The 54092-nt window shown below is 70.9% G+C and carries 49 protein-coding genes; 24 read left to right on the top strand and 25 right to left on the bottom strand.

Features of this window, described 5'->3' with window-relative positions:
- Window positions 1–1189: cell division ATPase MinD (gene minD / locus EXE42_RS12485; protein WP_394348001.1), on the bottom strand; the 1189-nt coding region annotated here is incomplete at its 3' end.
- A gap of 177 nt (window positions 1190–1366) precedes the next feature.
- Here minD and ahaH point away from each other — a divergent pair.
- The 10 genes from ahaH to EXE42_RS12535 all read left to right on the top strand — a co-directional run bounded on the left by ahaH (window position 1367) and on the right by EXE42_RS12535 (window position 10933).
- Window positions 1367–1723 carry an ATP synthase archaeal subunit H gene (ahaH, locus tag EXE42_RS12490; protein ID WP_092920692.1) on the top strand — a complete coding sequence of 119 codons (357 nt, stop codon included), beginning with the start codon at window positions 1367–1369 and terminating at the stop codon, window positions 1721–1723.
- 4 nt (window positions 1724–1727) lie between these two features.
- Window positions 1728–3941, top strand: a complete 2214-nt coding sequence (locus EXE42_RS12495; RefSeq protein ID WP_137706653.1) for a V-type ATP synthase subunit I — start codon at window positions 1728–1730, stop codon at window positions 3939–3941.
- Between the two features lie 204 nt (window positions 3942–4145).
- Complete coding sequence (locus EXE42_RS12500) at window positions 4146–4400, top strand: hypothetical protein (protein WP_092920694.1); 255 nt, start codon at window positions 4146–4148, stop codon at window positions 4398–4400.
- Between the two features lie 21 nt (window positions 4401–4421).
- Window positions 4422–5000, top strand: coding sequence for a V-type ATP synthase subunit E (locus tag EXE42_RS12505; protein ID WP_092920695.1), 579 nt, complete (start codon window positions 4422–4424; stop codon window positions 4998–5000).
- Window positions 4997–6043, top strand: a complete 1047-nt coding sequence (locus tag EXE42_RS12510; RefSeq protein ID WP_092920696.1) for a V-type ATP synthase subunit C — start codon at window positions 4997–4999, stop codon at window positions 6041–6043. The genes EXE42_RS12505 and EXE42_RS12510 overlap by 4 nt, the downstream gene beginning before the upstream one ends.
- Window positions 6040–6369: a V-type ATP synthase subunit F gene (locus EXE42_RS12515; RefSeq protein WP_137694009.1), complete on the top strand. Its 330-nt coding sequence runs from the start codon at window positions 6040–6042 to the stop codon at window positions 6367–6369. Before EXE42_RS12510 ends, EXE42_RS12515 begins: the two co-directional genes overlap by 4 nt.
- A gap of 1 nt (window position 6370) precedes the next feature.
- Complete coding sequence (locus tag EXE42_RS12520; RefSeq protein WP_137694010.1) at window positions 6371–8134, top strand: ATP synthase subunit A; 1764 nt, start codon at window positions 6371–6373, stop codon at window positions 8132–8134.
- Window positions 8135–8136: 2 nt separating this feature from the next.
- Window positions 8137–9558 (top strand): V-type ATP synthase subunit B, encoded by a 1422-nt coding sequence (locus EXE42_RS12525; RefSeq protein WP_092920698.1) that lies wholly within the window; start codon window positions 8137–8139, stop codon window positions 9556–9558.
- A 138-nt stretch (window positions 9559–9696) separates the two neighbouring features.
- Window positions 9697–10395: a V-type ATP synthase subunit D gene (locus tag EXE42_RS12530; RefSeq protein ID WP_092920699.1), complete on the top strand. Its 699-nt coding sequence runs from the start codon at window positions 9697–9699 to the stop codon at window positions 10393–10395.
- A 121-nt stretch (window positions 10396–10516) separates the two neighbouring features.
- Window positions 10517–10933 (top strand): DUF6276 family protein, encoded by a 417-nt coding sequence (locus tag EXE42_RS12535; protein ID WP_092920700.1) that lies wholly within the window; start codon window positions 10517–10519, stop codon window positions 10931–10933.
- A 479-nt stretch (window positions 10934–11412) separates the two neighbouring features.
- Here EXE42_RS12535 and EXE42_RS12540 read toward each other — a convergent pair whose 3' ends face one another.
- From EXE42_RS12540 to EXE42_RS12575, 8 genes are all read right to left on the bottom strand, one after another.
- Window positions 11413–11766 (bottom strand): PLD nuclease N-terminal domain-containing protein, encoded by a 354-nt coding sequence (locus EXE42_RS12540; protein WP_137706637.1) that lies wholly within the window; start codon window positions 11764–11766, stop codon window positions 11413–11415.
- Window positions 11767–11857: 91 nt separating this feature from the next.
- Entirely contained in the window at window positions 11858–13363 is a 1506-nt protein-coding gene (locus tag EXE42_RS12545; protein ID WP_092920702.1) for a stage II sporulation protein M, read from the bottom strand.
- 75 nt (window positions 13364–13438) lie between these two features.
- Window positions 13439–16354, bottom strand: coding sequence for a DEAD/DEAH box helicase (locus tag EXE42_RS12550; RefSeq protein ID WP_199240752.1), 2916 nt, complete (start codon window positions 16352–16354; stop codon window positions 13439–13441).
- A gap of 112 nt (window positions 16355–16466) precedes the next feature.
- Window positions 16467–19106 carry a PAS domain-containing protein gene (locus EXE42_RS12555; protein ID WP_092920703.1) on the bottom strand — a complete coding sequence of 880 codons (2640 nt, stop codon included), beginning with the start codon at window positions 19104–19106 and terminating at the stop codon, window positions 16467–16469.
- Window positions 19107–19215: 109 nt separating this feature from the next.
- The gene (gene kynU / locus EXE42_RS12560; RefSeq protein ID WP_137706638.1) at window positions 19216–20613 is read right to left on the bottom strand and encodes a kynureninase; all 1398 of its coding nucleotides are present in this window, start codon (window positions 20611–20613) and stop codon (window positions 19216–19218) included.
- A gap of 77 nt (window positions 20614–20690) precedes the next feature.
- The gene (gene leuS, locus EXE42_RS12565; protein WP_137706639.1) at window positions 20691–23378 is read right to left on the bottom strand and encodes a leucine--tRNA ligase; all 2688 of its coding nucleotides are present in this window, start codon (window positions 23376–23378) and stop codon (window positions 20691–20693) included.
- A 102-nt stretch (window positions 23379–23480) separates the two neighbouring features.
- The gene (locus tag EXE42_RS12570; protein ID WP_137706640.1) at window positions 23481–25712 is read right to left on the bottom strand and encodes a hypothetical protein; all 2232 of its coding nucleotides are present in this window, start codon (window positions 25710–25712) and stop codon (window positions 23481–23483) included.
- 68 nt (window positions 25713–25780) lie between these two features.
- Window positions 25781–26725 carry a glycerophosphodiester phosphodiesterase gene (locus EXE42_RS12575; RefSeq protein ID WP_092920707.1) on the bottom strand — a complete coding sequence of 315 codons (945 nt, stop codon included), beginning with the start codon at window positions 26723–26725 and terminating at the stop codon, window positions 25781–25783.
- Window positions 26726–26845: 120 nt separating this feature from the next.
- Here EXE42_RS12575 and EXE42_RS12580 point away from each other — a divergent pair, with 120 nt between their 5' ends.
- The gene (locus tag EXE42_RS12580; protein ID WP_137694015.1) at window positions 26846–27241 is read left to right on the top strand and encodes a hypothetical protein; all 396 of its coding nucleotides are present in this window, start codon (window positions 26846–26848) and stop codon (window positions 27239–27241) included.
- Between the two features lie 31 nt (window positions 27242–27272).
- Here EXE42_RS12580 and hisE read toward each other — a convergent pair whose 3' ends face one another.
- The 3 genes from hisE to EXE42_RS12595 form a co-directional block, all read right to left on the bottom strand.
- Window positions 27273–27641, bottom strand: coding sequence for a phosphoribosyl-ATP pyrophosphatase (hisE, locus tag EXE42_RS12585; RefSeq protein WP_394327273.1), 369 nt, complete (start codon window positions 27639–27641; stop codon window positions 27273–27275).
- Window positions 27638–28231: a pyridoxal 5'-phosphate synthase glutaminase subunit PdxT gene (gene pdxT, locus EXE42_RS12590; RefSeq protein ID WP_137694016.1), complete on the bottom strand. Its 594-nt coding sequence runs from the start codon at window positions 28229–28231 to the stop codon at window positions 27638–27640. The genes hisE and pdxT overlap by 4 nt, the downstream gene beginning before the upstream one ends.
- A gap of 94 nt (window positions 28232–28325) precedes the next feature.
- The gene (locus EXE42_RS12595) at window positions 28326–28487 is read right to left on the bottom strand and encodes a preprotein translocase subunit Sec61beta (protein ID WP_092920710.1); all 162 of its coding nucleotides are present in this window, start codon (window positions 28485–28487) and stop codon (window positions 28326–28328) included.
- 190 nt (window positions 28488–28677) lie between these two features.
- On the opposite strand from EXE42_RS12595, the gene EXE42_RS12600 reads away from it, so the two are divergent.
- Window positions 28678–28947, top strand: a complete 270-nt coding sequence (locus EXE42_RS12600; RefSeq protein ID WP_092920711.1) for a co-chaperone YbbN — start codon at window positions 28678–28680, stop codon at window positions 28945–28947.
- Between the two features lie 131 nt (window positions 28948–29078).
- Window positions 29079–29228: a 50S ribosomal protein L40e gene (locus EXE42_RS12605; protein ID WP_048078454.1), complete on the top strand. Its 150-nt coding sequence runs from the start codon at window positions 29079–29081 to the stop codon at window positions 29226–29228.
- A 308-nt stretch (window positions 29229–29536) separates the two neighbouring features.
- On the opposite strand, the gene EXE42_RS12610 is transcribed toward EXE42_RS12605, so the two are convergent.
- Window positions 29537–30178: an MBL fold metallo-hydrolase gene (locus tag EXE42_RS12610; protein WP_092920712.1), complete on the bottom strand. Its 642-nt coding sequence runs from the start codon at window positions 30176–30178 to the stop codon at window positions 29537–29539.
- A 113-nt stretch (window positions 30179–30291) separates the two neighbouring features.
- On the opposite strand from EXE42_RS12610, the gene EXE42_RS12615 reads away from it, so the two are divergent.
- The 3 genes from EXE42_RS12615 to EXE42_RS12625 are packed head-to-tail and all read left to right on the top strand — an operon-like array spanning window position 30292 to window position 31703.
- The gene (locus EXE42_RS12615) at window positions 30292–30474 is read left to right on the top strand and encodes a DUF5786 family protein (protein WP_006111657.1); all 183 of its coding nucleotides are present in this window, start codon (window positions 30292–30294) and stop codon (window positions 30472–30474) included.
- Window positions 30475–31047, top strand: a complete 573-nt coding sequence (locus tag EXE42_RS12620; RefSeq protein ID WP_137706641.1) for a DUF99 family protein — start codon at window positions 30475–30477, stop codon at window positions 31045–31047. It begins immediately after the preceding gene.
- A gap of 23 nt (window positions 31048–31070) precedes the next feature.
- Window positions 31071–31703, top strand: coding sequence for a uracil-DNA glycosylase family protein (locus EXE42_RS12625; RefSeq protein ID WP_092920715.1), 633 nt, complete (start codon window positions 31071–31073; stop codon window positions 31701–31703).
- Here EXE42_RS12625 and EXE42_RS12630 read toward each other — a convergent pair.
- The 3 genes from EXE42_RS12630 to phnD all read right to left on the bottom strand — a co-directional run bounded on the left by EXE42_RS12630 (window position 31700) and on the right by phnD (window position 34654).
- Window positions 31700–32710, bottom strand: coding sequence for an ABC transporter permease (locus tag EXE42_RS12630; protein WP_137706642.1), 1011 nt, complete (start codon window positions 32708–32710; stop codon window positions 31700–31702). The two genes, EXE42_RS12625 and EXE42_RS12630, sit on opposite strands and share 4 nt — an antisense overlap.
- A complete protein-coding gene (phnC, locus tag EXE42_RS12635; protein ID WP_092920717.1) occupies window positions 32707–33525 on the bottom strand; it encodes a phosphonate ABC transporter ATP-binding protein in 819 nt (272 codons plus the stop codon). The genes EXE42_RS12630 and phnC overlap by 4 nt, the downstream gene beginning before the upstream one ends.
- A gap of 67 nt (window positions 33526–33592) precedes the next feature.
- A complete protein-coding gene (gene phnD / locus EXE42_RS12640; RefSeq protein ID WP_092920718.1) occupies window positions 33593–34654 on the bottom strand; it encodes a phosphate/phosphite/phosphonate ABC transporter substrate-binding protein in 1062 nt (353 codons plus the stop codon).
- 129 nt (window positions 34655–34783) lie between these two features.
- On the opposite strand from phnD, the gene hisH reads away from it, so the two are divergent.
- Complete coding sequence (gene hisH, locus EXE42_RS12645; RefSeq protein ID WP_092920719.1) at window positions 34784–35437, top strand: imidazole glycerol phosphate synthase subunit HisH; 654 nt, start codon at window positions 34784–34786, stop codon at window positions 35435–35437.
- A gap of 35 nt (window positions 35438–35472) precedes the next feature.
- Here the strand turns inward: hisH and EXE42_RS12650 are convergent, their stop codons facing one another.
- The 4 genes from EXE42_RS12650 to EXE42_RS12665 all read right to left on the bottom strand — a co-directional run bounded on the left by EXE42_RS12650 (window position 35473) and on the right by EXE42_RS12665 (window position 38704).
- Window positions 35473–36486: an aldo/keto reductase gene (locus EXE42_RS12650; protein ID WP_092920720.1), complete on the bottom strand. Its 1014-nt coding sequence runs from the start codon at window positions 36484–36486 to the stop codon at window positions 35473–35475.
- 103 nt (window positions 36487–36589) lie between these two features.
- The gene (locus EXE42_RS12655; RefSeq protein ID WP_137694018.1) at window positions 36590–36733 is read right to left on the bottom strand and encodes a zinc ribbon domain-containing protein; all 144 of its coding nucleotides are present in this window, start codon (window positions 36731–36733) and stop codon (window positions 36590–36592) included.
- Between the two features lie 103 nt (window positions 36734–36836).
- The gene (locus EXE42_RS12660) at window positions 36837–37592 is read right to left on the bottom strand and encodes an ABC transporter permease (RefSeq protein ID WP_092920721.1); all 756 of its coding nucleotides are present in this window, start codon (window positions 37590–37592) and stop codon (window positions 36837–36839) included.
- On the bottom strand, window positions 37589–38704 hold the full coding sequence (locus tag EXE42_RS12665; protein ID WP_137706643.1) for an ABC transporter ATP-binding protein: 1116 nt from the start codon (window positions 38702–38704) through the stop codon (window positions 37589–37591). Before EXE42_RS12665 ends, EXE42_RS12660 begins: the two co-directional genes overlap by 4 nt.
- Window positions 38705–38814: 110 nt before the next feature.
- Here EXE42_RS12665 and folP point away from each other — a divergent pair, with 110 nt between their 5' ends.
- The 5 genes from folP to EXE42_RS12690 all read left to right on the top strand — a co-directional run bounded on the left by folP (window position 38815) and on the right by EXE42_RS12690 (window position 45715).
- The gene (gene folP / locus EXE42_RS12670) at window positions 38815–41454 is read left to right on the top strand and encodes a dihydropteroate synthase (protein WP_137706644.1); all 2640 of its coding nucleotides are present in this window, start codon (window positions 38815–38817) and stop codon (window positions 41452–41454) included.
- 67 nt (window positions 41455–41521) lie between these two features.
- Window positions 41522–43018 (top strand): bifunctional oligoribonuclease/PAP phosphatase NrnA, encoded by a 1497-nt coding sequence (locus tag EXE42_RS12675; protein ID WP_137706645.1) that lies wholly within the window; start codon window positions 41522–41524, stop codon window positions 43016–43018.
- Window positions 43019–43095: 77 nt separating this feature from the next.
- Window positions 43096–43851, top strand: coding sequence for a bifunctional 2-polyprenyl-6-hydroxyphenol methylase/3-demethylubiquinol 3-O-methyltransferase UbiG (locus EXE42_RS12680; RefSeq protein ID WP_137706646.1), 756 nt, complete (start codon window positions 43096–43098; stop codon window positions 43849–43851).
- A gap of 90 nt (window positions 43852–43941) precedes the next feature.
- Complete coding sequence (locus EXE42_RS12685) at window positions 43942–45012, top strand: NAD(P)/FAD-dependent oxidoreductase (RefSeq protein WP_092920726.1); 1071 nt, start codon at window positions 43942–43944, stop codon at window positions 45010–45012.
- A gap of 139 nt (window positions 45013–45151) precedes the next feature.
- On the top strand, window positions 45152–45715 hold the full coding sequence (locus EXE42_RS12690) for a hypothetical protein (protein ID WP_137706647.1): 564 nt from the start codon (window positions 45152–45154) through the stop codon (window positions 45713–45715).
- 478 nt (window positions 45716–46193) lie between these two features.
- On the opposite strand, the gene ilvA is transcribed toward EXE42_RS12690, so the two are convergent.
- Window positions 46194–47405, bottom strand: coding sequence for a threonine ammonia-lyase (gene ilvA / locus EXE42_RS12695; RefSeq protein WP_092920728.1), 1212 nt, complete (start codon window positions 47403–47405; stop codon window positions 46194–46196).
- A 254-nt stretch (window positions 47406–47659) separates the two neighbouring features.
- A complete protein-coding gene (locus EXE42_RS12700; RefSeq protein WP_137706648.1) occupies window positions 47660–48067 on the bottom strand; it encodes a gamma-glutamylcyclotransferase family protein in 408 nt (135 codons plus the stop codon).
- 199 nt (window positions 48068–48266) lie between these two features.
- Between EXE42_RS12700 and EXE42_RS12705 the strand changes: the two genes are divergently transcribed.
- Both EXE42_RS12705 and EXE42_RS12710 read left to right on the top strand, forming a co-directional pair.
- Window positions 48267–49421, top strand: coding sequence for an ATP-binding protein (locus EXE42_RS12705; protein ID WP_137706649.1), 1155 nt, complete (start codon window positions 48267–48269; stop codon window positions 49419–49421).
- Between the two features lie 29 nt (window positions 49422–49450).
- A complete protein-coding gene (locus EXE42_RS12710) occupies window positions 49451–50896 on the top strand; it encodes an MATE family efflux transporter (protein WP_137706650.1) in 1446 nt (481 codons plus the stop codon).
- Between the two features lie 57 nt (window positions 50897–50953).
- Here EXE42_RS12710 and EXE42_RS12715 read toward each other — a convergent pair whose 3' ends face one another.
- From EXE42_RS12715 to EXE42_RS12725, 3 genes are all read right to left on the bottom strand, one after another.
- Window positions 50954–51265 (bottom strand): hypothetical protein, encoded by a 312-nt coding sequence (locus EXE42_RS12715; RefSeq protein WP_092920732.1) that lies wholly within the window; start codon window positions 51263–51265, stop codon window positions 50954–50956.
- Between the two features lie 49 nt (window positions 51266–51314).
- Window positions 51315–52919 (bottom strand): alpha-isopropylmalate synthase regulatory domain-containing protein, encoded by a 1605-nt coding sequence (locus EXE42_RS12720; RefSeq protein ID WP_137706651.1) that lies wholly within the window; start codon window positions 52917–52919, stop codon window positions 51315–51317.
- Window positions 52920–53209: 290 nt separating this feature from the next.
- Window positions 53210–53905 carry a hypothetical protein gene (locus EXE42_RS12725; protein ID WP_137694941.1) on the bottom strand — a complete coding sequence of 232 codons (696 nt, stop codon included), beginning with the start codon at window positions 53903–53905 and terminating at the stop codon, window positions 53210–53212.
- Window positions 53906–54092 lie beyond the last annotated feature (187 nt).

The raw sequence follows: 54092 nt of genomic DNA on the forward strand, positions 1-54092 counted from the left end.
CTGCGTCCTCGTCGCCCTCCGCTGCGTCGCTCTCGGCTGCGTCCTCGTCGCCCTCCGCTGCGTCGCTCTCGGCTGCGTCCTCGTCGCCCTCACCGGCGGTCGCCGCGGCCGATTCGCTCGCCGTCTCGTCGCCGTCGGCGGCGGGACCTCCGTCCGCGTCCTCGTCCGTGTCATCGTCGGTCGGTTCGCTCTCGCTCGCGACGATGATGTCCTCGCCGTCGCCCGGCTCCGTCACCCCGGTCGCGTCGGGGTCCGCGACGATTATCTCGTCGTCCTCGGAGGCGGCCTCGCCGTCCTCGGAGGCCGCCTCGCCGTCGCTTTCGTCGGTGGTGCGTTCGTCGTCGGCCTCCAGCTCGTCCGCGTCCGCTCGTTCGCCCTCCCCCGCCTCGTCGTCGGTCGCTTCCGGTTCGGCCTCGCCGTCGTCGTCTCCGTCGCCCCCGTCTCCGGCACCGCCCGCGGCGTCGGCCGCGGGTTCGTTGAGCCCGGTGCCGTCGATACCGGTTCCCGTCAGGGCCCGGGCGAGGTCGCGATACGCCCGCGTCGCCGGCGCGTCGGGCGCGACGGCCAGCAGGGGTCGGTTCGCCGCCGCGGCCCGGGGCACGGCCTCGTCGTCGGGGATCCGGCCGAGGATCGGGGCGTCGAGCAGCGCCGTGACGACCTCGTCGGCGTCGTCGGTCACGCGCGTGATCGCGGCGCCCGCGACGGTCCCGCCGAGGCGCTCGGTCAGCTGTCGGGTCTTCTCGGTGTCGCCGAGGGCGCTCCGCTCCGGCGTCGAGACGAGCAGCGTCTCGTCGGCGACCGCGAGCGGCATCGTCGAGTCGTGGGAGAGGCCGGCGCCCGCGTCGACGAACACGAAGTCGGCGTCACCGAACGCCTCGACGACCCGGCGGAGCCCGGACGGGTCCGCGGCCGCGTACGCGTCGAGGTCGGCCGCCCCCGGGACGACCCGGAGGCCGGACGCCCCCTCGCGGACCGCGTCCTCCGGGTCCGCCTCGCCGGCGAGGACGTCGTGGAGGGTGGTCTCGCCGGCGGTCACCCCGACGACGCCCGCGAGGTTCGCCATGCCGAGGTCGGCGTCTATCGCGACGACGTCGGCGCCCGACTCCGCCAGAACCGTCGCCAGCGCCGCGGTCGTGGTGGTCTTCCCGACGCCACCTTTCGCCGACGCGACCGCATACACCGTTGCCATACGGTGAGGGTCCGGCGACTGCTACTTAAATGTAGGCGGCGGCGACCGGATCCGACCGCCGGGTCGGACGCGTTCCGGACGAGATCCGTCCGGAATCGCCCCGGTATCTCCGCGAAACCCCGCGGGCTTTCGCAAACACCTTATACGTCGCTTGTGGAGTTTCAGGCGATTAGTAGCATGGCGAGACCAGAGGTGCTCAACTCGATCAAGCAGGCCGAACGGGAGGCGGACGAGATCATCGCGACGGCGGAGTCGGACGCCGACGAGCGCCTCGCCGAGGCTCGAGAGCGCGCGGACGAGATCCGCGCCGAGGCCGAGGAGGAGGCGGAGGCCGAGGCCCAAGAGCGGCTCGAAGCGGCCCGCGAGGAGATCGAAGAGCGGCGCGAGGAGATCCTCGAATCGGGGCGTAACGACCGCGACGAGCTCGAACGCGAGGCCCGCGAGCGCGTGGACTCGGCCGTCGACTACGCCGTCGAACGGTTCGAGGAAGCGGTGAACCAACAGGCCGAGGAGGCGGTGGATGCTCAGGCCTGAGCGGATGAGCCGGGTGTCGGTGACGGGATCGAAGCGCGTCATCGACGACGTCATCGAGGCGGCGTACGCCCACCACTCCCTACACGTCACCGACTACGACGACCGGTACGAGGGGTTCGAGCCCGGGACCTCGCTCGAGGGCGCCGAGACCGTCAACGAGCGGCTCGTGACGGTCCGGTCGCTCGAGAGCATCCTCGACGTCGAGGCCGACGACGCCGACGTCGCTCGGTCGCTCGACGACGACGAACTCGAGGCCGAGCTCGACCGCGTCCGCGAGCGAGTCAACGAGCTCAACGACGAGCGCGACGAGCTCCAGGCCGCGATCCGCGACCGGCAGGAGGAGATCGACCGGATGGAGCCGTTCGCCGAGCTCGGGATCGACCTGGAGTACCTGCGCGGCTACGACTCGGTCGAGGTCGTCGTCGGCGAGGCGAAGGTCAGCGCCGTCGAGGCGGCGCTCGAAGACGCCGAAACGATAGGCGCCTTCGACGTCTTCGCCGGCGGCGACGTGGTCGCCATCGTCGCGCGACCGACCGACCCGGACGCCGAGGGCGTCGTTCAGGACGCGCTCGTCGGCGTCGACATCGCGCTGCTCGACGTCCCCGACGCGGACGCGAGCCCCGAGGAGTACGTCGCGGAGCTGGAGGCCGAGCAGGCCGACCTCCGCGACGAGCTCGACGCCGTCGAAAGCGAGCTCGACTCGGTGAAAGAGGAGGCCGCCGGCTTCCTGTTGCGCGCCGAAGAGCAGCTCACCATCGAGGCCGAAAAGAAGGAGGCGCCGCTCTCCTTCGCGACGACGGAGAACGCCTTCGTCGCCGAGGGGTGGGTGCCGACCGAGACGTACCCCGACTTCGAGGCGGCCGTCGTCGACGCGGTGGGCGATCACGTCGAGGTCGAGGAGCTCGAACGCGCCTCCTTCACCGCCGACGGCGACCACCACGCCGAGCCGGTCGACGACGAGACCGGCGGGGCGGAGGCGTCCGACTCTCCCGCCGCAGACGCCGAGGACGCGACCGCGGAGCGCGAGGCGGCCACCGACGGCGGCCACGCGGCGCACGGTTCCGACGACCCGCCGGTCGTTCAGGACAACGGCGGCGCCGCGGGACCGTTCGAACTGCTCGTTCAGGCGTTCGGGCGGCCGAGGTACTCGGAGTTCGACCCGACGCTTCTGGTCTTCCTGACGTTCCCGGCGATGTTCGGGTTCATGATCGGTGACGTCGGGTACGGCGCGCTGTACGCCGCGGTCGGCTACTTCATGTACACCAAGTACGACGGCTCGTTCCGCGAACTCGGCGCCGTCGCGATGTGGGCCGGCGGATTCACGATACTGTTCGGGATCTACTACGGCATCGACCTGTTCGGCTACCACGCCTACCAGTTGCTCGGGATCCACTGGCCGGTCGAGGGGAAGGGCCTCTCGCCCGCCGACCTCGACTGGGGCCTCTCGTTCCTGGTCGTGAGCGTCGTGTTCGGCATCGTTCACCTCAATATCGGACACGTCCTCTCGTTCGTGCGCACCCACCAGCAGCACGACCTCAAACACGCGATCTACGAGGGGGGATCGTGGCTGCTGATCCTCAACGGCGCGTGGATCTGGATTTTCAGCCAGCACGTTCCCGGTCCGAAGCCCGACTTCCTGTTCGACGCGGTCTCGGTCCTCACCTTCGGCGAGGTCTCGTTCAGCGGGTTCCCGGTCGTCGTCGGCATCGCCGGCGCCGCGGCGGCCGCCCTCGGGATCGTCCTGCTGGGAATCGGTGAACCGCCGGAGCTGGCCGAGTTCCTCTCGCCCGTCGTCAACGTCATCTCGTACGCCCGGCTCATGGCCGTCCTGCTCGCGAAGGGCGGGATGGCGCTCGCGGTCAACCTGCTCGCGTTCGGCGCGTACATCGACGACGGCGGCCAGGGGAGCTTCCACTTCATCTTCTCCGCGGAGCACCTCGCTCACGTTCAGGAGACGCCGAGCGAGGAGCTGGTCTTCGCGGGGATCACCACCGCGTTCGATCCCGCCTCCATCGGCCTCGTCGGGGTCGTCGCCCTCGTGGCCGGGATTCTCGTCGCGGTCGTCGGCCACCTCGTCGTCCTGCTGCTCGGCGTCACGTCCGCCGGTATCCAGGCCGTCCGCCTCGAGTACGTGGAGTTCTTCGGGAACTTCTACGAGGGCGGCGGGCGGGCGTACCTGCCGTTCGGCCGCGACCGGAAGTACACCCGCGAGGACTGACGGCCGGACCGACCGCCGGCCACCGTTCGGTCCCGTCGCGTTCCCCCGCGCTCGGACCCGGCACCGCCGTCGGGTTTTCGACCGCAGTAGCCCCCGCTTTCCGCCTCGTTTTCCCCGAATCCGTTCGGTCGTTTTGGGAAGCTTTATGACTCCTCTAGGGGCAAATAGCAACCGTTCGGAGACGAGCAACAGCAACTACTACCAATGTTTGAAGCTACCAACGAACTCGGGAACCTCGTACTGTCGACCGGTGGAACGCTGACTAACCCCAGTGCCGCGGCGGCGCTCGCCGTCGGCCTGGCAGCGCTGGGCGCCGGCTACGCGGAGCGCGGTATCGGGTCGGCCGCCGTCGGCGCGATGGCGGAGGACGACGACCTCTTCGTGAACGGGCTCATCCTGACGGTCCTTCCCGAGACGATCGTCATCCTCGCGCTCGTCGTCGTCTTCATCGTCGGGTAACTCTCCAGCGTTTTTCAACCAATGAGTTTGGAAACCGTCGTTGAGGACGTCGAAGATGAGGCCCGCGCGCGTGCGGAGGAGATCCGCGAACAGGCCGAGGCGGAGGCCGACGAGATCGTCGCCGAGGCGGAGGCCGACGCGGAGCGCATCCGCGAGGAGCGGCTCGCCGAGGTCGAGCGTCAGATCGACCAGGAGCGCGAACAGACGCTCTCCTCGGCGAAGCTCGAGGCCAAACAGGAGCGGCTCGGCGCTCGCCGCGACGTCTTGGAGGACGTTCGCGACGAGGTCGAGGCGGCGATCGCCGGCCTCGAGGGCGACGACCGCCGCGAGCTCACCGAGGCCCTGCTCGACGCGAGCCTCGCGGAGTTCGACGACGACGAGGACGTCGCCGTCTACACCCGCGCCGAGGACGTCGAGCTGCTCGAAGAGCTCGTCGCGGACCGCAACGCCGAGGTCGACGGCGAAGTCGACTGTCTCGGCGGCGTCGTCGCCGAGAGCGACACCTCCCGCGTTCGCGTGAACAACACGTTCGACTCGGTCCTGGAGTCCGTCTGGGACGACGAGTTGAAGAACATCTCGGAGCGGCTGTTCGACCAATGAGCGCCGCCGGCAGCTCGAACCCCGAGTACGTCGTCGCGCGGGTTCGTGCCCGCCGCGGCAGCCTCTACGGGGACGAGGAGTACCGCAAGCTCACCCGGATGGGGCCGGCGGAGATCGCCCGGTTCATGGAGGAGTCGAGCTACGGCGAGGAGATCAACGCCTTGGGGAGTCGCCACGGCGGCGTCGACCTGATCGAGTACGCGCTGAACCGGAACCTCGCCGAGCAGTTCGACGACATCCTCGACTGGAGCGAGGGGACGCTGTACGACCTGATCGCCCGGTACCTCCGGAAATTCGACGCATGGAACGTGAAGACGGTCATCCGCGGCGTCTACACCGACGCGGACCAGTCGGCCGTCGAGGCTGACCTGATCCGCGCCGGCGAGTTCGACGACCGCCGGATCCGGCGGCTGCTGGAGGCGGACTCGATCGACGGCGTGATCGAGGTCCTCGAAGACACGATCTACGGGGAGCCGCTGCGGGAGGCGTACGCCGAGTTCGAGGAGACGGGCGTGCTGGTGCCGCTGGAGAACGCGGTCGACCGCGCGTTCTACGAGCGGCTCCTCTCCGGGCTCGGCGGCGACGAGCCGACCCGGCAGTACGAGGCGTTCCTCAGGGCAGAGGTCGACTTCCGGAACGCGACGAACGCGCTCCGGCTCGCCCGCTCGGGCGCCGATATCGACCCCGCGGCGTACTTCATCGAGGGGGGCGACCTGTTCACTCGCTCGTCGCTCGCGCGGCTGGCGCAGAACCTCGACGAGCTGGTCGAGTACATCGGCGACAGCCAGTACGGCGAGGAGCTCGGGCCCGCGCTGCGCGAGCTCGAGGCGGCGGACAGCCTCATCGCGTTCGAACACGCGATCGACGGCGCGCTGTTGGCGTACGGCGACCGGCTCGGCACGATCCACCCGGTGTCGGTCACCCCGGTGATCTCCTACATCCTCGCGAAGGAGCGCGAGACGGAGAACATCCGAGCGATCGCCCGCGGAAAGGAGGCCGGCCTCTCGCCGGACGAGATCGAATCGGAGCTGGTGATAACATGAGCCAGGAGATAGCGGTCGTCGGCAGCCCGGAGTTCACGACCGGATTCCGCCTCGCCGGCGTCCGGGCGTTCGAGAACGTGCCGGACGACGAGAAGGACGAGAAGCTCGACGACGCCGTCGAGCGGACGCTCGACGACGATGGCGTCGGCATCATCGTGATGCACGACGACGACCTCGACCACCTCTCGCGGGGGACCCGCGAGGCGGTCGAGGGGAGCATCGAGCCGGTCCTCGTGACGCTCGGCGGCTCCGGCGCCGGCAGCGGCGGGCTGCGCGACCAGATCAAACGCGCCATCGGCATCGACCTGATGGAGGAAGACGACTAATATGAGCAAAGCAGACACAACCGACGCCGCGACAGACAGCGGTGTCATTCAGAGCGTGAGCGGTCCGGTCGTGACCGCCCGCGATCTCAACGCCCGCATGAACGACGTCGTCTACGTCGGCGACGAAGGGCTCATGGGGGAAGTGATCGAGATCGAGGGCGACCTCACGACCGTTCAGGTGTACGAGGAGACCTCCGGCGTCGGCCCCGGCGAACCCGTCGAGAACACGGGCGAGCCGCTGTCGGTCGACCTCGGCCCGGGGATGCTGGACGCCATCTACGACGGCGTTCAGCGCCCCCTGGACGTGCTGGAGGGCAAGATGGGTAGTCCGTACCTCGACCGCGGGGTCGACGCGCCCGGCATCGACCTCGAGGAGGAGTGGGAGTTCGAGCCCGCGGTCGAGGAAGGCGACGTCGTCGAGCCCGGCGACATCGTCGGCGTCGTCGAGGAGACGGTCACCATCGACCACAAGGTCATGGTGCCGCCGGACTACGAGGGCGGCGAGGTCGTCGCCGCCGAGGCCGGCAGCTTCGATGTCACCGAGACGGTCGTCGAGCTCGACAACGGCGAGGCGGTCTCGATGCACCAGGAGTGGCCGGTGCGCGAGGCCCGTCCCGCGAACGACAAGAAGACGCCACGGACGCCGCTGGTGTCCGGCCAGCGCATCCTCGACGGCCTGTTCCCCATCGCGAAGGGCGGGACGGCCGCGATCCCCGGGCCGTTCGGCTCCGGGAAGACGGTCACCCAGCACCAGCTCGCGAAGTACGCCGACGCGGACATCATCGTCTACGTCGGCTGCGGCGAGCGCGGCAACGAGATGACGGAGGTCATCGAGGATTTCCCCGAGCTGGAGGACCCGGCCAACGGCAACCCGCTGATGGCCCGCACCTCGCTCATCGCGAACACCTCGAACATGCCCGTCGCGGCGCGCGAGTCCTGTATCTACACTGGGATCACGATCGCCGAGTACTACCGCGACATGGGGTACGACGTGGCGCTGATGGCCGACTCCACCTCGCGGTGGGCGGAGGCGATGCGCGAGATCTCCTCCCGGCTGGAGGAGATGCCCGGCGAGGAGGGGTACCCCGCGTACCTCGCCGCCCGCCTGGCGCAGTTCTACGAGCGCGCCGGCTACTTCGAGAACATCAACGGGACGGAGGGCTCCGTCTCGGCGATCGGCGCGGTCTCGCCGCCCGGCGGCGACTTCTCCGAGCCGGTCACCCAGAACACGCTGCGGATCGTGAAGACGTTCTGGGCGCTCGACGCGGACCTGGCGGAGCGCCGCCACTTCCCGTCGATCAACTGGAACGAGTCCTACTCGCTGTACAAGGACCAGCTCGACCCCTGGTTCGAAGAGGAGGTCGCCGACGACTGGGCCGAGCGACGCCAGTGGGCGGTCGACGTGCTCGACGAGGAGACGGAGCTCCAGGAGATCGTTCAGCTCGTCGGGAAGGACGCCCTGCCCGACGACCAGCAGCTCACCCTGGAGGTCGCGCGCTACCTTCGCGAGGCGTACCTCCAGCAGAACGCGTTCCACCCGGTCGACACGTTCTGTCCGCCGGAGAAGACGTACCTCATGCTGACGACGATCCAGACGTTCAACGACGAGGCGTTCGACGCGCTCGACGCCGGCGTCCCGGTCGAGGAGATCATCGACATCGAGTCGGCCCCGCGGATTAACCGTATCGGCGTCCAAGAGGACTACGAGGAGTACGTCGAGGATCTCAAAGCCGAGATCAGCGAGGAGCTCCGGAGCCTCTACTGACCATGAAAGAGTATCAAACCATCACCGAGATCAGCGGTCCCCTCGTGTACGCCGAGGTCGACGAGGCGATCGGCTACGACGAGATCGTCGAGATCGAGACGGCACAGGGCGAGACGCTGCGCGGACAGGTGCTCGAATCCTCGGAGGACGTGGTCGCCATCCAGGTCTTCGAGGGCACCTCAGGCATCGACAGAGACGCGTCCGTCCGCTTCCTGGGCGAGACGATGAAGATGCCCGTCACCGAGGACCTCCTCGGGCGGGTGCTCGACGGTTCCGGCCGCCCGATCGACGACGGTCCGGAGATCGTGCCCGAGGAGCGCCAGGACATCGTCGGCGCGGCGATCAACCCGTACTCCCGGGAGTACCCCGAGGAGTTCATCGAGACGGGCGTCTCCGCGATCGACGGGATGAACACGCTCGTCCGGGGCCAGAAGCTTCCGATCTTCTCCAGTTCGGGCCAGCCGCACAGCGAGCTGGCGATGCAGATCGCGCGACAGGCCAGCGTGCCCGAAGAGGAGGAGGGCGACGACGAGGACGGCTCCGAGTTCGCCGTCATCTTCGGCGCGATGGGGATCACCCAGGAGGAGGCCAACGAGTTCATGCAGGACTTCGAGCGAACCGGTGCCCTGGAGCGCTCCGTCGTCTTCATGAACCTCGCGGACGACCCCGCCGTCGAGCGGACGGTCACGCCGCGGATGGTCCTGACGACGGCCGAGTACCTCGCCTTCGAGAAGGACTACCACGTCCTCGTCATCCTGACGGACATGACCAACTACTGCGAGGCGCTCCGCGAGATCGGCGCGGCCCGCGAGGAGGTTCCGGGCCGACGCGGCTACCCCGGGTACATGTACACCGACCTGGCGCAGCTGTACGAGCGCGCCGGCCGGATCAAGGGCCGCGACGGCTCCGTCACCCAGATCCCGATCCTCACGATGCCGGGCGACGACGACACCCACCCGATCCCGGACCTGACCGGGTACATCACGGAGGGGCAGATCTACGTCGACCCCGACCTCAACAGCCAGGGCCTCCAGCCGCCGATCAACGTCCTCCCCAGCCTGTCGCGGCTGATGGACGACGGGATCGGCGAGGGGCTCACCCGCGCCGACCACGCGGACGTGAAAGACCAGATGTTCGCGGCGTACGCGGAGGGCGAGGACCTCCGCGACCTCGTGAACATCGTCGGTCGGGAGGCGCTCTCCGAGCTCGACAACCAGTACCTCGACTTCGCGGACGCGTTTGAGTCGGAGTTCATCGACCAGGGCTTCGAGACGAACCGCGACATCGAGGAGACGCTGGAGATCGGCTGGGACCTCCTCTCGATGCTGCCGAAGGACGCCCTCAACCGGATCGACGAGGAGTTCATCGAGGAGCACTACCGCGAGGACGACGCCGAGCGCGAAGTCGTCGAAGCGGCCGACTAACGTCTCGGCTCACTTTTCGCCGCGCAGTCGTACGTTACCCCTGAGCGGCGGCGTCGCCGCTGACGACGCGCACGCCGGCCCGCCGACCCGCCGCGTCTGAAAAGAATTAACCGCCTCGGAGCGGAACCTCTCCCCAAGATGGCCAAGGATGTCAAACCGACGCGCAAGAACCTGATGGCGATCGAGGACCGCATCGAGCTCTCCGAGCGCGGTCACGACACGCTCGAACAGAAGCGCGACGGGCTCATCATGGAGTTCATGGACATCCTCGACCAGGCGCAGGACGTCCGGTCCGAGGTCTCCGAGAACTACGAGACGGCCCAGCGCAAGATCGACATGGCCCGGGCGATGGAGGGCGACGTCGCCGTCCGCGGCGCGGCCGCGGCGCTGAAAGAACACCCCGAGATCACGACCCAGTCGAAGAACATCATGGGCGTCGTGGTCCCGCAGATCGAGTCCTCGAAGGTACAAAAGAGCCTCGACGAGCGCGGCTACGGGCTGCTCGGCTCCTCGGCGCGGATCGACGAGGCCGCCGACGCCTACGAGCAGCTGCTCGAGTCGATCATCCTCGCCGCCGAGGTCGAGACGGCGATGAAGAAGATGCTCACGGAGATCGAGACCACGAAGCGCCGCGTGAACGCCCTGGAGTTCACCCTGCTCCCGACCCTCTACGAGAACCAGGAGTACATCGAGCAGAAGCTCGAAGAGCAGGAGCGCGAGGAGATCTTCCGCATGAAGAAGATCAAAGCGAAAAAAGAGGAGGAGGAGAAGGAAGAGGCCGAAGAGGACGCCGCGGTCGCGGCCGCGGAGACCGAAGAGCCCGAGCCCGCCGACTGACGGCTCCCCGACCGATAGCCCGTCGCGCGTCGGCTCCCGAACCGCCATCACCGCTCCCGCGTCGGTCGCCGCTTCTCTCTCCGCCGTCGACTTTTACTCGGACCCGCTTGTAGCGACGAGCGTGTCCTGTCCACACTGCGACGCCGACGCGATCGCGTTCGCCGTGCCGCCGACGCTCCGTGAGCACGCCCCGGCCGACGCGGCCGCGATCTGTACTCGGTGTCTGCGGGTCGTCGCGGCCGCGGAGGCGGGCGTCGAAGGCGCGGCCGCCGAGGCGGAGATCGCGGACGGAGTGCCCGCGGATCCCGACTTCTCAGCGGTCGACCCCGCGTTCCCGTCCGGCGAGGCGGGCGTCGCGCTGGCGCTCTGCTGCGGGAAGCTGGAGTCGTTCGCGCTGAATCGGGCGTCGATCGAGGCGCTGATCGGCCACGCTGAGGGGGCGGGTGCCGACGCGTTCGCCTTCTTCGACCGGCTCGACGCGCCCGAGGCCGCGTTCGACCTCGACCGTCGGCGGGCGGCGCTCCGCGACGCGATTTAGAGCGGATCGGTTTTCGATAAAGTCGCCGTTGACGGTGGTCGTTTATAAATAAGCGACAGCGGATCGGCGGCGAACAGCTCCAAAGCCCCGGCCGCGAGGACGGCGCACACTCGTTGCGCTCCTCGCTCGTTCGCTCCGCTCACTCGCTGCGGTGTCGCCGGCGGCGGAGCCGCCGGCTTTCCGTGGCGCGTAGCGCCACGCTACTTCCGTCGCCGTGCTTCGTCCTCGCGACTGCCCCTTTGAGTCCCGCCCCGCACAGCAACCGCACCTCACGCCTCCCCAGCCTCGTCGGCAGGCCTCCGCTTCGCTCCGGCCGCCCGACTCCCTCGCGCGTGCTCCTCGCGCCCGTTGGGCGCTCGGAGGCACGCGCCGACCGCACTGTTGTTTATAAACATCGACGCCACCCGCTCTCGGATATTTAAATATCACATCGGTCGCCGCTGTCTCGGTGCTGACCGGGATCTGTCCTGGTCGCGCCGTCAGAGGTCGACGCCGTCCGGGTCGTCCCACTCGTCGTTTTCGTCGTCGCCGTCGTCTGCTTCCGTCCCGGCCGGGCCGAGGCGTTTCTCGCCTTGGCGCGACTCGTGGACGGCGAAGCCGCCGGTGCGGCCGTCGTCGCCGCCGGCGTACGGGTCCTCCTCGGGGTCGTAGTCGAGTTCGTCGCGCTCGAAGACGTACGCGAGGAAGCCGAACAGCGGGACCACGAACGCGATGAGGGCCCACTTGCGCGGGTTCATGCCGTACTTGGGCGCGTCGACGTACGCGTAGGCGGCGAAGCCGACGAGCCACGCGAGCGGGACGCCGACGAGGATGACGGCGACGAGCGGCTGCATACCGTCGCTTCGACCGCGCGGTAATAAGCGTGCGGGCGGCGTCAGCGCCCCGCTCCGGCGCCGTGGAGGGCGGGTCGGCGGTCGGCGTCGCTCACAGGAACGGCCGCCAGTAGTACGGGCTGACGAACCCCTCGATGACGGCGGCGACGCCGAGTACGATTCCGATCCCGACGGTCACCCAGAAGGCTGTCGCCAAGGCGTCGGCGAACCGCTCTCGGCTCGCGCGGCCGCGGAACGCCCGCCACGAGACGGCGCCGAGGCGGATCCCGAGCGCGCCGGAGACGACGATCGCGGGGATCTCGAAGATCCCGTGGGGGACAACGAACGCGACGAGCGCGAGGAGGTTCTCCTCGAGGGCGGCGGTGGCGCCGAGCGCGAGACCGTTGAACGCGAGCGACGAGAGCGCGGGGACGGCGAGTCCGACACCGGAGAAGGCGGTCGCGATCGCGACCCCCCAGTTGTTCCCGAAGAACGTCAGCGCCGCGACGGGCGGAACGTGACCGACCAGTCTCGCCTCGATCGAGGTCGGGACCGCCCCGGCGAAGGGGGCCGCGGCCGTCCAGCCGACCGCGCCGAATCCGACCGCTACCGCGATCGCGAGCGCGTGGTGGCCCGGCGTCGACCGCACGAACCCGGTCAGTTCGCGCCACCCGCGCCGGAGCCCCCCGCCGAGCTGGGCTCTGACGCCCGCCTCGGGCGCCGAGACGGGGTCGACCGTCCCGCGGTAGTCCCCGTACAGGGCGGTCTTCAAGAGGTCGAGCGCGGGCGCGACGACGACCGCGCTGGCGAGCGCGACCACGGCGCCGCCGCCGAGGAACGCGACGCCGGAAGCGACCGACGCGACGGCGATCAGCGCGCCGATCGCGACCACGAGGTAGGCCGCGGCGTCGACGGGGTTCGAGCGCACGAAGCCGCCCGCCCCCTCGACGCCCCCGACCACGCCGGCGTCGTCGACGACGACGGCCACCGGCGCGAACGCGAAGAGGATCCGGACGAGCGCGAGGGCGACGAAGCCGACGAGGAGGGCGGCGACCGCGACCGCGGCCCCGAGGAACGGGTTCGCGAGGAACGCCGCGCCGACCGCGAGCGACCCGAGCGCGATCACGCCGATCCAGAGGAGCAGCTCGGCGACGTACAGCCCGAGGAACGTCAGCCAGCGTGATCGTGCGCCGGCGATCCCCCCGACGAGTCCGCGCTCGTCGCGGAGGCTCGCGGCGACGGCCGAGAGCTGACCGGCCGAGATGACGGTGTACGCGACCACGGCGAGGACGACCGTGACGAGCACGCCGGCGGCGAACAGGACCGCGACGGTGGGCGTCAACAGCGGTTCGAACGCGGGGGTCAATCCCTCCGCCCACGCCCGGAGCGCCGCCGGATCCTGGGTCTCCGGCGGCGGTTCGATCCCGCCCAGCGCGTCGCGAGCCGCCGCGAGCCGACCGGTCAGTTCGAGGTGGAGGTAGATCCCGGCGAGCGCGGCGAACGTTCCGAGCCGGGCGATCACCGGCACCGCGGTGCCGAGGAGGTAAAAGGGGAGGACGTCTGCGGGGCGTCGGCGGAGGGTCGCTGTCGCGGCCGTGACGGCGGCGGAGAGGTCCATGTTCCCCGATCGGTCGTCCGATACTTAAACACGGGAGTCCGGCGGACCGCCGCCGGACAGCGGCGAGGAGCCGAGCTAGTCCCAGAACGACTGCGTGCGCGCGTACTCGCGCTCCTGACGGAGCACGTCGCGGTAGAACTCGTCTTCGTCCTCGCGGAGCTTGTTGATGATCCGGGCGGCGTTGTGGGGGCCGACGCCGCGGGCGGCTAAGGCGATCACCGCCCGCTTCCCGTGCGTCTGGACGAGGCTCGCGGCGCGGTGGGCCCGCTCGGTGCGGTGCTCCTGCTCGTCGTCCTTCTCGGCCGCGCGCACCGCGGCGACCGTCTCGTCGTCCCACGGGTTGAGCGCCGCGATCCGGGTGGAGCCGCACTCCGGGCACTCGGGTTGGTCGCGGACGCGCCGGACCTTCGTCGTCTGCTTCCAGTCCGCGCAGTGGAGACAGAAGAGTATCACCCGGTCGTCCCGGATGCGCTCTTTGACGGTCTGGATCACGTCGGCGTCGGCGTTGTCGGGCACGAGGAACTCCGTGCCGGCGGAGCGGCCCGCGGTGCCGAGCGGGGTGCGCTCGCGGGCGATCGCGAGGTCGAGCGAGTCATCCTGAATCCCCGCGAGCAGGTCGGCCGTCTCCGGCACCGCGAGGTCGGCGTGGAACACCTCGCGGAGCGCCTCGTCGTAGACTGGGGTGTCCTCGAGCGCCGCGAGCAGGCGGTCGCCGCCGAACTTCCCTCGCCCCTCCTTGTACCGCTTGACCGCGCCGAACTTCGCGGCGACCTGCGCGAGCGTGAACTTCAGCGCGTCCGAGTTCCTGACGGCGAGTTCGAGGTACGCCTCCAACCGCTCGGGGTCGGTGGTCTCCAACACCTCCCGGAAGTCCCCGACTCCGGCGTCGTGAGGCACCTCGAACTCGATCCGGTAGGGGTCGACGTCCATTCCCACCGACGAGCCGGCGCGCTGGCCGACCAAGGCCGCGAGCAGGCGCGCGAGCGTCTCGTTGACCTCGTGGCCGAACGCGGCGTTGACCGCGACGGTGCGCGCGCTGCCCTCGATCACGATCCGCTCGTCCGTGGGGATCGGGTGACCGGCCTCGACGTGGTCGACGACCGGTTTCAGGGCCGCCGCGACGGTCTCTCGGTCGGTCGGGTACCGCTCCGCGAGGTCGACCGCGACCGCCTCGGGCGTGGAGCCGGCGTTCAGGGCAGCTGCGGCCTCGCCGCGTATTTGACCGACCTCCTCGGCGACCGGCTTCGGGACGGGGATCTCCTGGCCGACCCACGAGGGCACCTCGCCGGTCGGGTCGGGGATCGGCGTCACGTTCACGCGCTCCTCCTCCTCGTCGATCTCCGTGATCTTCCACATCTCGCCGCGCTGGACGAACGTCTCGCCCGGCCCGGCGAAGTTGACGACGAACTGCTCGTCTAAGGTCCCGATGCCCCGCCGCGAGGACATGTCGTACACCTCGTAGGTGGCCTCGTCGGGGATCATCGAGAGGTTCGCGTAGAAGTACTGCCAGGTGCCGCCGGACTTCTCGAGGGTGTCCGTCTCCTCGTCGAGCCACAGCAGGCGGTTCCCGTCGAGCTCGCGGACGACCTCCTGGAACTCCGGCTCCGAGAGGTCCCTGAACGGGTAGGCGTTCGTAACGGTCTCGTACGCCTCGCGCGCGTGGATCTCCCCCTCGTCCATCACCAGCCCGACGATCTGGTTCGCGACCGTGTCGAGGCTGCCGTGGTGGATGTTCGCCGGCTCGACGAGCTCCTCGCCCGCCCGCCGCGCGATGGCCATCGCTTCGAGCGTGTCGTCGCCCCCCTGCGTCACGACGGTCCCCTCGGAGACGAGGTCGCGGCGGTGGCCGGCGCGCCCGACGCGCTGGAGCAGGCGGGCGACCTCGCGCGGGCTCCCGTACTGGACCACGTGGTCGACGCGGCCCACGTCGATCCCGAGCTCCATCGAGGAGGTGCAGACGAGCCCGTCGAGCTCGCCCGACTTGAACCGGTCCTCCACGTCGATCCGGACCTCCTTCGAGAGCGAGCCGTGGTGGAGCTCGATCTCGGTAGGGTCCTCCGTGCCCTTATCCCGCTCCTTCTCCGCGAGCGTTTTGAACCGCGAGCCGAGCGCCTCCGCGGTCTGTCGCGTGTTGACGAAGATCAGCGTCGACTCGTTGTCCGCGACGATCTCCCGGATCGTTCGCACGTGGCTCGCGGTCGTCTCGTCGACCGCGAGCTCGCCCGCGAGCGTCGCGTCGCGGTCGGTGATCTCGGGGTCGCGGACGCGCACGTCCGTCCGCGTCCCGGCCGCGACCTCGACCGTCTCGAACGCGCGGTCGCCCTCGCGGTCGGGGTCGCGTTTCCCCGTTCCGACGAGGAACTTCCCGACCTCCTCGGGGTCGCCGACCGTCGCGGAGAGGCCGACGCGCTGGAACGGGCCCGCCACGCGGCGGAGCCGCTCCATGCCGACCGTGAGCTGGGCGCCGCGCTTCGCCGCGGCCAGCTCGTGGACCTCGTCGATTACGACGTGCGCCACGCCTTCGAGGGCGACGCGCATCTTCGAGCCGGTGAGGATCGCCTGGAGGCTTTCCGGCGTCGTGATGAGCACGTCGGGCGGGTCGTCGGCCTGCTTCGACCGCTCGTACTGCGTGGTGTCGCCGTGGCGCACCGCGACCTCGACGCCGAGGGTCTCGCCCCACCACTCCAGCCGGTCCATCATGTCGCGGTTGAGCGCGCGGAGGGGGGTGATGTACAGGGCGGAGATCCCCTCGCGGGGCGGGTCGCCCGGCGAGTTCCGGGCGTCGACGAGCGCGTCGAAGACGGGTAACATCGCGGTCTCCGTCTTCCCGGTGCCGGTCGGGGCCAGGACGAGGGCGTTCTTCCCCTCGGCGAGGGGCGGGATCGCCTCGCGCTGGGGCTCGGTGGGCGTGGTGAACCCCCGGTCCGAGAGCGCCTCGCGGACCTCGCTCCCGAGGTGCGCGAACGCGTCCATCCCCGAGGGTTCCGCCATGCTGTGATCGTCTATTGTTGGGCGCTCGGGCGATTAAGCCCGTCGCTCCACGAGATTCAGACGGTTGACCGCGCGGCCGAGCGCTGCCGTCGCCGGAGGGGTCGCTCGCCGATCACTCGGCGAGCGGCAGCTTGACGACGAACACGCTCCCCGTCGGCTCGTTGTCCTCGATCCACACGTCGCCGTCGTACCTGTTGACGAGCGTCTTGACGAGGTACAGGCCGATCCCGGTTCCGCCGCTCTCCAGTCCCTTCTCGCCCTCCTGAAAGATCTGCTCTTTGTGATCGTCCGGGATTCCGGGCCCGTTGTCGGCGACCGAGACGCACACCGCGTCCTCCGACAAACCGGTCGAAACCGTGATCTCGGCCACCTGCTTGTCGTTGTGGACGACCGCGTTCGTCAGCAGGTTCCGGAACACCGCCTCCAGCAGGCCGTCAGCCAACACCGTCACGTCCGGGATCGATCCGTTCACCGTGACCGTCGCGCGGTCTTTCTCGGATCGGATCCGTTCGATCTGCTGGTTGAGTTCGGTGCGGAGATCGACCGGCTCTTGGTCGGTTCCGACCTGTAGCAACACGTCGGTGACGTCCCTGGCAGTCTCCGTGATGTCGGCCGCCTGCTTCGCCGCCCCGATGACCGTCCGCGCGTACGTCCGGCTCTGGTCGTCCGGTAGCGAGTCCTCGAGCAGTTCGGTGTACGACGTGACGACCATCAGCTGATTCCGGATGTCGTGGCGCACGACTTGGTTGAGCAGCATGAGGGTGTCTCGCTGCTCTTCGAGCGTCTGCTCGTACCGCTTGAGGTCGGTGACGTCGCGGGCGTATCCCAGAACGGCGTCTTCACCCGTTTCCGGCACCCTGTAGGGGATCTTCACCGTCTGGAGGATGCGCGTTTCGCCGTCCGCCGTCGTCAACGTCTCCTCGCCGACGTTCTTCGGTTCCCCGGACTCGATCACCTCCAAGTCGTCCTGCCGGAACGCCGCGGAGTCGTCGGCGTCCGGGATGATCTCGCCTTCGGACTTCCCCTCGACCTCGTCCGGCGTCAGTCCGTACGCCGCGGCCGTCGCCTCGTTCGCCAGGAGATACTCGCCATCGCGGTTCTTCACGAACACCAGGTCCGGCACGAGGTCGATGACTGTCCGTAGCTCCTCGCGCGTCGACTCAAGGGCCATCTCGTACCGCTTCCGCTCGGTGATGTCTTGAAACAGTCCGAGCGCGCCGACGACCTCCCCCGCGTCGTCGAACTGCGGATCGCCGACCGCCCTGACCCACCGGGTTCGTCCGGTCGCCGTGACGATCCGCAGTTCGAGGTCGTACGACTCGCCCTCCTCCGTCAGCCGCTCGAACGCCCGTTCGATCGCGTCCCGGTCGTCCGGGTGATAGAACTCTATTCCGTCTTCTAGTTCCACCGTCTCGTCGGCCGGCACCTCGTGGATCCGGTACACCTCGTCGCTCCACGTGAGCGACTCGTTGACCAGGTCGACCTCCCACCAACCGATCGACGCGCTCTCTTGGGTGCGCTCGATGAGGGCTTGCGTGCGCTCCAGCTCCGCCTCTCGCCGCTTCTGGTCGTCGATGTCGAGGTGGATTCCGACGGCCCGAACTGGCTCCCCGTCGTCGTCGCGCTCGACGACCCTTCCGACGTCGCGGATCCACTTCCACTCGTCCGCCGCGGTTCGCATCCGGTGTTCCGTGTCGTAGTACTCCGTCTCGCCCGCCATGTGTTCAGACAGGGCGTCTTCGACCGCTGCGAGGTCGTCGGGATGGACACGGCGTTCCCACGCGACGAGGTGCGGCTCGATCTCGTCGGACGAGTGACCCAGCATCTCCGCCCACTGATCGTTGAACTCGACCTCGTCGGTGGTCATGTCCCAGTCCCAGACGCCGATCTGCGCGCCCTCGACCGCGAGTTTGAGTCGGTCTTTGATCTGCTGGAGGGTTCGCTCCCGCTCTCTCTGTTCGGTGATGTCGGTCGAAACCCCACACACTCCCCGGATCGATCCCTCCTCATCGTATACGGGAGACTTCCGCGTCAGTCGAACGCTCTCCCCGGCGGGCGTCGGAACCGTCTCCTCGATCTCGATCTGCTCACCGCCTTCGATCACTCTGCGGTCGTCCGCTCGGGCCTGCGCCGCGACGGCCTCCGGAAAGAGGTCCTCGTCGGTCATTCCGACGGGGTCCTCGTCGATGTCGAACACGTCGCGGCACGCCTGGTTCATTAGGAGGTACCGCCCGTCGGTGTCTTTCAGGAACACCGCCGCGGACATCGTCTCTAACACCGTCTGGAACCGACGGTACGTCCGCCGGTGTTCCCGCTCGCGTTCCTTCTGCTCCGTGATGTCGCGAGCGACGCCGATGATCTGCGTCACCGTTCCGTCCTCCGTGACCGGCGTCAGCTTCGTCTGCCAGTCCGTTGTCCCGGCCGGGAAATCGAGCCGCTCTTCGTACTCGATCGTCGTCCCCTCCTCGACGCACCGGCGGTAGTTCGCTTCGACCGCGATCCCCTGTTCGTCCCCGAGGAGCTCCCGCGGCGTCTGCCCGAATATCGCGTCCTCGGTCAGCCCGGTCTGTTGCTGGTACGCGGTGTTGTTCTGCTTGAACGTGAACTCGTATTCGCCGTCCCTTCGCACCACGTCAAGGAGAAACATCGCGTCGTCCGCCGCTCGGAACATCGCCTCGTAGGCGTTGGTCACCCGGTCACCGTCCGTCCCGGACCGACCAGCTCCGTCGGCTGTGTGTGACTCTCCTCCCATTGGCTCTCTTATACTATCTACGCCACCTCGACTGATAATACTGCGGATGTCAACGGCAGAACCCTCTCGTCAGTCGACCCCGGCCGCGGACTCCCACGTTCCGCGCCCGCTAGGTCACGCCGCCCTCGCTCGTCGCGTACTTCTCGTGCGCGCCGCTGTCGAGAATCGCTTCGATCTCGTCGACGACTTCGAGCACGTCGGCGAACGAGGTGTACGGCGCGGCGGGACAGACGCGCACCACGTTCGGCGGGCGGAAGTCGACGACGACGCCGCGGTCCTTGAGCGCCGCGCTCAGACGCTCGGCGTCGGAGTGTTCGAGTGCGACGTGGCCGCCGCGGGCCTCGTGGTCGCGGGGCGTCCCGACCGACACCTCGGGGAGGCGGTCGTCGACGAGGGCGATCAGGAAGTCGGTCAGCGCGAGCGACTTCTCCCGCAGGCGCTCGATACCGGCCTCGCGCAGGAGCTCCACGGATCCCTCCAGCGGCGCGGCCGAGAGCAGCGGCGGGGTGCCGATCTGCCACGCGCCCGCGGAGTCGGCCGGGGTGTACGTCATGTTCATCTCGAACTGGGTCTCCTTCTCGTGGCCCCACCACCCCGCCAGCGCGGGCGTGAGCCCGTGGTGACGCTCCGCGACGAACAGCGCGCCGATCGACCCGGGGCCGGCGTTGAGGTACTTGTACGTGCACCAGACAGCGAAATCGACGCCCGCGTCGTCGAACTCGTGGGGCACGGCCCCCGCGGAGTGCGCCGCATCGAAGCCGGCGTACGCCCCCGCTTCGTGGGCGGCCGCCGCGATCCGCTCGACGTCGAACAGCTGGCCGGAGCGGTACAGCGCGGTCGGCATGAAGACGATTCCAACGTCGTCGTGCGCTTCCAGCGCGGCCTCGACGTCGCGAGAGTCGATCGTCCGCCCGTCGCGGCTCGGCACGACCCGAAGCTTCCCGTCGGGGTCGATCCCCCGGTGGCGGAGCTGCGCCCGGATCGCGTAGTGGTCGGAGGGGAAGTCAAGCTCGTTGACGAGGACGGCGGGGTCCGTGGCTGTGTTCCAGTCTCCATCGGCCGCCCTGAATCCCTCGTGTTCGGGGCCGTTCCCGGCCAGCAGTTCGTCGAGGAAGGTGCCGACGAGCGTGTGGGTGTTCACCGTGATCGAGTTGCCGACGACCACTTCCTCGGGGCCGGCGCCGACCAGCGGCGCGAGCGCGTCGCCGAGCCGTTCGCCGACATCGAACCACGGCGGGTCGGCGTCGGTCCACCCCGAGATGAGCAGGTCGCGCCACTCGTCGACCACGCGGTCGAGGCTCGCGAGCGCGGCGTCGCTCGCGGGCCCGAGCGAGTTGCCGTCCATGTAGAGGGCGTCGTCCGGAACGTGATATCGGTCCGCGAACGAAGAGAGCGGGTCGGCGTCGTCGAGCCGCGCGGCGAGGACCGCGGGGTCGGCCGCCTCGCTCTCGGCCGTGGAACCGTCACCGGCGAGAGCTTCGCGGGCGGGCGCGTACGGGTCGTCCATACGGGAAGGGACCGCGCCGTCGACTAAGCGTTTCCGGGGGCGGCAGAGCCCGCCGAGCTCATCGCAGGAGTCGGCCGCTACTCGACGATGTCGATGGCGGGGCGGCCCGGCTCCGCCTTGCGGACCACGTCCTCGTCGGCGTCGGCGGCGCGCTCGACGCGGACCGGCGCGTCGAACTCCCGCTCGATCAGCCACGCGGCGGCGCGCAGGGCGTCGTACTCGGCGTCGCCGCCGAGCGTCTCCCGTAACGCCTCGCGGTTCGCCTGGAGGTCCTGCCCGTACGAGGCGGCGGCGTCCCCCTGATCGCGGATGTGGCTCTCGGCCATCAGCTCCGAGATCAGGTTGTCGGCGTCGCTGTCGATCGCGATCGCCAGGGCGTCGTACTTCCAGTCGGGCGCGACGACCACGTCGATCCGCTCCGGGTCCTCGATCCCGGCGACGTCGATTATGTCGCGCACGTCCTCGCGGGTGTTGGTCACCAGCCGGCGCCGGCGCTCGACGGTGTCGCGGTCGACGCTCGTGGTCGGCCACTCGGCCTCGGCGACGAACCCCTCCCGACCGAGCGTCTCCCACAGCTCCTCGCCGAGGTGGGGCGCGACCGGCGCGAGCAGTCGGACCGCGACGTCGAGCCCGCGCTCGAAGACGGCGGGGTGCGGGTCGGCGTACTCGCGGTAGCTCCGGAGCGTCCCCACGAGGTCCTGCGCCTCGCGGAGCGCGACGTTGAACGTCAGGTCGTCGTACTCCGCGCCGGCGATGGCGACCGCGGCGTCGGTCTCGTCGGCGACGTAGTCGTCGATCTCACCGCGGTCGACGGGGTCGGCGCCGGTGCCGCCGCCGGCGAGCGTCACGTCGCCCGCCGCGTACGCCTCGACGAGGTCGTTGAGGCGGGTCAGGAACCGGTGGGTGGACCTGACCCCCTCTTCGGACCAGTCGAAGTCGCGCTCGGGCTGGGCGGCCTCCATCATGAACAGCCGCGCGGTGTCGGCGCCGTACTCGTCGACGATCCGCTGCGGCGAGACGACGTTCCCCTTCGACTTCGACATCTTCTCGCCCTCCAGCTGGACCATCCCCTGCGCCAGCAGGTTCGTGAACGGCTCGCGGTGGTCGAGGCCCTCCTCGTCGGCCAGCACCTTGGTGAAAAAGCGCGAGTACAGCAGGTGCATCACGGCGTGTTCGATGCCGCCGACGTACTGGTCGACCGGCATCCAGTCGTTCGCGCGGTCGAGGTCGAAGGGTGCCTCGTCCAGGTCCGGCGAGACGTACCGCAGGAAGTACCACGAGGAGTCGACGAACGTGTCCATCGTGTCCGTCTCCCGGGTCGCGGGCGCGCCGCACTCCGGACACGTCGTCGCCTGCCACTCGTCGGCGGCGTCCAGCGGGTTGCCGGTCGTGTTGATGAACTCCGGCAGTTCGACGGGCAAGTCCTCGTCGGGCACCGGGACCGCTCCGCAGTCGTCGCAGTGGACCATCGGGATCGGCGTCCCCCAGTAGCGCTGCCGGGAGATGCCCCAGTCGCGCAGGCGGTACTGCGTCGCCTCGCTCGCGCCCTCGGTGTCTTCCGTAATCCGTTCCCGGGCGGTCTCGCTGTCGAGGCCGGTGTACTCGCCGGAGTCGATCACGACCCCGTCGTCGGTGAACGCTTCCGCCTCGACGTCGGGGGCGTCCGGGACCGTCTCGCCGTCCGGGTCGTCCGGCTCCGGCGCGATCACGGGCCGGATCTCGACGCCCTTCTTCGTCGCGAACGCGTGGTCGCGCTCGTCGTGGGCGGGGACCGCCATCAGCGCGCCCGTCCCCACGTCCGAGAGGACGAAGTCCGCGACGTAGACGGGGATCTCCCCGCCCGTAACGGGGTTCGTCGCGGTGAGGCCGGTCTCGACGCCGTTCGGCTCGTCGCCGTCCGGGTCGGCCTCGTGGTGGACGAACTCGTGGACCGCGTCGTCCGTTTCCGCCAGCTCCCGGGCGATCGGGTGGTCGGGCGCGATGGCGAAGAACGTCGCGCCGTGGATCGTGTCGATCCGGGTCGTGAACGCGGTGACGGTCCCGTGTCCTTCGATTTCGAAGTCGACCTCGCTCCCGTACTGGCGACCGATCCAGTTGCGCTGCATCTGGCGGACGGAGTCGGGCCACCCCTCCAGCTCGTCGATGGCCTCCAGCAGCTCGTCGGCGTACTCGGTGATCTTCAGGAACCACTGGTCCAGCTCGCGGGTCTCGACGGGGGTGTCACAGCGCCAGCACAGCTCGTCGTCGCCCTCGACCTGCTCGTCGGCGAGGACGGTCTCGCAGGAGGGACACCAGTTCACGTCGGCGTCGCGGCGCTCCACGAGGCCGGCCTCGTGGAAGCGGCGGAACAGCCACTGGTTCCACCGGTAGTACCCGGGGGTACAGGTGGTGACCTCGCGGTCCCAGTCGTAGCCGAACCCCATCGACTTCATCTGTCCCTTCATCGTGTCGATGCAGTCGAACGTCCAGTCGCGGGGGTTGGTGTCCCGCTCCTTGGCGGCGTTCTCGGCCGGGAGCCCGAACGCGTCCCACCCCATCGGATGGAGCACGTCGTCGCCGCGCATCCGGCGGTAGCGGGCGTACGCGTCCGTGATCGTGTAGTTGCGGACGTGGCCCATGTGGAGCTTCCCCGACGGGTACGGGTACATCCCGAGGACGTACGTCGGGTCCTCGGCGTCGTCCGGCACGTGGTACACCGAGGCGTCGTCCCACGCCTCCTGCCAGCGTTCCTCGACCCTCGCGTGGTCGTATCCCTCCTGAGACATCTGCTTATATACTCGTGGTCGGTTCGGCGTCGTATAGCTTTCCATCCAGTGGTGGGCGGTGACGTCCGGTGACGCGCTCGTCGAGGCGTCCGACGCGGCGCCCTACAGCTTCTCGGCGTTTTGCGCCTGCTCGACGCGCCTGATCGCCTGCTCGATCCGTCTTCCGGTCGCGTTCGCGAGCCCCGGCGGTAGCCCCGCTCTCGCGGCCGCGAGCCGCTCTTCGATCCGAGCGATCCGGTCGAGCACGTTCGCCAGTTGCCGCTCGACCCCTTCGGCGTCGCCCTCGCGGGCGCGCTCCGCCGCCCGTTCCGCGGCGTCGACCGCGGCGGCGAGGGCGCGTTCGAGCCCGTTGACCGCGTTCGACGGACCGCCGCCGGAACCGCCGCCGTCGTCGCTATCGCGGTCGGCCGCCGCGGCGGCGACCGCCGCGCGCGTCTCCTCGGCCACGTCCGCGACGTAGCCGGCGAGCGGGGCCACCCCGGTCTCCGGGCGCTCGATCCGGATCGGCTCCTCGGTCTCGGCCTCGTCCGTCGCGGGGTTGACCCGGTACGCGCCGACCTCGCCGTCGGCGTCGCGTACCTCCGTCGTGTACGCGCCGCCGGCGTCGACGTACACCGCGTCGCTCCCGTCGATCGCGGAGTCGTAGATCCGCCCCGCGAAGTCGTCTTCGATCGCTGACCGAGCCAGGTTCACGTCGCTTTCGGCGTCCGAGAACTCCACCTTCCGCGCGTCCTCGCGGGCGACGAGCGGGATCTCCCCGTCGGCGCCGGCGGTCGTCACCGGCTCGTCCGCCGAGACGGTCAGCGTCTCGCCGTGAGGTGCCCGTCCGGCGCCGTTGACCGTCAGGCGGTGCTCCCCTTCGGGGATCCCGTTCGCGACCGCGACCCCGCGGGCGAACGTCGGAACCGCCTCGGGGTCGCTCTCGATCAGGACGAACGACTCGACGCTCGTCTCGGTCGTCGTCAGCCCCTCGTCCGCCGGCGCCTCGTCGCTCTGCGTCGTCTGCGTGACGCGGGCGACGACCGCGTCGAGCGCCCCGGCCGCGTCGTCCCCGAACGACGGGTCGTCGGCGACGGCGTCGTACCGCGCCGCGAGCTCCGCGCGGTGGTTGCCGGCGGTGACGTCGAGCGCGGGGTTCTCGTAACGGGGCTGTTCCCACGGCACGCCGGTGGTCGTGATGTGGCTCGCGACGGCGTCCTCGACTATCTGGGGGACGGCGAACTCGAAGCTGAGCTGCGGGCCGGTGAACGCGTCGATCCCCTCCAGTTCGGCGGTCTCGACGAGGTCGTACTCGACGACGGAGTCGGCGACCTCGTCCGCGAGCGCGGCGTCGTCGCCGTCGGCGGTCCCCTCGTCGGCCGGTCGCTCGCGGTACCGGAAGGCGATCCCCGTCTCCCGGAGCGGGAGGTCCGTCGGCGGCGAGCGCAGCGCGTCGAGCGACCGGATCGTCAGCGCGCCGTCGACCAGCGACTCCTCGGTGACCGACGGGAGGTCGGGGTGTTCGTAGAGCGGTTCGCCCTCGTACTCGGGAACGACGAACGGGAGCCGCATCTGCTCGTCGCGGGGGAGCCCGTACGCGATCGGGATCCCGAGGAGGTCCTCGACGGTGTCGATCGTCGTGTTCGTGATGTCCGCGAGCAACCCCCCGTCGCCGACCCGCTGGAACTGATCGGGGTTCTCGTTGACCGAGAGCGTGCTGGAGTGCGAGCCGAGCTCGGAGAGGATCCGGGGGACCACGTCGGGATCCGGATCGAGGAACTCGTTGTTCGGAACGCTCCGGGAGTGGGAGCTGGCGACGTACAGCTGCGGGTCGCCCGCCTCGAGGTCGACGAACACGTGGAGTACCTCCCAGTCGTGCCAGTGGAAGTTCGTCGTGAACTGGTCGAACGCGGAGTAGAACCAGAACTGGACGACCGCGAGCGGGGAGTCCTCGTACCGCATTCCGTTGTAGAAGACGGTCGGATTCGGCGGCTCGCCCGACGCCTCGTACCGCTCGTGGTAGCCGTCGAACGCGTCGAAGCCGTCGACGACCGTCTCGCCGTCCGCCTCGCTCGCGTACGGTCGGGGGTCGGTCGGGAACCACGGCTCGGCGGCGTCGAAGTACAGCGTCGGCGCGAACCGAGCCGCGAGTTCGTCGAGCCGTTCCGGCTCCAAGTCGGCCGTCGACGCGTCGTCCGGCTCCGGGCCGGAGCAGCCGGCGACCGCGGCGCTCCCGGCGCCCGCGAGCGCGCCGAGAACCGTCCGGCGGTCGACGCGATCCGCGGGCGCCCTGTCGGTCGATTCGACCGAATCGGTCTCGCTCGCGTCGTCGACCTCGTCGGGTCCCCGAGTCATCTCCTCGATTCACGAGAGCCGAACGAATAACCCTTCTGTCGCCCCCTGAGTCGCGTTCCGCTCGACCGTCAGGGCTCGCGAACTCCGCGAGAGACGTCCGAGACGACGGCGTCGACACCGGTGCCCGCACCCGCGACCGCCTCGTACTCTCGGGCCGAGGCGACGGTCCACGGCAGCACCCGGAGTCCGGCGTCCGCCGCACGCGAGAGGATGTCGGTCCGGAGGCACAGCTCGTACCGCGGCGACACCGCCGCACACCCCAACTCGGTCGCGGTCTCGACCATCGCCGCGACGTCCTGCGGCGGGTACGCCCACCTCGGCAGACGGACCCCTTCGCGACTCCCCGGAATCAGCGGTCTGAGGGGCCGCGCGGGGACCGACTCGCGCACGCCGTAGACGGTCGATACCGTCGGATCGGCCGTCCGCACCGCCTCGATCACCGCCGGGTCGTCGGCGGTGACGGCGAGGTCGTAGTCCCCGTCCGCGCCGAGCGCGAGCGCGTCCCCCGCGACCCCCCGCTCTTTCAGGTCGAGCATGACCCACGCGTCCGCCGGCACGGCGTCCAGCGCCGCCGCGAGCGTCGGCACCGGCTCGCCCGAGCCCGCCACGGAGAGGTCGGCGAGCCGCTCGCGCGGGGTCCGGGCCACGCGCCCGGTGGCGTCCGTCACCCGCCCGAGCGTCGCGTCGTGGAAGGCGACGAGTTCCCCCGTCCCGCAGCGGCGAACGTCGAGTTCGATCCGGTCGACGACCGCCGTCGCCGCCTCGACCGCCGCGACCGTGTTCTCCGGGTTCTCGGCCGCGAAGCCCCGGTGGGCGACGAGGGGCGGGTCGGCGGCGTCGCCGTCGCCGGCGCCCTCGGTCGCCTCCCCGTTCCCGCGCCCGACGCAGCCGGCGAGGGCGGTCGATCCGACCGCCGCCGCTCCGCCGACCGCGAGCGATTCGGTCCGCCGAAGCACCGCTCTGCGGGTCGGGCGGGCCCCCTCGCCGGATCCGGACGAGTCGGTGTCGCTCACGGCGTCGTTCTCGTGGGGTGTTCGGCCCCGCGAACAAAAGTCCGCGGGCGTCCGCTCCGGCCGGCGAGCCCCCGCGTCCGCGGGAGAAGGTATTTGCGGCCGGCCGCCCGAATCCGGGATATGGACGGGAAGCAGGCCCTCTACTACGCGGCGATCGCGATCGCGGCGTTGATCGGGGTCAGCGTCGTCGTGAGCGTGGTCTCGGCCCTCCTGAGTCTCGCCTGGGCGGTCCTCTCCGGGATCGTCACGCTCGCCGTGCTGGCGGGGCTCGGTTACGCCGCGTACGAGGCGGGTTCGTGGCTGCTGAGCGACGACGACGCCGGACCGCTCGACTCGATCGGTTCGGGATCCACCTCGTCGACCGAGGTCGACGGCGGGAGTAGCCGCCAAGACCGCCTCCGACAGCAGTACGTCGAGGGGCAGATCAGCGAGGCGGAGTTCGAGCGCCGGATCGGCGAGGAGTTAGAGACGGAGGAGCGCGACGACATCGACCGCGAGCTCGAACGGGAGCGATAGCTCCCGCCGTGCCGCGACGGTTTCGTCCGTCTCAGAACCGGTCCCGCAGCTCCGAGCGCAGGTCGTCGACGGCGAGGTCCTTCATCGCGAACAACACGAGCAAGTGGTAGACCAGGTCAGCGCTCTCGGCGGTAAGCTCCTCGCGGTCGTCGTCTTTCGCCGCGAGGATCGCCTCCGTCGTCTCCTCGCCGATCTTCTCTAAGACGGCGTTCTCCCCCTTCTCGTGGGTGAAGAGGGAGGCGGTGTACGACCCCTCCGGGAGCTCCTCCCGCCGCGACTCGATGGTGGCGAACAGCTCGTCGAGGACGTCCTCGGACGGTACCGCCGAATCCCCGCCGGCCTCGGCGGCCGGACCGTCGGTCGTCCCGCCGCCACCGTCGTCCCCGGCCGGACCGCTCACGCGACCACCTCTCGCTCGGGGAAGAATGCGAGGTCGTGGATCCGCGGATCGTCGGTGAGCTCCGGGTGGAACGCGGTGGCCACGACCGGGCCGTCGCGCACCGCGACCGCGCGGCCGCCGACCGTCGCGAGCGTCTCGACGCCCCCGCCGATGTCGTCGATGAGCGGCGCGCGGATGAACACGGCGTGGAAGGGGTCGTCGAGCCCGGCGACCGGGATCTCCGCCTCGAAGGAGTCCTTCTGTCGGCCGAACGCGTTGCGGTCGACGGAGACGTCCACGAGCCCTAACGCCTCGACCCGTTCGTCCTTCGCGTCGTTCGAGCAGACGATGAGCCCGGCGCAGGTCGCGAGGACCGGTTTGCCGGCCGCGACGTGGGCCTCGATCTCGGCCGCGATCCCTTCGCGGTGGATCAGCCGCGAGATCGTCGTCGACTCCCCGCCCGGCATCAGGAGGACGTCGCAGTCGGGCACGACCCCCGCGTCGCGCACCTCGACGACCGCCGCGGACTCGTCGTGGGCGGCCGCGGCGTTGCGGACGGCGGCGGCGTGTTCGGCCACGTCGCCTTGAACGGCGATGACGCCTGCTTTCATACGGATACGTGGGAGGGGCGCGTGGAAAAAGGGCGCGCTACGTCGTCGGTCGGTCCGTCGGCAACGCGGCGGGGAGAACTGATGCGGCGCGGGCCTACGCGACCGTCAGCGAGAGGATCTGGACGAACAGGCCGAAGAGGACGCAGAACGCGAGGACCGTCTTGGGGTTGATCGTGATGGCGTTCCGGTCCTCGTTCTCGAAGTAGCGGACCAGTCCCGCGCTGGACATCAGTCCGCCGGAGTTGGAACCACTCATATCCCCCTCTGGACGGCGCCGCATGCTAAACGTTTCGTTCGTCGCTCGGGCCGCAGCGGGCCCTTCATCCGCTTTCCGCCCGCCGTCTCATCGGTTCCGCCGTCTCGTCGCCCTCGACGAGTCGCACGGGCCCGGCGCACACACGAGTGGGAAACCCTTATGCGCGGGCCGGCGATAATTTGCGCCGACCATGACCGTTCGACTGCTGGACTTCCACGCCGAGTGGTGCGGCCCGTGTAAGACCCAAGACCCCATCTTAGAGGAGATTCAGGACGACCTCGGCGACGCGTTCGAGCTCCAGAAGGTCGACGTCGACGAGGAGCAGGACGTCGCGAACCAGTACCAGGTCCGCTCGCTCCCGACGCTCATCGTCGAGAACGACGACGGCGTCGTCGACCGCTTCGTCGGCGTCACCCAGCGCGAGGACATCGAGGCCGCCCTCAGCGAAGCGGGCGCCTGACTCGCGGCCCGAGCCCCTTTCACTCCTCGGCGCTCCAGCGGCTCCGTCCCGTCGATCCGACGCGTTCGCGACGGTGACAGCCCGCCGCGCCGTCTCGCAACCTTTTACAGCACCGCCCGCCCAGTAGCCGTATGGCCAAGTTCGACGCCGCCGAACGCCGCATGCTCGACCGACAGATCTGTATGCGCTGTAACGCCCGCAACGCCTCCGAGGCCGAGCGCTGCCGCAAGTGCGGCTACACCAACCTCCGCCCGAAGGCGACCGAGCGCCGCGCCGCGTAGTCGGCCCGTCTTCGGCTCGGTTCCGGTCCGTCTTCGTCCCTTCTCTCGGATCTCTCCGCCTCGACGGCCAGCCGCGCGTGCGCCTCACGCCTCCCCAGCCTCGGCGGACGGCCCGGCGCGGGCGGGGCCGCGCCGGACCGCCGCCTCCACCGGAAATCAAAGATTTCCGAGCCTCCGTTCGCTCCGCTCACGGGGACCTCGCGGCCGCCGCCGGCGGCCGCTCGGGGGCGCGCCGAGGGGTGGCGGTCGGCCTCCTCGCCGCTCGTTTTTAAATACGGATCGCGTTCACTCTTAAATACGGACCGCGTTCACTCCTCGGGGTACTTCGGCTCGCGGCGCTCGGCGCGCTCCGTCGCGCGCTCGATCACCTCGCGGACGGTGTCCGGCCCGTCGGCGGCGCGGTAGACGTCGCCGTGGCCGGGGTACATCGCCTCGGCGGTGTCGGGCAGCCGGTCGAGGATCTCGCGGAGGCTCTCGATCAGGCGCTCGCGCGACTGGCCGGCCATGTCGGTGCGGCCGAACGACCCGTCGTCGAAGGCGCCGTCGTTGTAGACGACCACGTCGCCGGAGTAGAGTCGCTCCTCGCCGACGAGCGAGACGTGGTCGTCGGCGTGACCGGGCGTGTAGACGACTTCGCACGGCTCGTCGCCGACGAGCACCTCGTCGCCGGGCTCGAGCGCGGTGTCGCGACGCGGGTGGTCGGCGTACGCGAACACTCGGGGGTCGAAGCGGTCGACCACGGCGTCGAGTTCGCCCACGTGGTCGTGGTGCTGGTGGGTCAGTACGACGCGGTCGAGGTCGTCGACGCCGGCGTCGTCGAGCGCGTCGGCGATCACGTCGTCCACGCCGGGCATCGTTCCCGCGTCGACGAGCGTCGTCGCGTCTCCGACGACGAGGTACGCGTTACAGGTGAACTCCTCCGCGTCCGCGGTGACGGTGATCGGCTCCATACCCGTCCTCGCTCGCGGAGCGACAAAAGGGTACAGCCGCGGGCGCACCGACGGGGCTCTCTCCGCCGGCGGCCGTGGATTTATTTATCGCCCTCTGTTAATTCTACACACACATGGGATTCGGCAGCTACGACGAGTCCGAACAGGAGAATCAGGACCTGGACGCGGACTTCGACGACGACGACGGCGTCCAGGCTGCCCAGGAGACCCACGAGGGGTCAGTCGACTACGAGCCCGGCGCCTCGAACGACGAGCTTCTCGACCGACTCCAGGAGATCAAATCCGAGGACGCGTGAGTGACGCCGCCGAGCCGCACGCTCGGCCTCGCCTTCTCTGACGCCCGCGACGCGAGCCACGCGGCCGGCGTCGTCGTCCGCGCCGACGGGACGCCGGACGGCTTCGCGTTCGCGCGGTGTACCGTCGGCGGGACGGACGCGACCGACGCGGCCATCGACTGCTGGCGCGCGCTCGACCGCGAGGACGTGCGCCACGTCGCCTGCGCGGGCGTCGCGCCGGCCTGGTTCAACCTCGTCGACCTCGACCGGCTCCGCGAGACGATCGACCGCCCCGTCTACGCCGTGAGCTACGAGGCGAGCCCCGGGCTCGAACCGGCCCTGCGCGACGCGTTCGACGGCGACGCGCTCGCCGCCCGCCTCGACGTCTACCGGTCGCTACCGTCCCGGGTCGCGCTCGATGCTCCGGAGTCCAGCGACCCCCGCTTCGTCCGGGCGGTCGGTATCGATCCCGAGGAGGCCGCCGCGGCGATCAGGGGCCTTACCCGCGACGGCGAGCGGCGGTGTGAGCCGCTCCGGCTCGCGGCGTTGGCCGCGAGCGCGCACCGCGAGGCGGCGGCGACCGACGCTACTTAGACGACCGCGTCCGGAACCCCCGTATGAGCGAACACGGCGGCGACGGCGCCGCGCTCGACGAGGAGCTGCGCGTGCCGGCCTGCGAGCGGTGCCCGGCGCTGGTCGAGTCGCGGAGCCGGATCGTCGACGGGGTCGGCCCGACGGACGCGGACCTGCTGTTCGTCGGTGAGGGACCGGGCGCCACCGAGGACGAGCGGGGAGAGCCGTTCGTCGGGCGCTCGGGCGACGTGCTCGACGAGGCGCTGCGAGACGCGGGGCTCGCCCGCGCGGACGTGCGGATCACGAACTGCGTGCGGTGCCGGCCGCCGGACAACCGCGATCCGACCGGCGAGGAGCTGGCGAACTGCCGCGGCCACCTCGAGAGCGAGATCGACCGCCTCGACCCGGAACTGATCGTGACGCTCGGCAAGGTGCCGAGCGAACACCTCCTCGACCGGTCGGTGGCGATCACCGCGGAGTCCGGCGACGTGGCCGACGCGCGGCTCGCGGGCGAATCGCGGCGCGTGCTGCTCTCCGTCCACCCGGCGGCGACGCTGTACGACCGGAGCCAGCGCGACGGCTTCTTCGAGACGATCGCTCGGGCGGCCGAACTGAGCGGCGTCGGTGAACGGAGCGGGGACGGCGGGGACGGCCAGTCGCGGCTCGGCGAGTTCTAGTTCTTCGGGTCGCCGCGGCCGAGCCACTTGTTCGGATTGAACAGGTCGCGGATCGCCTCGATGAGTCCCTTCCCCTCGTGCTCGCCGGGCCGGAGCCGGGCGCGGATGCGCGAGGAGACGAGCTCGATGCCGAGGACGACGATGAACACCATCACCAGCCCGGCGGCGGTCTGCTGGAACTCGAACAGGTCCTGACTGTTCCGGATCATCAGCCCGAGGCCGCCGGCGCCCACGACCCCGAGCGAGATGGCGATCCGGGTGTTGATCTCGAGGATGTACAGGGTCCACGCGATGAACGACCGCGAGACCTGGCTCAGCATGCCGAAGCTCACGGTCTGGGTGCCCGACGCGCCCGTCGACCGGATCGCCTCGATCGGTCCCTCCTCGATCTCTTCGAGGTCGTCCGTGAAGAGGCGTCCGAGGTTCCCGATGCTGTCGGTCGCGATCGCGAGCACCGCCGTGACCTGTCCCGGCGGGCCGATGGGGATGTACAGGAAGATCCAGACGATGGCGGGGATGGCGCGGATGCCGCTGAGCGTGCCCCGGAAGATGAAGTTGAACGGGAACGGCGTGACGCGCTCGCTCCCGAGGACGCCGAGGACCAGCGCGAACGGGAAGGCGAACACGGTGCCCATGAACCCTAACAGCAGCGTCACGAGGCTCGCCTTCACCAGCGACTGCCGCGACGATCTGAAGCTCTCGACGATGTGCGCCCCCCCGTCGCCGAAGCTCGCGGGGATCGCTCGCAGTCCGGTGATGTTCTGGTCTTTGGTGTAGATCGTGAAGTTCTGGAAGTCAGGCGGGAAGAAGCCGGTCGAGATGAACTCGTACATCTCCGGGAGCCGCCCGGCGACGACGCTGGGCTGGAAGCCGATGAAGCCGAGCCCCCAGTAGGTGACGCCGAGGACCGCCGCGAGCAGCACGCCCCACAGCACGTACTTGAGTCGCCGGAGCCGTTCGAGCGCGCGGAACTGGTCGTCGATCGCCGAGTCGGACGGCGAACTCACGCCCGACCCCCCCCGTCGGTGGCGGCGTCAGCCTCGGCGTCGGTTTCGCCGACTTCGCCGCTCGCCGCCCCCGTCGGGATCGTCTCGCCGCTCTTGGTTTCGCCGTAGTAGATCCGGTCCATCTCGTCCATCGTGAGGTCGTCGGCGTCGCCGTCGAATATCACCTCGCCGTCGCGGATACCGAGGAACCGATCCCCGAACTCGCGCGCGATGTTCACCTGGTGGAGGCTGGTGATCGTGGTCAGGTCCTGCTCGGTCGCGGCCTTCTTGAGGTAGCGCATCACGTCGCGGGCGGCCTTCGGGTCGAGGCTGGCGACCGGCTCGTCGGCGAGGACGATCTCCGGGTTCTGAACCAGCGCCCGCGCGATCCCGACGCGCTGTTTCTGGCCCCCGCTCATCGACTCGGCGCGCTGACCGGCCTCGTCGAGGAGGCCGACCGTCTGGAGGGCTTCGAGAGCGGTCATCTTGTCCGCGTCGGCGTGTAGCCCGAGGGCGCTCCGGACGAGCCCGTTCCGGGAGAGCGCTCCCGACAGCGCGTTGCCGAACGCGGTCTTGCTCTCGATGAGGTAGTGTTCCTGGAACACCATTCCGACCTCGCTGCGGTTCCCCTGAAGCTCCTTGCCGCCGATGCGGACGGACCCCTCGGTGGGCTGCGTGAGTCCGTTCAGTACCCGGAGCATCGTCGACTTGCCGGCGCCGGAGGGACCGAGGAGGATGACGAACTCCCCCTCATCGATGGTGAACGACACGTCGTCGAGGGCGACGGTGTCCTCGTCGTATATTTTGCTGACGTTTTCGAATTCGATCGTTGGCATGAGGTGTTGCTTTGTCGGAAAACAGACCGATCGTGTGAAAAACGATCCGAAGTTGGGGGGCGGGGTCCTACTGTCCGAAGATGTCCGCTCCGACGCCGAGCTCGTCGGCGACGTCGATGACGGACTGGTAGTCCTCCTGGGCCGCCTCGCGGACGCGGCTGAACCAGAGGTCGTCTCCGGTGCCGCCCTCGCCGTCCGCACCGTAGTAGATGCTGTCCGGGGCCTCGAGGAACGACGCCTGGAGCGCGGACTTCACGTCGTCGCTCAGCTCGGGCGAGACCACGATCGGGGCGCGCGGCAGGCCCTCGTCCTCGTGGAGTGTCGTCGCGACCTGCTGCCACTCCTCCGGCGTCGGGCCGGTGGAGGTGTCCCGGACGAACCCGCCCATCGCCGCCGCGTCGACCTGCCCCTGTTCGAGCAGGGTGTACGAGCCGACGTGGCCGCCGGCGAAGCGGGCGTCGAACTCCGCCTGTGAGCCGTTGCCCTCGGGGAGGTTCCCGACGTCGAGGCCGCCCTGGTTCGACATGCTGTACAGCGGGTACAGCGCGCCGCTGGTCGACAGCCGGTCGGAGAAGGCGACGGTCTTGCCGGAGAGATCCGACAGCTCGGTGATGTCGCTGTCGTTCGGCGTCGCGATGATGCTCTTGTACGTCCAGCCGCCGTATCCGTACCGCTGGAGGATGATCTCCGCGTTGCCGGTCTTCACGCCGAGGGCGGCCGCGAACGGGCCGGTCTCCGCGAGGTCGGTCGTCCCCTGACCGAGCGACTGGATGACCGCGCTGTAGTTGCTCCCGATGTTCCCCTCGACGTTGAGGCCTTCGGGAACGTTGTGGTTCTGCTGGAGGTAGCTCCCGACGTGGTCGAGGAGCGGAGCGTACTGTACCTCGAGGTCCTCCTGCGGAACGGACGGCGAGATACCGAAGTTAACCGTTCCGTCCCCGCCGAAGGTCATTGCCGCGTCGCCGTCGCCGTCGCCGCTCATGCTGTCGCCGCCGGACCCGTCGCCGTCGCCGCTCATGTTGTCGCCGCCGGACCCGTCGCCGCTCGTGTTGCCGCCGCCGCTACATCCCGCGAGTCCCACGATACTTGCCGCACCCGCGACCTTGAGGAATTTGCGTCGTCTGGCCATGAGGAGTACATTTGGAGATTCTACTGGCGTCTCAAAAGTGTTGCTGTTTAAATATACGGACTGGTATGTACCGCTATGTACCGGATTCCGGATGGAAACTGACTTCCACGCAGGTGATATACCGGAGACATGGACGAATCACCACCGGATCGGGAGGTGTCCGTCGCCCTCGTGGACTACGGTCTCGGAAACCTCCGGTCCGCGACTCGCGGACTGGAGCGGGCGGGCGCGTCCGTCGAGATCACCGACGACCCCGAGGCGTTCGCGGCCGCCGACGGCGTCGTCCTCCCCGGGGTCGGCGCGTTCCGCGAGGGGATGGAGAACGCCGGGCCGCTGCGCGAGGCGCTGACCGACCACGCCGACGCCGGCCGCCCCCTCTTCGGGATCTGTCTCGGCATGCAGATGCTCCTCACGACGAGCGAGGAGGCGGACCACGAGGGCGAAGGCGAGGTGACGGGCCTCGATCTGGTCCCCGGCACCAACGTCCGGTTCGACGTGGACCGGAAGGTGCCGCACATGGGCTGGAACGAGCTCGAGGTCGAGCGCGACCACCCGATCGTCGACGGGGTCGACGGGGAGCACGCCTACTTCGTCCACTCCTACTACGCCGAGCCCGCCGACCCGGACGCGGTCGTCGCCACCGCGGACTACGGGGTCGACTTCCCGGCCGTCGTCGCCAACGAGGCCGGCAACGTGTTCGGCACGCAGTTCCACCCCGAGAAGAGCGGCGAGACGGGGCTGGCGATCCTGCGGAACTTCGTCGACTACTGCGCCGACCGGTAGGGCGGCCTCCCCGGCGACGGTTCGGGCAGCCGATCCTACAACTCGTCGTACGGTCCCGGCTTCGCCGCGGTCAGGCGGTCGACCTGCTCGTCGGACAGATCGATCGTCGCGGCCGCGAGGTTCTCGCGCAGCTGGTCGACGGTGCGGGCGCCGACGATCGGCGCGGTGACGCCGTCGCGGTGCGCGAGCCACGCGAGCGCGGTCTGCGCGGCCGAGGCGCCGACCTCGTCGGCGACGGCGTCGAGCTCGTCGTGGACGTCGAAGTTCTCCTCGGTGAGGTACGCCTCCTGGAACCGGGTCGACTCGGCGGCCTTCGAGTCGTCGGGGAGGTCGGCGTCGCGGTCGTACTTGCCGGTTAAAAAGCCCTGCCCGAGCGGGCTCCACGGGGAGACGGCGAGGTTCCGCTGGCGCGCGAACTCGAGGTAATCCCCCTCGACCTCGCGGTCGACGAGGTTGTAGCGCGGCTGGAGCACCGTGAACGGCTCCCACCCCTCGCCCCGGGCGATCTCGTTGGCGCGGGCGACCTTCCAGGCGTTCGGGCGGAGCGTGGAGGCGCCGAGGTAGTGGACCTTGCCGGACTCGACGAGCCCGTTCAGGGTCTTCATCAGCTCGCGGGCGGGCGTCTCGTCGTCCCACCGGTGGATGTAGAGGACGTCGATGTAGTCGGTGTCGAGCCGGTCGAGCAGGGCGTCGACGCGGTGGCGGACGTTCTTGCGGTTCGTGCCCCGGCTGTTCGGGTCGCCGTCGCGGATCTGCCAGTACACCTTCGAGGCGACCGTGTAGCGTTCGCGGTCGCGCTCGGCGAGCCAGTCGCCGATCCAGCGCTCGCAGTCCCCGCCGCCGTACACGTCGGCGGTGTCGATGTAGCGTCCGCCGGCGGTCTCGTAGGCGTCGAGCAGCTCGTGGGCGCGGTCCTCGTCGATCTCCACGTTCCCCGCCTCGGTCACGCGGCCGAACCGCCACGTGCCGAACTGGAGTTCGCTCGTTCGCAGGCCGGTCCGGCCGAGCGGCACGGTCCCCAGATCGATCTCCTCGAGTTCGGGTGTCATCGCTCGACCGTTGTCGCGGTCGACGCAAAAAGCCACAGCAACCGGATGCGGTGTGCGAACGCGCCGCAACGCCCCCGTGGGCCGGCGGCGGTCGCGGCGACGGCTACTCGCAGGTCGCGGCGAAGTCCTCGGCCGTCGCGGCCGCGGTGCACACCGGGCAGCCGGTGTCGAGTATCGTCTCCCGCATCGCGTCGTTGACCTCGATGGTCTGCTCGCAGTCCGGACAGGTGAAGTGAACGGTGGTCAACGGGGTCCCTCTCGTTTCCTCCGGACGCGGGCTGCGAACATAAATGGACGGTTCCGGGGCGGCGGTCGCCGTCCGCTCCGGGGCGACGCCGCCCGTCGTCCGCTCACTCCGTCCGCGGGACCGCGTACGCGCCGACCGCGAGGAAACCGGCCGCGAGCGCGGTCAACACGAGCAGGTCGCCGGTCCACGCGCCCCCCTCGAAGGTGATCGCCCGAGTTCCGCGCGCGAAGTACGTCAGCGGCGAGGCGGCGACCGCGGGCAGGAACCACTCCGGCAGGAGCGACGGGGTGACGAACGTCTCGGAGAGGAACAGCAGGGGGAGCGCGACCGTGTTGCTCGCGGCGATCACGCCGTCCTGCGAGTCCGCGAGCGAACCGAGGACCGCCCCGAGCCCGCAGAACAGCGCGACCGCGACCGCGACGAACAGGGGCAGGGCGGCGAGCGCGGGCGAGAGGATCAGGGTCGCGTCCGTCACCGCCAGCACTAAGCCGAGGATGAGCAGGCTCGCGGCGCCGATGATCCCGACGTTGACGAGCGTGTGCGCGAGCAGCCACTCGGCGCGGGAGAGCGGCGTCGTCGCCAGCTTCTCGAACCGCCCGCCGTCGCGGTGGCGGGCGATCTCGGAGCCGACCCGCGACAGCGGCGTGAACAGGACCACGACCGCGAGATACCCCGGGATGTAGTAGCCCGCGGGCTCCGCGAAGAGGCCGCCGCCGGTCGGCTGGGTCCGCACCAGCGCGCCGAAGATGACCACGAGGATGACCGGGAAGAAGAAGGTGAAGAACACCGCCGTCCGGCGGCGGGTGAACGAGCGCGCCGCCGCGACCGCCTCCGTCCGGATCCGGCCGAGGCGGGTCATCGGTCGCCCCCGTCCGGCGTCGCGTCGTCGGCTGCGCGACCCCCGCCCGGCGTCGCGTCGTCGGCTGCGCGACGCCCCTCGCCGGCCGCTTCGTCCGGCGGTCCGCCGTCCCCACGGCGCGCGTACTCCTCGCCGGTGAGCCGCAGGTACACGTCCTCGAGCGACGGCTCCGACCACGAGAGCGAGTCGAACGCGACCCCGGCGTCGTCGAGCGCGTCGACCGCGTCGCCGATGGCCTCGGGTCGCACGCCCCGAACCCGGAGGCCGTCGTCGGTCGCCTCGACGGTCGGGTCGGTCCCGAGACGGTCTCGGACGCCGGCCGCGACCGCCTCGACGACTCCCTCCGTCGTCGGCGCCGCGGTCGCCGCGTCGAGCCGCGGCGCGCCGCCGTGTTCGGTGACCAGCCGATCGGGCGCCCCGCTCGCGACGACCCGCCCGTCGCGGAGCATGGCGACGCGGTCGGCGAGCCGCTCGACCTCGTCCATCGCGTGGCTCGTGAGGAAGACGGTCGTGCCGTCGGCCGCGAGCCGCTCGATCAGCCGGTGGATCGCCCGCCGGCCGGCGGGGTCGATCCCGGTCGTCGGCTCGTCGAGGAAGAGGAGGTCGGGGTCGTTGACGACCGCGGTCGCGACGCAGGTGCGGCGCCGCTGGCCGCCCGAGAGCGTCTCGTACCAGGCGTCGGCGTCGTCGGCCATCCCCACGTCGTCGAGGACCGCCTCGGTGTCGCGCGCCGCGTCGTAGAGGCCGCCGTAGTAGTCGACCAGCTCGCGGGCCGTGAGCCGCGCGGGCGGGTCGAACGACTGCGGGAGCAGCCCGATCCGGCTCGGGTCGACCTCGCGGGGCGGCTCGCCGAAGACGCGGAGGCCGCCCTCGGCCTCGGTGGTCCCCGTGAGCGCGCGGACCAGCGTCGTCTTCCCGGCGCCGTTGGGGCCGATGAGCCCGAACACCTCGCCGGCCGCCACGTCGAGGTCGACCCCGTCGAGCGCGTCGACGTCGCCGTACGACTTCCGGACCCCCTCGCCGACGACGACCGGGTCGCCGCCGTCGGGGCCGCCCGGAGTCGCCCCTTCGGCAGGGGCGTCGCCCGCGTCGGCGGTCGCTGTCTCGTCCATGCGATCGGATGCGGCCGCGGCGCGCGTAAGGGTTGCTTTTCGGTCGACGCGGTCGCCGGGACCCGGTCGGGTCCGTTACCCCTAAGCGACCCGCTCCCGACCTACGGCGTATGTACTACCACGAGGCGGCGGCGTTCCTCTTCGACCTCCGCCGCTTCTCGGTCAAGCCCGGCACCGAGCGGGTGGAGGCGCTGCTCGCGCACCTCGGGGACCCGCAGGAGGCGGTCCCGTTCGTCCAGATCGCCGGATCGAACGGGAAGGGCAGCGCGGCGCGGATGACCGAGTCGGTCCTCCGCGAGGCGGGGCTGTCGGTGGGGCTGTACACCTCGCCGCACCTCTCGTCGCTGTCGGAGCGCGTCCGCGTCGACGGCCGGGAGATGACCGAGGCCGCGATCGCGGAGTTCGTCGCCGAGGTGCGCCCGTGGCTGATCGACCGCGCGGCCGCCGGCGAGCCGCTCACCTTCTTCGAGGTCGTGACGGCGATGGCGGTCCGGGAGTTCGCGCGCCGCGAGGTCGACGTCGCCGTGCTGGAGGTCGGCCTCGGCGGCGAGTACGACGCGACGAGCGCGGTCGACCCCGTCGCGACCGCCGTGACGAACGTCTCCTTGGAACACACCGCGGTCCTCGGCGACACGGTCGCGGAGATCGCCCGCACGAAGGCTCGGATCGCCCGCCCCGACGCGCCCTTCGTCACCGCCTGCGAGGGCGAGGCGCTCGACGTCGTCCGCGAGGTGGCGGGCGAGGCCGGCGCGCCGGTGACGCGGGTGACCGGCGACGGCGACGCCGCGGGTCGGAGCGACGGCGACGCGGACGAGCGGGACTCGGCGGACGACGCCGACGAGACCGAGGACCCGCCCGCGCTCGCGGCGACCTACGAGGGTCGGGTCAGCGCCACCGACGCCGAGGTCTCGCTCGCCGGCGAGCGCGAGGGGACGTACCGGCTCCCGCTCGTCGGCCGCCACCAGGCGGCGAACGCGGCGGTCGCCGTCGCGCTCGCGGACCGGACCGCGGCGGCGCTGGGGACCGACCTCGCGGACCGCGCCGTGCGCGACGGCCTCGCGAGAGCGACGTGGCCCGGGCGGTTCGAGGTGGTCGACACGGCGCCGCTGACCGTCCTCGACGGCGCGCACAACCCCGCCGCCGCCCGCACGCTCGCGGCGACCCTCGACGAGTACGACTACGACGACCTCCACCTCGTGTACGCCGCGATGCACGACAAGGACCACGCCGAGACCGCCGCGGCGCTGCCCGACGCGGCGACGGCGGTCACCTGCCGGCCCGCCATCGACCGCGCCGAGGACCCCGCGGTCCTCGCGGCCGCGCTCCGGTCGGCGGGCGTCGACAGCGTGACTGCGGGCGACGACGTGACCGACGCGCTCGCGACGGCGGTCGACCGCGCGGACGAGGGCGACTGCGTGCTGCTCGTCGGCTCGCTGTTCGCGGTCGCGGAGGCCCGGGCGGCTCAGATGCGCACGGTCCGGGAGCGGGCCGTTCGGGACGCCGAGGACGCCGAACACGCGCTCGACACGGCCGGGGTCCCGCCCGAGGGCGTCGCGGCTCACCGCGACGGCGTCGACCACCGGGTCCTCACCCTCCGACTGCGCGGCGACCGCGCCGAGCGCGTCGTGAGCGAGGCCCGGGCGGTCGGCGGCGACGCGGCGCTCGGCGGCCTCGGCGCGGGCGAGGACCGCGGGGCGGGCGGCGAGCAGGTCCCGGTCACCGTCGCGGGGACGGTCGCGGAGATCCGGGCGCTCGTCGACCGCCTCGACGCGGCCGACGGCAGCGGGCTCGGGGGGGTGGCGGCCGACCTCGCCGCGGCGGTCGGAATCGAGACCGACGGGATCGGCGGAACGGAGGAGAAGAGCGACGCCGACGAGGCCACTCCCGACTTCCCGTGGAGCGACCGCACCGCGGTGATGGGCGTGCTCAACGTCACGCCGGACTCCTTCCACGACGGCGGGCGCCACGCCGACCTCGACGACGCGGTGGCCGGCGTCGAGCGGATGGTGGACGCGGGGGTCGACGTCGTCGACGTCGGCGGGGAGTCGACCCGGCCGGGCGCGGAGCCGGTCCCGGTCGAGGCGGAGATCGAGCGCGTCGTGCCGACGATCGAGGCGATCCAGTCGGTGCCGGCGGTGGGGTCGGGCGAGGTGCTGGTGTCGGTCGACACGCGCAAGCCCGCGGTCGCCGAGGCGGCGCTCGACGCGGGCGCGGACGTCATCAACGACGTGACCGGGTTAGAGGACCCCGAGATGCGGTCGGTCGTCGCCGAGGCGGACTGCCCGGTGATCGTGATGCACAGCCTCGACGCGCCGGTCGACCCGGACGCCGACCCCGAGTACGACGACGTGGTCGCCGAGGCGGTCGACGCGCTTCGCGAGCGCCTCGCGCTGGCGGACACGGCCGGCATCGACCGCGACCGCGTCATCGTCGACCCCGGGCTCGGCTTCGGGAAGTCGCCGGCGGAGGACTTCGAACTGCTCGCGCGCTGCGGGGAGTTCGCGGCGCTCGGCTGTCCGGTCCTCGTCGGCCACTCGCACAAGTCGCTGTACGGCGCGGTCGGGCGCGACGCCGACGACCGCGAGCACGCGACGGTCGCGGGCACCGCGCTCGCCGCCGACCGCGGCGCCGACATCGTTCGGGTCCACGACGTCGCCGAGAACCGCGCCGCGGTCGACGTCGCCGCCGCGGTGAACGGGGCGCTCCGCGACGGGGGCGACCCCGCGGAGGGGTCGGAGGACGGAGCGTGACGGCCGCGGCCCGGAGCGACCGCGCGGTCGACGGCAGCGTTTTGCCTCGCGACCCCGTCGCGTCCGTATGACCCGGCGCCTGCTGCTCGGCTGTAGCGCGGTCGGGAACGCGCTCGTCGAGCGCACCCGCGAGGAGCGCGGCGGGAGGGACGACCTGGTGGCGATCACCGACGACACCGGCTGGGCGTCGACGCTGCGCGACCGCAACGTCGCCACCGTCGAGGCCGACCCGACCGATCCCGGGACGTACCCGGACGCGGCGGCGGTCGTGCTGATCGCGAGCGACGACCCCGACCGCAACGTCGCCGCCGCGCGCGCGGCCCGGGAACGGTACCCGGACGCGATGATCGTCGCGCACCTCGGAACGGCACCGACGGACGAGCAGCGGGCGGCGGTCGCGGCGGTCGCCGACCGCGTGGTCGACCCGGTCGCGGCGGTCGCCGGCCGCGTCTTCGAGGCGGTCGGGCTCGACCGCGGCCGCGGGGCCGATACCGACGCGGAGTTCGCCCGCACCGACGACGGCGAGGACGAGAGGCCGGCCCGGCTGCTCGCGGCGCTCCGACGGCTCTCGGGGCCGCTGCTGGTCGTCGCGCACGACAATCCCGACCCGGACGCCATCGCCAGCGCGATCGGACTGGCGCGGGTCGCGGAATCGATCGGCGTCGACGCGGACGCCTGCTACGGCGGCGAGATCGCTCACCAGGAGAACCGCGCGATGGTGAACCTCCTCGACATCGACCTCCGGTCGTTCGACGGGGTCGACCTCGACGCGTACGACGGGATCGCCTTGGTCGACCACTCCCGTGCCGGCATCAACGACAGCCTCCCCGAGGGCCACCCGGTCGAGGTCGTCGTCGACCACCACCCGCCGCGGGGGCCCGTCGCGGGGTCGTTCGTCGACATCCGCCCCGGGATCGGCGCGACGAGCACGCTGATCGCGGAGTACCTCTCGCGGTACGGGATCGAGCCCGAACGGGACCTCGCGACGGCGCTCCTGTACGGGATCCGGATCGACACGAAGGACTTCACGCGCGCGACCGCGACCGACGACTTCGAGGCGGCGGCCGCGCTGCTCGCGCACGCCGACGAGTCGACGCTCGAACGCGTCGAGAGCCCGAGCGTGAGCCCCGAGACGCTGCGCGTCCTCGCGGCCGCCATCGAGAACCGCGACGTCCGCGGGTCGGTGGCCGCCTCCTGCGTCGGCGAGATCGCCGACCGCGACGCGCTCGCGCAGGCGGCCGATCGGCTGCTCGACCTGGAGGGCGTGACGGCGACGTTCGTCTACGGCTATATGGACGGGGTGATCTACGGCTCCGCCCGCGCCCGCGGCGCCGACCTCGACGCCGGCGAACTGCTCCGCGACGCGCTCGACCCGGTGGGATCGGCCGGCGGCCACGCCGTGATGGCCGGCGCGCAGGTCCCGCTCGGCATCCTCTCTGAGGTCCCCGAGTCGGAGTCGCTGTCGGACGTCGTCGAGGCGTTCGTCGCCGGGCGGTTCTTCGAGGCGCTCGACGACGCGCCCGCCCAGCCGACCGGGTTCCCGCCGGAGTTCCCGACGGACTGAGTCCGGGGCGTGCGAATCTGTCGCACGGCGGCGTAAGACACTCTTCGCCGGCCGCCGATCCCCTCGTAGTCGCCGCCATGTCCGACGGCCTCTACGACGAGCGTCCCCGGCTGTACGACGCGATCCAGTCCGAGTGGGACTACGACCGCGACGTCGCCTTCGTGTTCGACGCGCTCGCCGAGCGCGGGGTCGACCCAGAGCGCCTGCTGGAGGTCGGCTGCGGCACCGGCGAGCACACCCGACGGCTCGCCGAGCGCGGGGTCGACGTGACCGCGGTCGACGTTCACGAGGGGATGCTCGCCGTCGCCCGCGAGAAGTGCGGGGACCTCGACGGCGGCTCCGGTGACGGCGACGCCCCCGGAGCGGTCGAGTTCCGCCTGACTGGCCTTCCAGACCCGGACTTGGGGGACGCGGGGCCGTTCGACGCGGCCGTCGCGGTCCGCGGCGTCGTGAACCACCTACCGCCGGGCGACCTCGACCCGGCCCTCGCCGCGCTCCGCGACCGGCTGCGGCCGGGCGGCGTCCTCGTCTTCGACAACTCCCCGCTGCCGGCCGAGGGGAACCGACCGGGGCTCGACGTCGGCCGCGACGCCGAGGGGGCGACCGAGTACGTCCGCGTCGCGCACCACGTCGCGACCGACGACGGCCGGCTCGACTGGCGGGCAGTGACGTTCACGCCCGAGGGCGACCCGTTCGTCGACCGCCGCCGGATGACGCCGTTCGCCGACGAGCGGGTCGCCGACGCGCTCGCCGCGGCGGGGTTCGCCGGCGTCGACGTCGCGGAGGGATACGGCCCCGGAGACGATCGGAGCGTGTTCGTCGCGGCCCGGTAGCGAACTCGTCCCCCGGTCGTCGCCGTCGCTTGTGCGAGCGCGACGCCACCGGTCGCAACGTACATACGGCGCGCCGGCGAACTCACTCACATGACCGACGACATCGTCGAACACCGTCGACTGATCATCGCCGGCACCGGTATTTCTGGTCTCTCGGCGGCTATCTACGCCGCGCGGTCGAACAACGACCCGCTGCTCATCGAGGGGGACGAGCCCGGCGGCCAGCTCACCCTGACGACCGACGTGGAGAACTATCCCGGCTTCCCCGAGGGGATCTCCGGTCCGGGCCTGATCAACGACATGAAGGAACAGGCCGAGAAGTTCGGCGCCGAGGCCCGCAACGGCGTCATCGAGGACGTGGCGAAGGAGCCCGCGGGCCACTTCCGCGTCGCGCTCTCCGACGGCGACGTCTACACCGCCGACGCCGTCATCGCCGCCTCGGGCGCCAGCGCCCGCACGCTGGGCGTCCCCGGCGAGGACGAGCTGATGGGGTACGGCCTCTCGACCTGTGCGACCTGCGACGGCGCGTTCTTCCGCGACGAGGACATGCTCGTCGTCGGCGGCGGCGACGCCGCGATGGAGGAGGCGAACTTCCTGACGAAGTTCGCGGACACCGTCTACGTCGCCCACCGCCGCGAGGAGTTCCGCGCCGAGGACGTGTGGATCGAGCGCACGATGGACGCCGTCGACGACGGGGAGATCGAGCTGCTCCTCAACACCGAGCTCACCGAGATCCACGGCACCCCCGAGGACGGCATCGACCGCGTGACCCTCGTCGAACACCCCGACGGCCACCCGAAGGAGAAGCTCGACGACCCCGCGACCGCCGACGAGGTCGACGAGTACGCGTTCGACGTGGGCGCCGTCTTCTACGCCATCGGCCACACGCCGAACACCGACTTCCTGGAGGGGACCGGCATCGAGACCGACGAGGACGGGTACCTGATCACCGAGGGCGGCCGCGGCGGCGGGCAGACCCGGACCGGCGTCGCGGGCCTGTTCGGCGCGGGCGACGTGGTCGACTTCCACTACCAGCAGGCGGCCACCGCGAGCGGGATGGGCGTGAAGGCCGCGCTCGACGCCGACGAGTACCTCTCCGAGCGCGAGCGCGCCGGCGAGCTGTACGAGGCCGAGATCGACGCCGCGGCCGCGGACGACTGAGAGGCGGTTCGTCGTTTCGGGTGCGTCCGGGTCACCGTCCCGACGGCTCCCGTCCGCACCCCTGATACGCTCGGTGACGCAAACCCCTCTTTGCGTTATACGCGGTACTATCCGTGACCCTCCCGTCGTCCGAAACGTGATGAGCAGACGTGGTCTGGCCGTCGTCGCCGTTGCGCTCGCGTTGTTCGTGACCGGTAGCGCCGTCGCCCTCGCCGGTCCCGTGTCGGGAGGGCCCGGCGGCCTCTTCGGCGGACCGAGCGATCCGCCGGCGCTGGTCCACTTCGACACCGACGGGGTCCGCTGTCCCGACGAGTTCGCGGCCAACGGTTCGACCTCGGTGGCCGCCGGCCCAAGAAACACGGAGATAACGTACGCTCGAAACGTCTCGCTGCCGGGCCCCTCGTACGCCGTCGGCGGGCCGACCTTCGAGCGACTGAACGAGTCCGCCTACGTCCTCGACGTTCCGATCGAGGAGGCCGGGAACGCCTCCCGGCCGTGTTCGGGCGTCGTCCGCTACAACGGGACGATGCGGATCCCCGCGGGCGACGACCCCTGGACCCTGATCGTGAAACAGGACGGCGAGACGGTCACGACGTTCAGCGGCGACTCGGACCACTCCCTCCTCGGCGGCTCGACGAGCGTGAGCGGAAGCGTTTCGGCCCCGGCACAAACGAACGGCTCCGCGAACGCATCCGGAAATTGATGTTCCACCGGCGGTGAACGAGTTCAAAGCCCCGACCGCTCCGTTATAAATCGCTGACCGTATATCGACGGTGAGCGTCTCCAAAGCCCCAGCCGCTCGGTTATAAATAGCTGACCGTAGATCGACGGTGAACGTCTCCAAAGCCCCAGCCGGGAGGCGGGCGCACGCTCGCTGTCGTTCGAAAGGCGCGGAGCGCCTTTCGTGATGACGAGAGAGCTTCGCTCTCTCGAACCACGCTCCTCGTCGCTCGTTTCACTCGCTCCTGCGGTGCTTGCATCGCCTGCGCCCGCCTCCCGGCTGCCCCTTTGAGTCCCACCCCGCACGGCACCGCAGCCTCACGCCTCCCCAGCCTCGTCGGCCGCCCTCCGCGTTGCTCCGGGCGGCCGACTCCCTCGCGCGTGCTCCTCGCGGCCGCCGGGGGCGGCCGCTCGCAGGCGCGCGCCACCGCGGTTCTATTTATAAATGGTCGCTACCCGTTTCACGACAGCACCTCGACGTCGTACCCCTCGGCTTCGAGCGCGTCGACGATGTCGGCGGCGTGTTCGGCGTCGTCGGTCTCCAGTTCGAGTTCGAGTTCGGCGGCGTTGACGGCCACGTCGCGGGAGGTGCGGTCGTGGTGGACCGCGTACACGTTCGCGCCGGTGCGCGCGACGATGCTGGAGACGCGCTCCAGTTCGCCGGGGCGGTCCTTCAGGTCGATCGTGATCTTGAGGTAGCGGCCCATCTGGACCAGTCCCCGGCGTATCACGGTGCCGAGGCGGTTGAGGTCGATGTTGCCGCCGCAGAGCGCGGCGACGACCGTCTCGCCGTCGTCGTACTCGAACGCCTCCGAGAGGACGGCGGCGAGCGCGACCGCGCCGGCGCCCTCGACGAGCGTCTTCGCGCGCTCCAAGAGCAGCGTGAGGGCCAGGGCGATCTCGCGGTCGTCGACGGTGACGACCTCGTCGACGTACTCCGTCATGACCTCTAGGGTCCGATCGCCGACCGACCGCGTCGCGATCCCGTCGGCGATCGTGTCGACGCTGTCGATCTCCGTGACCTCGCCCGCTTCCAGCGACTTCGCGGCCGAGGCGGCGCCCGCCGCCTGAACGCCGACGACGCGCACGTCGGGCAGCTGTTCCTTGATCGCGACCGCGACCCCCGAGATCAGCCCGCCGCCGCCGATCGGGACGACGACGGTGTCGAGCTCGGGGCAGTCGTCGACGATCTCTAAGCCGAGCGTCCCCTGCCCGGCCATCACGACGGGGTCGTCGAACGCGTGGACGTAGGTGCGGTCCTCCTCGCGCTCCAGCCGGTGCGCGTACGCCTGCGCCTCGTCGTAGTCGACGCCCTCCAGGCGGACGCTCGCGCCGTACCCGCGGGTGGCCTTCACCTTCGAGACCGGCGCGAACTTCGGCATCACGACGGTGGCGTCGACCCCGGCGCGACTGGCCGCCAGCGCCACGCCCTGCGCGTGGTTGCCGGCGCTCGCGGTGACGACGCCGGCCTCGCGCTCCGCCTCCGAGAGCGTCCGGATCCGATTCATCGCACCGCGGATCTTGAACGCGCCGGTCCGCTGGAAGTTCTCCAGTTTGAGGTGGAGGTCGGCGCCGCTCATCTCGGAGAAGGAGCGCGACCGCTCCAGGGGCGTGTGCCGGGCGACGCCCGAGACCCGCTCGCGCGCCTCGCGGATGTCGGAGAGAGTGAGCATGCCACGCCGTCGCCGCGCCGGCCGCTAATCGGTTCCGGTCGGGGCCGACGGACCGGTCGACCACGGTCGCCGGCCCGCGTCCGCCGCGTCGCGTTCGCCGCGCCCGTCCGATCGACGAGCGAGCGGCTCGGCGTTGGTGAAGGGGGGAATGCACGCGTGTGACGTGCGAGTGAAACCAAGCGACGCGAATACAAAAAGGTGGGGCTACCAGAGCGAAAGTGAAACCGCACGACTGCGCGCCCGTCATCCGCCCGTCAGACGGGATCTCGGGGGGTCAGCCGCACCCGCACGTCGCGCTCGTCGAGGACCGATCGCACCCGAGCGGCGAACGGTCCGGACCCCGGCCACGTCGCGTCCGCGTCGAGTCTGTCGGGGTCGCCGACGTACACCGCGGCGGTCTCCGGGTGCTCGCCCGGCGCGTCGAGCGGGACGGCCTCGCGGACGTACAGCCCGCCGTCGACGTCCTCGTAGGCGTCGAGCGCGTCGATCTCTTCCGTTCGGAGGAGCCGCCCCGCGGTCTCGCCGCCCGGCGCGAGCGTCGGGTACCGCCCCTCCACGAGCCGGAGGCCGTCGAGCGTCGCAGAGCCGACGAAGACGAACGAGTCGACCACCTCGGTGACGGCGTCCGGCTCGGTCAGCGTGCCGTACACGAAGATGTCCATGGGCCCCCGTGGGTCGCTCGCGGATTTCAACGTTCGGACGGTTCTCCCTCCCGTGGCCCCGTCTCACTCCTCCCGCTCTTCGCGCTCCTCGCGTCCTCGTTCTCGTCGCTTCACCTCGCGCAGTCGATTCACGTCCGGGCGGTAGTCGGTCTCTCGATCGACCGCAACGACTTTACTCGCATCGTCGGTTGGTTTCGTAATGCCGACGCTTCGCGGCCACCACGTCGCCTCCCTGATCGGGGCCGGCCTCCTCGTCGCCGCGGCGGTCCACCACGGCACCGAGGTCGAGGCCGTCGGGAACGTGGGGGGGCCGCTGCTGGCGTTCGCGCTCGACGGCGGCATCGCGGTCGCCATCCTCGCTGCCGGCCGCCGAATCGCTCGTCGTGGACTCTCTCCCGCCGAGGAGTGGCGCGTGGCGCGGTGGACCGCCTCCGGGGCCGTCCTCGCGCTCGCCGCGTTCGCCGCGACGCTCGCGGTCCGCGTCTTCGAGGGGCGCCCGCTGGTCGAACCGGCGTTCCCGATGCTCGTCGCCGCCGGCGCCGGGAGCCTCGGCGGCGCGGTCGCGGGGTACTACGCGGTCCGCCAGGCCGCCGACGCCCGCCGCGCGCGGGACGCGGTCCGGGCCGTCTCGTTCGTGAACCACCTCCTGCGCCACGACCTCCGCAACGACCTCTCGACGATTCGCGGCTACGCCGACCTGCTCGTCGATGAGACGGACGGGTCCGACCACGCGGCGACCGTGGCCGCGAAGGCCGGCGAGGGACTCGAACGCATCGAGGCGACGAGCGCGGTCGCGGACGCGATCCTCGGCGACGCGGGCTCCAGCCGCGTCGACCTGGCGGCGACGACCCGGAACGTGCTGTCGAGCGTCGACGACGGCGACTCGGTGACCGTCGAGACCGATCTCCCGGAGTCGGCGTCCGTCGCGGCCAACGACGGCGTGCGGTCGATCGTCCACAACCTCGTCGAGAACGCGATCGAACACGCCGGCCCGGACGTCACCGTCCGCGTCGCGGTCCGCGTCGGCGAGGGTGACACGACCGAGGAGGTGGGCGACGACGAGGTCGCGCTGGTCGTCGAGGACGACGGCCCGGGACTCCCGCCCGAGATTCGAAACGGATCGTTCCCCGACGACGACGGGCGCGACGAGGGGCGTGCCGGATCGCGGGACGGCGCCGGATCGCGGGACGGCGCCGGATCGCGGGACGGAGGGGTCAGCGGCCTGGGACTGGTCGCGACGCTCGCCGACGCGTACGGCGGCTCCCTCGAGGCCGGCGAGTCGGATCTCGGCGGCGCGCGGTTCGCGGTGACGCTCCCGCACGCACCGGCCGACTCGGCCGGCTTCGATACGTAGAAACCGCGGGCGACCGTCAGGTGTGACGCATGGACTTCCCGCGGCTGCGGCGCGTCTGGAAGCGCGTGTTCTCGCTCGCGTGGCCAGTCATGGCCGAGCAGACGTTCCGCACCGCGATGCGGACGACGGACATCCTCGTCACCGCGCTGTTCTCGCCGGCCGCGGTCGTCGCCATCGGCCTCGCGGACCTCTACGCCCGGTTTCCGCTGCGGATCGGGCTCGGCCTCGGCGGCGGCGCCATCGCGCTCTCCTCGCAGGACACCGGCGCGGACGCCGCGGAGAACCGCGACGAGGCGGTGACGCAGGCGATCCTGCTCGGCGCGCTCGCCGGGGTCCCGTTCGTCCTCTTCGGCTTTCTCTACGGCGAGTTCGCGATCGGCGTGTTCGGCCGGCTCGTCGGCGAGCGGACCTCGCCCGCGGTCGTCGACCTCGGATCGACGTACCTCGCGATCGTGTTCGCGACCGCCCCGGCCCGCCACGTCGCCTTGGTCGGCGCCCGCGCGCTCCAGGGGACCGGCGACACCCGGACGCCGATGTACGTCAACATCGCCGCCAACTCCGTCAACATCGTCGGCTCGGTCGTCCTCGGGCTGGGCCTGTTCGGCCTCCCGCGACTGGAGGTCCTCGGCGTCGGCCTCGCGACCGCGGGCGCCAACGTGCTCACGGCCGGGCTGCTCTGTGCCGCGATCTGGGGGTCGTGGACCGACGCGGAGTTCGCGTGGCCGCGCGACCTCACCGTCGCGAAGCAGCTCCTCGTCGTGAGCGCGCCCCGCGTGTTGGAAGGGTTCGGCTCCGAGATCGCGGAGTTCCCGTTCAACGCCCTCCTGTTGGGCTTCGGGGAGGCCGTCAACGCCGGCTTCCAGATCGGCCGCCGCGTCTACCAGCAGGTGACCGGGCCGCTCTCGCGGGGCTACAACGTCGCGGCGTCGGTGTTGGTCGGCCAGGCGCTCGGCGAGGGCGACCCGGAGGCCGCGCGGTTCAACGGGTGGGCGGTCGCGGGCCTCGGCGTGCTGACGGTCGGCGCGATCGGGGCGGGACTGGTCGTCGGAGCGTCCCGGCTCGTTCCGATATTCACCGACGACGCGGCCACGATCGGCTACGCCGTCGACTTCGCGCGGGTGTACGGGATCGCCGGGGCCGCGCTCGCCTGCTTCTCCGCGCTGTCCGGATCGCTCCAGGGCGCGAGCGAGACCCGGGTTCCGCTCGTCGCGCGCGTCTCGGGGATGTTCGGACTGTTCTTGGGGCTCTCTTGGCTGCTCGGTCGCACCGCGGGACTCGGTCCCGCGGGCGCGTACGTCGGGGTGTCCGCCGCCTACGTCTGGATGGCGCTCGTCGTCGCAGCCGGGTTCCACTACTCCGGATGGGCGACCCGCGCCGCCGACATGATGGACGCGCGCGGGTCCGGTCCGGGCGCCGAGTCGAACGCGGGGTCGGACTCGGCGCCCGATCCAGTGCCCGACGAGGACTCCTCGTAGGGGGAGCCGCTGCCGACGACCGCGGCTCCCGATTTCGGTCGCGCCGCTCCCGGTCCGCTACGGCTCGCCGCCGAGCGACTCTTGTTCGGCGCCGGCGTCGCCCCTGAGCCGCCGCCGGCGCTTGTCGTAGGCGGCCTCCAGCTTCGCGTTCGTCGCGCGCGAGACGAGGTAACAGTCCGCGTCGTCGCCGTCGCGCGGGTGCGCGCTCGCGACCCAGACGTGGCCGTCACCGGCCGAGAGGTCGTCCGCCCACCGCTCGGCGGCCGCGCGGCTCTCGAAGGCGTGCCGGGTCCCGTCCTCGAAGACGAGCCGCCCCACCTTCGCGTTCCGCTTCCGCGCCGACGGCTTGATCGCGACGACGACGCTCACACCCGGGGATCGAGCGCCGTCAGTTAAAAACCTCGTCAGACGCGGGCGCTCAGTCGTCGGCCACGGCGCCGGGTTCGGCGTCCGCGGCGTCCGCCTCCGCCGCGAGCAGGCGGTCGAGCCCGTCGACCATCCCGACGACGCTCGCGCGGGTGATGTCCGCGTCCGACGCCGAGACGCTCACGGAGCGGTCGCCCCGCGAGAGGTCCACCTCGACGGTGACGACCGCGTCCGTGCCGCCCGTGATCGCGTCGACGTGGTAGGAGTCGAGGTCGAAGGCGACGCCGTCGCTCCCGGCCTCGCGCTCCGCGCTCCCGCTCTCGCGCTCGCCGTCGCCGCCCCCGCGTCCGCCCTCGTCGCCGGCGAGCGCCGCGCGGACCGCCTCCAGTCCCGCGTCGACCGGGCCGGCGCCGGTGCCGGCGGCGACGCGCTCCTCGTCGCCGACGCGCAGTCGGACGGAGGCGGTCGGGAGGTTGCCCCCGGAGGTCGCCGAGAGGTCGACGAGCTCGACGTGGCGCTCGCGCTCGCGGCCCCGCACGTCGTCCGCGACCGCGAGCAGGTCGGCGTCGGTGACGCGCTTGCCGCGCTCGCCCAGCTCCTTGACGCGGGCGACGACCTCGCGCAGCTCGTCGTCGTCGACCGCCACGTCGTGTTCCGCGAGCGCGGCCTTCACGCCGGCGCGTCCCGCGTGCTTGCCGAGGACGAGCCGGCGCTCGCGGCCGACGGTCTCGGGCGGGTACGGCTCGTACATCGTCCCGTCCTTCAGCGTGCCGTCGGTGTGGATCCCCGACTCGTGGGCGAAGGCGTTGGCGCCGCAGACCGCCTTGTTCGGGGGGAGCGCGACGCCGGTCGCCTCCGAGACGGTCCGACAGAGCCGGTAGAGCCGATCCAGCTCCACGGTGTCGACGCCGTACGACTCGCCGAGCGCGATTGCGACCTCTTCGAGCGCGGCGTTGCCCGCGCGCTCGCCGACGCCGAGGACGGTGCCGTGGACGGTGTCGGCGCCCGCCTTCAGTCCCGCGTGGACGTTCGCCAGCCCGAACCCGAGGTCGTCGTGGGTGTGGAGGCTCGTCGGGCCGAGGGCAGCGAGCCGCGAGACGACGGCGGCGGTGCGCTCGGGGTCGGCCGCGCCGACGGTGTCGCAGTAGCAGATCCGGTCCGCGCCGGCGTCGAGGCCGGCGCCGAGCAGGCGGTCGAGGTAGTCGAGGTCGGCGCGCGAGCCGTCCTCGCCGAGCACCTCCACCCACAGCCCGTGGTCTTTCGCGTACTCGACGAGTTCGACCGTCGTCTCGACGACCTCGTCGCGGGTCGACCCCACCTTCGTCTCGACGTGCTTGTCGGAGGCGGGGACGACGAGGTTCACGCCGTCGACGCCGCAGTCGAGCGCGTGGTCCACGTCCCGCTTAACCCCGCGGGCGAAGCTCGTCACGGTCGCGTCCAGTCCCTCGTCGGCGACGCGGCGGATCGCCTCGCGCTCGCCCTCGGAGGTACACGCCGAGCCGGCCTCGATCAGGTGGACGCCGGCGGCGTCGAGTTCGCGGGCGACGTCGACCTTCTCGCCGGGCGTCAGGGAGACGCCGGGCATCTGTTCGCCGTCGCGCAGCGTGGTGTCTAACAGCTGTACCTCGTCGAGGTCGGTGAGTGTGGTTCGGGTCAAAAGATGGTCCGTCGGCTCTGCGGTGGTCTCGGGGTCGGTGCCGCCGCGGGGCGGTCGTGCCCCGTCGTCGTTATCGCCGGAGAATTTCGCGGCCAGCCGCCGTGAGGCGACTTCCTCTATCCTCCGAACGAACGCGTTCGTCTCGCGTCATTCGTACCCGTGCGAACTGTGTACACACGGATAAACTGTCGGGTCGCGTCAGGTATGGCCAACTGATCGTCGCCGAGACCGCCGATCCGGTGACGATCCCTCGACGCGCCTTCGACGGCCCGAAGACGGGAATTTCCGCCTCACCCCAGCAGCGACCGGAGCGACCGCCGCCGGGTGCCGCACTCGGCGGCGTAGTCGCAGGCGTCACACCGGCCGTCGTCGACGCGCGACGGCGGGCCGTCGATCGAGCGCGCCGCGCGGAGCGCCTTGCGATACGCCGCCTTCTTCCGGAGCGTGAGCCGGACCTCTCGGACGACTCCGACCGCCGGGTACTCGACGAGCGCGCGCTCGATCTCCCGCTCGCGCTCCCACGCCAGCGCCTTCGCGATTCCGACCGCGCGGACCGCCTGCGGCTCCCACACGCCGTCCTCCGGCGGCTCGCCCGACGAGACGAGCGTCGGCACGGGCGGGGGAGACGGCTCGGTACCGGCCGGATCCTCGGTCCCCCCGTCCGGTTCCAGTACCTTGTGAACGGTCCCGTGACAGTCCTTGCCCGAGAGGAACCCGCGCTCACTCGCGGGGTCGACGAGGGCGCCGTACTCGTCGCGCTCGCGGAGCCGGTCGAGGTTTCGGCGGTAGGCGGCCGGCGACCGGTGGAGGGGCAGCTGCCGCAGCGCTCGGTCCGGCGCGTCGACCAGCTCGTCGTACCGGAAGGCGAGGTCGATCCGCTCGCGCGCCTTCGGTGGGACGCTTCGCTCGTCGTCGCGCCGGACGTAGTAGAGCTGCCGGGGGCAGTACGCCGCGCGGGCCAGGTCGCTGAACGGGACGAGGGTCACGCGAGGGGTTGGCCGCGGCTTCACTTATAAATAGAACTGCGGTGGCGTCGCCGGCGGCTCTGCCACCGGCTGCAAGAGGCGCGTCGCGCCTCACTGCGTGCCGACGAGCGGCCTGCGGCCGCGAGTCGCACGCGCGAGGGAGTCGGGCGGCCGGAGCGAAGCGGAGGCCGGCCGACGAGGCTGGGGA

Source organism: Halorubrum sp. SP3, assembly GCF_005435195.1.
Lineage (GTDB): Archaea > Halobacteriota > Halobacteria > Halobacteriales > Haloferacaceae > Halorubrum > Halorubrum sodomense.

Excerpts from the sequence above, each read along its gene's own strand:
- ahaH (WP_092920692.1), top strand. The coding sequence starts at position 1,367 with ATGGCGAGACCAGAGGTGCTCAACTCGATCAAGCAGGCCGAACGGGAG.
- EXE42_RS12495 (WP_137706653.1), top strand. The coding sequence starts at position 1,728 with ATGAGCCGGGTGTCGGTGACGGGATCGAAGCGCGTCATCGACGACGTC.
- EXE42_RS12500 (WP_092920694.1), top strand. The coding sequence starts at position 4,146 with ATGTTTGAAGCTACCAACGAACTCGGGAACCTCGTACTGTCGACCGGT.
- EXE42_RS12505 (WP_092920695.1), top strand. The coding sequence starts at position 4,422 with ATGAGTTTGGAAACCGTCGTTGAGGACGTCGAAGATGAGGCCCGCGCG.
- EXE42_RS12510 (WP_092920696.1), top strand. The coding sequence starts at position 4,997 with ATGAGCGCCGCCGGCAGCTCGAACCCCGAGTACGTCGTCGCGCGGGTT.
- EXE42_RS12515 (WP_137694009.1), top strand. The coding sequence starts at position 6,040 with ATGAGCCAGGAGATAGCGGTCGTCGGCAGCCCGGAGTTCACGACCGGA.
- EXE42_RS12520 (WP_137694010.1), top strand. The coding sequence starts at position 6,371 with ATGAGCAAAGCAGACACAACCGACGCCGCGACAGACAGCGGTGTCATT.
- EXE42_RS12525 (WP_092920698.1), top strand. The coding sequence starts at position 8,137 with ATGAAAGAGTATCAAACCATCACCGAGATCAGCGGTCCCCTCGTGTAC.
- EXE42_RS12530 (WP_092920699.1), top strand. The coding sequence starts at position 9,697 with ATGGCCAAGGATGTCAAACCGACGCGCAAGAACCTGATGGCGATCGAG.
- EXE42_RS12540 (WP_137706637.1), bottom strand. The coding sequence starts at position 11,766 with ATGCAGCCGCTCGTCGCCGTCATCCTCGTCGGCGTCCCGCTCGCGTGG.
- EXE42_RS12545 (WP_092920702.1), bottom strand. The coding sequence starts at position 13,363 with ATGGACCTCTCCGCCGCCGTCACGGCCGCGACAGCGACCCTCCGCCGA.
- EXE42_RS12550 (WP_199240752.1), bottom strand. The coding sequence starts at position 16,354 with ATGGCGGAACCCTCGGGGATGGACGCGTTCGCGCACCTCGGGAGCGAG.
- EXE42_RS12555 (WP_092920703.1), bottom strand. The coding sequence starts at position 19,106 with ATGGGAGGAGAGTCACACACAGCCGACGGAGCTGGTCGGTCCGGGACG.
- kynU (WP_137706638.1), bottom strand. The coding sequence starts at position 20,613 with ATGGACGACCCGTACGCGCCCGCCCGCGAAGCTCTCGCCGGTGACGGT.
- leuS (WP_137706639.1), bottom strand. The coding sequence starts at position 23,378 with ATGTCTCAGGAGGGATACGACCACGCGAGGGTCGAGGAACGCTGGCAG.
- EXE42_RS12570 (WP_137706640.1), bottom strand. The coding sequence starts at position 25,712 with ATGACTCGGGGACCCGACGAGGTCGACGACGCGAGCGAGACCGATTCG.
- EXE42_RS12580 (WP_137694015.1), top strand. The coding sequence starts at position 26,846 with ATGGACGGGAAGCAGGCCCTCTACTACGCGGCGATCGCGATCGCGGCG.
- pdxT (WP_137694016.1), bottom strand. The coding sequence starts at position 28,231 with ATGAAAGCAGGCGTCATCGCCGTTCAAGGCGACGTGGCCGAACACGCC.
- EXE42_RS12595 (WP_092920710.1), bottom strand. The coding sequence starts at position 28,487 with ATGAGTGGTTCCAACTCCGGCGGACTGATGTCCAGCGCGGGACTGGTC.
- EXE42_RS12600 (WP_092920711.1), top strand. The coding sequence starts at position 28,678 with ATGACCGTTCGACTGCTGGACTTCCACGCCGAGTGGTGCGGCCCGTGT.
- EXE42_RS12605 (WP_048078454.1), top strand. The coding sequence starts at position 29,079 with ATGGCCAAGTTCGACGCCGCCGAACGCCGCATGCTCGACCGACAGATC.
- EXE42_RS12610 (WP_092920712.1), bottom strand. The coding sequence starts at position 30,178 with ATGGAGCCGATCACCGTCACCGCGGACGCGGAGGAGTTCACCTGTAAC.
- EXE42_RS12615 (WP_006111657.1), top strand. The coding sequence starts at position 30,292 with ATGGGATTCGGCAGCTACGACGAGTCCGAACAGGAGAATCAGGACCTG.
- EXE42_RS12625 (WP_092920715.1), top strand. The coding sequence starts at position 31,071 with ATGAGCGAACACGGCGGCGACGGCGCCGCGCTCGACGAGGAGCTGCGC.
- phnC (WP_092920717.1), bottom strand. The coding sequence starts at position 33,525 with ATGCCAACGATCGAATTCGAAAACGTCAGCAAAATATACGACGAGGAC.
- phnD (WP_092920718.1), bottom strand. The coding sequence starts at position 34,654 with ATGGCCAGACGACGCAAATTCCTCAAGGTCGCGGGTGCGGCAAGTATC.
- hisH (WP_092920719.1), top strand. The coding sequence starts at position 34,784 with ATGGACGAATCACCACCGGATCGGGAGGTGTCCGTCGCCCTCGTGGAC.
- EXE42_RS12650 (WP_092920720.1), bottom strand. The coding sequence starts at position 36,486 with ATGACACCCGAACTCGAGGAGATCGATCTGGGGACCGTGCCGCTCGGC.
- EXE42_RS12660 (WP_092920721.1), bottom strand. The coding sequence starts at position 37,592 with ATGACCCGCCTCGGCCGGATCCGGACGGAGGCGGTCGCGGCGGCGCGC.
- EXE42_RS12665 (WP_137706643.1), bottom strand. The coding sequence starts at position 38,704 with ATGGACGAGACAGCGACCGCCGACGCGGGCGACGCCCCTGCCGAAGGG.
- folP (WP_137706644.1), top strand. The coding sequence starts at position 38,815 with ATGTACTACCACGAGGCGGCGGCGTTCCTCTTCGACCTCCGCCGCTTC.
- EXE42_RS12675 (WP_137706645.1), top strand. The coding sequence starts at position 41,522 with ATGACCCGGCGCCTGCTGCTCGGCTGTAGCGCGGTCGGGAACGCGCTC.
- EXE42_RS12680 (WP_137706646.1), top strand. The coding sequence starts at position 43,096 with ATGTCCGACGGCCTCTACGACGAGCGTCCCCGGCTGTACGACGCGATC.
- EXE42_RS12685 (WP_092920726.1), top strand. The coding sequence starts at position 43,942 with ATGACCGACGACATCGTCGAACACCGTCGACTGATCATCGCCGGCACC.
- EXE42_RS12690 (WP_137706647.1), top strand. The coding sequence starts at position 45,152 with ATGAGCAGACGTGGTCTGGCCGTCGTCGCCGTTGCGCTCGCGTTGTTC.
- ilvA (WP_092920728.1), bottom strand. The coding sequence starts at position 47,405 with ATGCTCACTCTCTCCGACATCCGCGAGGCGCGCGAGCGGGTCTCGGGC.
- EXE42_RS12700 (WP_137706648.1), bottom strand. The coding sequence starts at position 48,067 with ATGGACATCTTCGTGTACGGCACGCTGACCGAGCCGGACGCCGTCACC.
- EXE42_RS12705 (WP_137706649.1), top strand. The coding sequence starts at position 48,267 with ATGCCGACGCTTCGCGGCCACCACGTCGCCTCCCTGATCGGGGCCGGC.
- EXE42_RS12710 (WP_137706650.1), top strand. The coding sequence starts at position 49,451 with ATGGACTTCCCGCGGCTGCGGCGCGTCTGGAAGCGCGTGTTCTCGCTC.